This is a genomic window from Prevotella vespertina (assembly GCF_009728485.1).
Classification (GTDB): Bacteria; Bacteroidota; Bacteroidia; order Bacteroidales; family Bacteroidaceae; genus Prevotella; species Prevotella vespertina.
The window spans coordinates 57,672-115,342 of the sequence record NZ_VVIQ01000007.1 but is presented as its reverse complement, the minus strand read 5'-3'; the positions used below and the strand labels follow the sequence as shown (position 1 = coordinate 115,342).

The following is a 57,671-nucleotide window of genomic DNA, read 5'->3' as shown; positions in this document are numbered from 1 at the left end:
TGTTTGCGTGTCTGAGAGAATTGACTTGAGTTGCGTGAACTCCTTGTCCATCGCAACGATGATTCCTATTTTCATACTGCAAAGGTACGAAAAAGTTAGAAGTTGGATGTTGTAAGTACTTTGTTTTTTGTAACTTTGCACGCATTAATACGCATACTTTAGAAGAAACAAAACGCTAGAAATATGAGAACTTATAAGAAATTCCTACCTGATGTAGTGGTGGTATTGGTGTTTGCGATTATCTCTTTCGCTTACTTCCTCGTGCCTGTTACACAGGGAAAGATACTCTTTCAGCACGATGCCTCGGCGGGTGTTGGCTCGGCACAAGAGCTTACGGAGTATCAAAATCGTACGGGTGAGACAACGAGATGGACGAACTCTATCTTCGGAGGTATGCCTACTTATCAGATGTCACCATCTTATCAGTCGACCGATGGACTATCACAAGTGATGAACGCTTACCATCTCTGGTTGCCAGATAACGTATGGTTCCTCTTCGCCTACCTGTTAGGTTTCTATATTCTGTTGCGTGCCTTCGACTTCAGACAGACGTTAGCTGCACTCGGAAGTATCATGTGGGCATTCTCGTCCTACTTCCTAATTATCATCGCAGCAGGGCACTTGTGGAAGGTAATGGCATTAGCCTATCTACCGCCAATGATTGCTGGTATCGTCTTAGCCTATCGTGGTAGATACCTGTCGGGATTCATTGTTACGGCACTCTTCACGGCATTTGAGATAAAGGCGAACCACGTGCAAATGACGTATTACTACCTGTTTATCATCCTCTTCATGGTGATAGCTTACCTTGTAAAGGCTGTGCGTGAGAAGCAACTAACAGGCTTTATGAAGTCGACTGGCGTGGTAGCAGCTGCCGCAGTGATTGGTATTGCAATCAATCTATCGAGCCTCTATCACACATGGCAGTATCAGAAGGAGAGTATGCGAGGCAAGAGTGAGTTGGTAAAGAAGGATGCCGCCAATCAAACAAGCTCTGGTTTAGACCGTGACTACATAACACAATGGAGTTATGGCATTGATGAGACTCTAACGCTCTTAGTGCCTGATGCGAAGGGTGGGGCTACTGTCCCATTGAGCAAGAACGCCACTGCTATGGCAAAAGCCGACCCACAGATACAATCGATGATACCGCAACTCTATGATGCAATACCACAATACTTTGGTACGCAGCCAGGCACTAGCGGACCTGTTTACGTGGGTGCCTTCGTGTTGTTCCTCTTCATCTTAGGATTGTTCATCGTGCGTGGCTCTATGAAATGGGCACTACTGGCGGCTACTGTTCTGTCGGTTCTTCTCGCATGGGGACATAACTTCATGGGCTTTACGAACTTCTTCCTCGATTATATACCGATGTATGCTAAGTTCCGAACAGTGGCTAGTATCCTCGTAATAGCCGAGTTTACGATACCTCTTTTGGCTGCGCTTGCCTTGAAGAAGATAGTTGATGAGCCTGAAGTACTTACCAAACAGATGAAGTTTGTCTATATCAGTTTAGCCCTTACAGCAGGCGTTGCGCTATTGATTGCCCTGTTCCCAGGTATGATGGAACCCTTCATCAGCGACCAAGAGCGTCAGATGATAACCAGTATTCAAGGCATGGATGGCAATACTGCTAACACGATTCTATCCAACATTGCAGCGATGCGTGAGGCAATGGTGAGTGCTGACGCATGGCGTTCGGTCATCATTATCTTGATAGGTTTCGCCCTCTTGTTCCTCTACAAGATGAAGAAGTTACGTGCCGATTATATGGTTATCTGCATGGCAGTACTTTGTCTTGTTGATATGTGGCAAGTGGACAAACGATACCTAAATGATGAGATGTTTGTACCCAAGAGTGAGCGTGATATGCCTCATCAAGCCACTTCCACAGACCTTGCCATTATGAAGGATAAGAGCCTTGACTATCGTGTGTTGAACCTCGCTTCGAACACCTTTAACGAGAACGAGACATCTTTCTTCCATAAGAGTATCGGTGGTTATCACCCAGCGAAGTTGCGTCGTTATCAAGAGATGATAGATGCTTACATTGCTCCCGAGATGCAAGCTGCTATGCAGGCAATCGCTGCTAAGAATGGAAATATGCAGGAGGTGGATGGCGCAAAAGTATTCCCTGTATTGAATATGCTTAACACGAAGTACTTCATCTTGCCATTGCAAGGAGGTGCAACGATGCCTTTGCAGAATATTTATGCACAAGGGAATGGATGGTTCGTAGATAAGATTAACTATGTAGCTGACGCCAACGCAGAGTATGCCGGAGTAGGTAAGATTGATGTACGCCACGAAGCCGTTGCAGATAAGAAGTTTGAGTCTGTCCTTGGCAAGGCACAGAGTAACGACTCAACGGCTAAGGTGAAACTCGTCAAATATGAGCCTAACAACCTGCAATACACGATAGACTCTAAGAACGGTGGAGTGGTTGTCTTCGCTGAAATCTATTATCCAGGATGGACAGCAACGATTGATGGTCAGCCTGCAGAACTTGGTCGGGTGAACTACATCCTACGTGCTTTGAATGTGAAAGCAGGCAAGCACACGGTTGTACTCGACTTTCATCCAACGAGTATATCCACGACTGAGACCATCGCTTACATTGCGATTGTTATCTTGCTCTTGGCGATTGCGGGAGCAGGGTATATGGAGTGGAAGAAGAAGTAAACAAATAGACCAACCAACTGGCCCCACCCCCGTCCCCTCCCCCATAGGGAGGGGCGTAGAATGCGAGATACCCCCAATCATTTCTGAACTTGCGGTCATTGCGAGAAGTGAAGTGTGGAGACAAGGGGAAGTCATCACAAAAGATGAAGGTTGAAAAAGAATAAAACAGAATACCCTCACAAGTATATTGGCTTACGAGGGTATTCCGTTTAAAGCAAAGAGTGTTTAGGGCATAGGCTTTATATACTTTTATTGTATAAGGCTTATAACGTTCTTCACCTTTTATATATATTGTAAAATAAGGATAAGAAGAAAATTATGAGACAACGAGTTGAAAAGAAGCTAAACCAGCATTTGATGCTACCGATAAAGCTGTTTATGGGTAGGGAGAAGTCAGGAGGTATCGTTCTGATTCTCAGTGTCGCCTTAGCAATGATATTGGCAAACAGCAATATTGCTGAGAGCTATTTCCATATCTTTGAGCAGAAAGTAGGATTTATCGTCAACGGAGAGCCGTATCTGAATTGTAGTCTGCACCATTGGATTAATGATGGCTTAATGGCTATGTTCTTCTTTGTGGTCGGCTTAGAGTTGAAAAGAGAGTTTATCGGAGGCGAACTGGCTGACATCAGAAACACCATTCTACCTATCGGAGCAGCAATAGGCGGTATGATTGTACCTGCCTTGATATTTTTAAGTCTGAACATAGGTACCCCACAAACGATGGGATGGGGTATACCGATGGCAACTGACATTGCTTTTGCCTTAGGAGTAGTATATCTTTTGGTCGATAAAGTACCTGTATCGGCAAAGGTTTTCCTTACAACGCTTGCCATAGTAGACGACCTTGGGGCTGTGCTTGTCATCGCCTTCTTCTACACTTCCGAACTCTCTATTGCGAGTTTGCTCTTTGGTTTGTGCTTTCTTGCAGTGATGTTTATAGGAAACAGACTCGGTATCAAGAGCCTATTCTTCTATGCCGTACTCGGTATCGGTGGTGTATGGGTAACCTTCTTGCTGTCAGGAATCCACGCAACGATTGCTGCCGTACTCGCCGCCTTCATGATTCCAGCCGATGCAAAGATTAATGAGTCGGTCTATCTCAAGCGTATGAAGAAACTGACAAGACGTTTCGAGAAAGAGGTACCTAACGAGGTGAGAACCTTGGAGGAGGGACAGGTGGACGTGCTGACACATATACAGCACGACACCGAGATTGCAATACCTTTGCTGCAACAGCTTGAACATAAGATGTCACCTATCGTTACCTTCTTGATCATGCCTATCTTTGCAATTGCCAATGCTGGTATCAGCTTCACGGATTTAAGTCTATCTGACATCTTCTCTACCCACGTAGCACTCGGAGTGACATTGGGTCTGCTCTTAGGAAAACCGATTGGTATTATCGGAGCAACTTTCTTAATGGTAAAAATGCGTTGGGCAACCCTTCCAAGTGCCATCACTCGTCGCACACTGCTGGGCTTAGGTATGCTTGCCTCTATCGGCTTCACCATGTCAATGTTCATCTCTACCCTCGCCTTCACCGACGAGCTATTGATGACACAAGCAAAGTTGGGTATCTTCCTCGCCTCCATCTTAGGCGGAATAGGTGGGTATGTGCTGCTGAATAAGAAAAGTAAGTAAAAACAAGCAAACAAGCAGCCCCACCCCCACCCCCTCCCTACGGGGGAGGAGCCAGTTGGTTGGCTGATTGGTTGTTTGCTTTTACTCCTCCATCAACTTTCTATATCTACCCTTCTTAATCTCCTCATTGCCCAATCGGCGTGCTTTGTTGATCTCGTAATCGGAGAAACCGCCTTCGAAGAATACGACCTCGCCATTGCCTTCGAAAGCAAGGATGTGCGTACAAATACGATCGAGGAACCATCTGTCGTGGCTGATGACTACTGCACAACCTGCGAAAGCCTCTAAGCCTTCCTCAAGCGCACGTAGCGTATTCACGTCGATGTCGTTAGTTGGCTCATCGAGGAGTAACACATTGCCTTCCTGCTTGAGTGCTAATGCCAGTTGCAAGCGGTTGCGCTCACCACCAGAGAGTACTGAACAAAGCTTGCTCTGGTCGGTTCCTGAGAAGTTGAAACGTGAGAGATAAGCACGTGAATTGATGTCACGTCCACCCATACGAATCGTCTCGTTGCCTTGCGAAACTACGTCATAAACGGTCTTGTTAGGGTCTATGTCCTTGTGTTGCTGGTCTACATAAGCCAACTTAACAGTCTCACCCACCTCGAACGTACCGCCATCTACCTGCTCAAGTCCCATGATGAGGCGGAAGAGGGTGGTCTTTCCTGCACCATTAGGGCCGATGACACCAACGATACCATTGGGTGGCAACATGAAGTTAAGGTCGTTGAATAGCACCTTATCGCCAAACGCCTTCTTCACGTGCTGCGCCTCAATCACCTTATTACCGAGGCGTGGACCGTTCGGGATAAATATCTCTAACTTCTCTTCACGCTGCTTCTGTTCCTCGTTGAGCATTTGTTCGTATGAGTTCAAACGAGCCTTACCTTTTGCCTGTCGAGCCTTTGGTGCCATGCGAACCCACTCCAGTTCTCGCTCGAGAGTCTTACGTCTCTTCGATGCAGACTTCTCTTCCTGTTCCATGCGTTTGGTCTTTTGATCGAGCCACGAAGAGTAGTTTCCCTTCCAAGGAATCCCTTCCCCGCGGTCGAGTTCGAGTATCCATTCGCTCACATCATCTAGGAAGTAACGGTCGTGAGTGACGGCAATAACGGTGCCTTCATACTGCTGTAAGTGCTGTTCCAACCAGTCGATACTCTCTGCATCGAGGTGGTTGGTAGGCTCATCAAGCAGTAGAACGTCGGGCTTCTGTAGGAGTAATCGGCACAAGGCAACGCGTCTGCGCTCACCACCAGACAGATTCGTCACAGGCAAATCGCCCTTAGGACAGCGCAAGGCATCCATCGCCCGTTCCAGTCGGGAGTCGATGTTCCATGCGTCAGTAGCGTCGATGATGTCTTGAAGTTCAGCCTGTCTCTGCATGAGTTTATCCATCTTGTCGGCATCAGAGTAATACTCCTCCAAGCCGAACTTCACGTTGATATCGTCATACTCTTTGAGTGCGTCATAGATTTGTTGCACTCCCTCCATGACGTTCTCTTTGACGGTTTTACTCTCATCGAGCGGTGGATCCTGTGGTAGATAGCCCACCGAATAACCCGGACTCCACACAACTTCGCCCTGCGTAGGCTCTACGAGCCCTGCAATAATCTTCATTAAGGTGGACTTACCCGCACCATTAAGACCAATGATACCTATCTTTGCGCCGTAGAAGAACGATAGATAAATGTTCTTCAGGATTTGTTTTTGGTTCTGTGGGATGATCTTTGACACGCCCACCATTGAGAAGATAATCTTCTTGTCGTCAACTGTTGCCATTGAATGTACTGTTTTGTTTGGTGGACAAAGATAGCTAAAATAATCCGTATTGACAAATCAATAGCATTGCAGAAGGGCGTCTGCTCGAAATGAAGAGAGCCTTTCCTTCCTGCGAGAAGAGCCTCTCTTCGGGTGGAAGAGAGGCTCTCTTGAAATGGAGGGAACGCTCTATTGAATGCTTGTTTGTGTATGCTTTGTATATAAAGGTATTCTTTTCCTCTGTTTGTAAGGTGTTTATGACCGTGCAAATAATAAGAAGAATATTTAGTCAAGGTGCTCATTACACCAAGTTATGAGCGATGTTACTAATGGGAACAACTCTTTACCTGTTGTAGAGAGTACATATTTACCAGCCTTCTCAGTGATAATCTCGTCCTGTATTAATACCTGCAAGGAATTGGCGAGTTCGCTCTCAGGAACATCCCTTAGTAGTGTGTTGTATCCTTTCGAACCACTTGCACCGAGTAACTGGATAATCCACAGCGTGTCCGGTCGGCATATCCTAGCAAGGACATTACGTATCGGACACGTTGGAAATAAGGGGTCGGTTACCATTTAAGTGGCTCATTTAAGATATTGCCATCACTAGCGGGAGAATCACTCTCAACGAAGCTGTTTGCCTTATATTGTATGCAAAGCATGAGCAACTCGCCCTTACCTGTATTCTTCAATGCGCGTTTGCCTTCTGGAGCAACACGTATGATACTACCTTCAGAGACTGGGAATATATCGCCATCTACCTGATATTCGCCCTCACCTTTTAGTATGAAGTAAAGTTCCTCGTGCGTTTTATGTGTGTGCAAGAAGCCACTGTCTTGTCCTGGAACAAGTGTTTGGAATGATAACTCACTACCTGTTGCGTGTAAAGCCTGCCCTGCGAACACCTTACCGAGTATCTCAATCTCGCCCAGAGGGAGCACATAATCTTTGATCTCGTTGAGCTTTCCAACTGTTACTGCTGTGTAGTTCTTACCATCCTTAATTGTTTCAATCGTCTTCATAATGCTTTATTTGTTTAATTGTTATTATTTTGTTTTGACGATGCAAAGGTATAGTCTTTCATAGAATCGCACAAGTAGGCACGCAAAGGTCAGCCAGTTACCTCGAAGTAAGTAATGCGGTAAGTAGAGAGATTGCCGTTTCTTTGTTTTACATAGTTTAACTATAAAGTAAAAGGGAACGTTGACTTTAATGGTTACTTTTGTATAGTAATAAGACACATAGACGTTATTAGAAATGAATAGAAGTGATATTAGAGATGCTCTTTACCCTAATTGTCCTATCCGAAATGTGCTCTCTAGGGTAGGAGATAAGTGGTCAATGCTGGTGCTCTTCACCCTTGAGTCGAACGATAACCAACGCTTTAAAGAGTTGCAAAGGAATATCCCTGACATCTCTCAAAAGATGTTGACAGCAACGCTAAAGATGCTTGAGGCTGATGGACTCATTCGTCGTGAAGTCTTTCCAGAGGTACCACCTCGTGTGGAGTATTCGCTTACGAAGAAGGGAAAGAGTCTGTTGCCTCTGATTGATAATCTACTCTCGTGGGCAAGTGAGAATATGGAGGATATCATCGAGTCGAGGCGGAAGTTCTTGTTGAAATAAGTTTTCCACTATTATATAAAGGTATATAAACGAAAAGACTCCACCCATGGTGCGGTACTTATCCGACCATGAGTGGAGTCTTTTGTGATGTGTGTCTTATAGGTTATCAGGTATCTGCTTCTTCGGAGTAATCCCCAGCGTCTTCATCCCTTCGAGGCGTCTAATGATATTACCTTTGCCTTCGTTGAGTTGTCCCTTAGCCTTGTTGAAGTCTGATTGGAGCTTCTCAATACTCGTTCCAATCTTTACGAAGGTCTCACCGAAGGTCACGAACTTATCGTATAGATCGTTCGACTGGCGGAGAATCTCATCTACATTCTTATTCAATCGATAGTTCTGCCACATCGTGCGGGTCAGTTGCAATGCCATGAGGAGATTGCTCGGACTGAGTACGATGATATGCTTTCTGTAGGCGTATTGTAGGATAGAAGGGTCGGTCTTGAGGGCTGCGGAATAGCCACTCTCGTAGGGGATGAACATCAATACATAGCCGATACAACCGGGGACAATCTTCTCGTAGCCTTTAGCCGACAGCTCGTCGATGTGCTTCCTTACGGAGTTTACATGCTCTTTCAGCAATCGCTCCTGCTCTTCAGGGTCTGTTTCCTTTATTGCCGATTGGTAAGCTGTGAGCGAAACCTTCGAGTCGACGACTGCTCTCTCCTTATTCGGCAACTCGATAACAGCGTCTGGTCGGAAGTTATTACCCTCCTCGTCCTTGTAATTCTCTTGTAGGAAGAACTGCTGATCCTTAATAAGTCCGCAGTCTTCTAAGGTCTTTTCGAGAATCATCTCACCCCAGTCACCTTGCATCTTCGAGTCCCCCTTGAGTGCTTTCGTTAGTGAGGCGGCATCATTTCCAATGCGTTCTGTCTGCTCGCGAAGCTCCTTCACCGTTCGTTCTTGGTCTTCACGCATCGCCTTAATGGTCATTTCTTGCTCGGCATGAAGTCTCTTCATCGCCTCTTCGAAGGTTGTTTTGATCTCTGTTTTGTTAGCTGCTGTCTCCTTACTATTGTTTGTCACTGTCTGATTGAAAGCCTCCAAGCGGTCTTTCAAAGGCGTGAGTAAAGCCTCGAGACGCTCTTTATCAGCTGTATTCATCTTCTCTCGACTTTCTGAAAGCATCTGAGCCGCCATGTTACGCACCTCCTCTTGCAGCAACTTGTTCTTAGCCTCCGCCTGTTTCTGTAGTTCGTTACGTAATTCCTCATTATGTTTGCGCTCTGCTTCCAGGCGTTGGGTGTAGCTGTTCTTGACCTCTTCTAATTGTCGGTCAGCCGCCTCTTTCGTTGCAGTCACCTGTTGTGTCGCATTCTCTTTAGCGATAGCAAGGCGATCCTCTATGCTCTTCTGTTCCGCTTCCAGCTGACTGCGGAGTGCTGCCAGTTGCTCATTTGCTTTGCTCACATCCTGTGTCATCTTGCCTTTTAGCCACAAGAACGAGATGACGAAACCGATGATAAGTCCCAGAATTAAGTATATTATCTCCATAAATCTTATAGTTGTTTATTTGTTACTAAGTTCATTTTCAACACTGAATACACAGATGAAAGGAAGTCATGGAGACTCCTTTTATCTGTGTATTCAGTGTTGAAAATGAGCAAATAGGGATGAGTTTGATAGATTATATCCCCTCTTCAAGAGAAGAAGAGGGGATGAATAGCACTTGTTAGTCTTGGAAGTAAACCCGCTTCACACGGTTACTAATGGTGGTGAGAACCTCGTATGGAATCGTTTCTAATACATCACTAAGGACTGTAACAGGTAGGTGGTCACCGAAAATCTCAACGCTATCGCCCTCCTTACAATCGATACCTGTAACGTCAATCATCGCTACGTCCATGCAAATATTGCCTACATACTCAGCCTTCTGACCATTTACCAAGCAATAACAATGGCGATTCCCAAGGTGGCGATTGAGCCCATCTGCATAGCCAATAGGTATTGCTGCGATGACACTATCATGGTCGATTGTACCCTTACGAGAGTATCCTACCGTGTCACCAGCAGGCACATGGCGGAGCTGAAGGATGGTAGTTTTGAGCGTAGAAACATTGTTGATAATCTTATTGGTGCGTGGATTGATACCATAAAGACCCAATCCTAGCCTACACATATCTAGTTGACGTGCTGGGAAGTGTTCGATACCTGATGAGTTATCCATGTGTCGGATAATCTTGTGTTTGAATGCTGCTTGCAGCTTCTTACTACCCTCGTCGAATAAAGCAAACTGCTTGGCAGAGAACTCATCGAAGCTATCTGCATCAGAGCCAACGAAGTGAGAGAAGACAGAACGTGGTATGATTGCATTCTGATGTTTAAGTCTATCAATCAATTCATTCATGTCTTTCTGTGGATCAAAGCCCAATCTGTGCATACCAGTATCGAGTTTGATATGAACAGGGAAGCCTGTTATGCCTTCCTTTTGAGCGGCTTTGACGAGTGTATCAAGGAGTCGGAAACTGTAAACTTCAGGCTCAAGATCATAATCAAAGAGCGTCTTGAAAGATGACATCTCTGGGTTCATAATCATGATGTTACTTGTAATACCATTCTTACGGAGTGTTACCCCCTCATCAGCCACAGCCACAGCAAGGTAATCGACACGATGATCTTGTAACGTCTTAGCAATCTCTACGGCTCCAGCTCCATAAGCATCAGCCTTGATCATACACACTAGTTTGGTCTCAGCCTTCATAAAGGAACGGTACCAGTTGAGGTTATCTACCACCGCATTGAGGTTTACCTCCAATACAGTCTCATGTACTTTCTTTACCAATAGTTCGGTGAGATGGTCAAAACCAAACTGTCTTGCACCCTTTAAAAGGATCACTTCATCGTGCAAGTTAGCAAATACCTCGCTATGAATGAAGGCATTGATAGTAGCAAAGAAATGCTTTTCTCCTAAATGCTTAAAGGCATTGCGCTCTGCTAAAAGCCCTTCGCCAATACCGATGAACTTATTAACTCCACGCTTCTCACATAGGAATGCCACCTTATTATATAGTTCCTTATCCTCCTCACCACTCTGAAGTATATCACTCAATATCAGTGTTCTCTTGCGTCCCTTATGGTCAGGACGACGATTCATGAAGTCGAGTGCAATGTCAAGTGAGTTATAATCAGAGTTGTAAGAATCGTTGATAAGCGTGCAACCATGCTGTCCCTCTTTCACTTCCAATCGCATAGCAACAGGTTCCAATTGTGCCATTCGCTCTGCAAGAGCAGCCTGCGTCACACCTAAATGTAGTGCAACAACAGCACAAGTGATAGAGTTCTCCACACTTGCATCATCGATAAATGGGAGCTTATATTGGGCTTCTTTCCCACCTTTCCATGTGTAAGTAACGGTAGTCTCAATGTCCTTCTTCTCAATAGACTTTATATAGAATGCTGCGTCCGTATGCTTTATTGACCAACTAAGTTGCTCACCTTGGTAGTTATATTGAGCCAAGCAATGTGTCAGAATATCGTCATCCATGGAATAGACAATCGCTTGCGTGTCATGGAAAAGACATAATTTCTCCATACATTTAGCCTCTATGGAAGGGAAGTTCTCTTGGTGAGCTGTACCCAAACTAGTGAATACGCCGATGGTAGGTTGTATGATGTCACGCAGTGCCATCATCTCTCCTGGCTTACTGATACCCGCTTCGAACACACCTACTTGGGTGTTTTCATTGAGTAACCAAACCGACAAAGGAACACCAATCTGAGAGTTATAACTTCTTGGCGAACGCGTTACCACCATTTGAGGAGATAGTAGTTGATAAAGCCACTCCTTAACCATTGTCTTGCCATTAGAGCCTGTTATGCCCACAATCGGTATGAGGAACTCATCGCGATGACGCTCTGCTAAACGCTGCAAAGCCTCTAGGCTGCCCACAACCTTTAGGAAGTTTGAACCCGAGTAGAGCGTTTCCCAGTTATCTGGAACTACTTCTACTACGAAGTTCCTAACGCCCCTTGCATATAGTTCTGGTATATAGTTATGACCATCATTGCGCTCTGTTTTGAGTGCAAAGAATAATGTTTCTTCGGGGAAACATAGTGATCGACTGTCGGTAAGAACAAAGCTGATATTAGCATCAGTATCACCATAACGGCGTGCACCAATGAGCGTCGTTACTTTCTCAATAGTATAATTCATTACTATCCTAATTGTTTTAATCTCATGCAAAGATAATCAAAACTATCAATACAACATCTTATCTAAGCCGTTTTTTCTTACTTATTGATAAAGAATCTACCGATGGGAGCAATCTGGGCAGATTCCTTTAATCATATAGTTAACGGCTGTCTGCCTATAGCCAACAGGTAAATTAACTTGCGGAACGGGTATTTCATTGAGGCAGAAGGTACGATGGCAGTGTTCACAATAGAAGTGTACATGTATGTCTTCGTCCTCTTCTTCACTGTGACTATGGCATAGTTCGTAACGCACAATATCGTTACCATCCTCCATTTGATGTACTAGATGGTGGCTTTTAAAGAGTGATAATGTGCGGAAGATACTCGACTTATCCATCGTGAGGAGCATTGTTTCCAACTCTTTCATAGATATGGGATAATCTAGCGTGGACATTATCTTTGCTATCAATATTCGGTTTGCTGTTAGTTTAATACCATGTTGCTCCAGTAAACCTTCTATCTGTTTTTCATTCATTTTAGCTTTGTTTCAGTTATTACTCGTCTAGTTCTAAGTCAGGATATAGCTGCTTTAACCATTGAATCTTCTCTTTGGTCTTCTGCATAAAGAGCCGATAAGCCTCCGAATCGGGATTGAATGGGCGATGTCCTAACGCCTCCTTAATAGGACGCCAAGCCTCCAGGAACTTCTTAGCTTCCGATGAGAAGCAAGTCTCAACGAGCCGTTCCCAGATGTATTCAACGGCTTGTTCGTTAGGATGTAACATATCCGCTTTATAGAAGCGATAGTCTCTCAGCTCATCATTCACTATCTCGTAAGCAGGGAAATAATAGACCGCCTCGCCTTCTTCTTGTGCTAGTTTATCAGCTGCCAAAAGTAATGTTGCCTTTGACAACTGGCTCCCGTGAAAGCCATATTTTGCATATCTTATCGGACTAACAGTCACTATCACCTTCACATTTGGGTTTTGTTTCCTTAATAAATGGATGGCTTCACGTAGGGCATTAGCCGATTCGTCAATCGTTAACTCCTGTTCGTTGAAAAGGTTTTGAGGGCGTTTTTGACAATTATCCACGATCTCTCCCGTAGCTTTCTCTATGTAGACATGGTTCGTCCCAAGCGTGAATACCACGATATCAAACACCTGATTGGATAGTTTCTGTACCGTGTGAAGGATGGAAACAGGGTTGTACATCACCCCAAAAGGGTTGACTATTGTGCGAAACTTCTCCTCTTTGAATCGCTTCCCGATGTTATCTGCAAAGCAAGAACCCACAAAGAGGACTCTTTCGCAGGGCTTGAACGAGAAGTTCGGAATAGGGATGTCAATAGTAGTTCGGAATATCATAAAGGTAAGATAACTTATTCTTTGTATTGAAGAGGGCGTTTCCTTGCTATGAAGGAAGCCTCTCTTTGATGGGAAGAAACGCCCTCTTTAATATAAGGAAGGCGTCTCCTTAGAGGAACCCCTGCTGTCTTAGTGCTTCAAGCAAGCCCACAGACATAGCCTCGTTATCCTTCTTTGTATAACGAATATCGGTATATACCTGTGCAAGTGTTTCTTTTTTGTTCAGTTCAACGAAGTCCTTATTCTCTTTCAAGTTCTCCTTTTGCATGTAAAACTCGTCTATTCTCTCGGGTGTATAATCGTTGTAAGTCTCATTGTGAATAATACTTTTCAATGGCAAACGATCGGTCTGCTTGGGTGTTTCAGCAGCCCATCCCAAGGTGATAGTAGCAACAGGCATTACCAAACGAGGCAACTCGAGTGCTTCAATTAACGCTTTTGGACTATAGATCGTAGTACCCAGGAAGCAGGTTCCCAAGCCCCTTTCTTCAGCGAGATTACAGAAAGTTTGGCAATAAAGAAGGGCATCTGTCGCCGCATTTAGGAATGATAAGAAGTTATCATAACCAGGTGTTCCCTTTCTTTGTGTTGCCCATGAGGTTGTTCGACGATAGTCCGCACAGAAGGTAAGAACGACTGGTGCCTCTGTAACCATTGGTTGATTGAAGTGTGCCGGAGCGATCTTCTTCTTTATTTCCAGGCTTCGGGTGATAACGACCGAATAGAGTTGCAGGTTGCCCATAGTTGGTGTTCTCTCTGCAACCGATAGGAGTTCTCTTAACAAGTCATCCGATACATCCTCTTGAGAATATCGTCTTATAGTTCTTCTTGAATTGATAGTTTCCATTGCTAATAACTTTGTTTCGACAAAGTTAAGCAAATGTTTTAGAATTAAGAAAACAATTCGTAACTTCGCAGTCGTTAATTTTCTAAAAACGACAATGGTGATCAATCAAACTTACTCATTCGATGAGGCCTACCAGACTTCACTGGCTTACTTTAATGGAGATGAGCTTGCCGCTCGTGTCTGGGTGAACAAGTATGCAATGAAGGATAGCTTTGGTAATATTTATGAGAAGTCTCCAGAGCAGATGCACAGACGTATAGCAAAGGAGATAGCTCGTGTTGAGAATAAGTATAAGAATCCCTTAACAGAAGAAGAGATATTCAATCTTTTGGATCATTTCCGGTACATTATTCCAGCTGGAAGTCCGATGACTGGAATCGGTAATGACCATCAGATAGCATCGTTATCCAACTGTTTTGTGATTGGATTAGATGGTGATGCCGATTCTTATGGGGCTATCATGCGTATAGACGAAGAGCAGGTTCAACTGATGAAACGCCGTGGAGGCGTTGGTCATGACCTAAGTCACATTCGTCCAAAGGGCTCACCTGTTCATAACTCTGCCCTTACCTCTACTGGACTTGTCCCTTTCATGGAACGCTACTCCAATAGTACAAGGGAGGTTGCACAGGATGGTCGTCGTGGTGCATTGATGCTCTCTGTGAGTATTAAACACCCAGACTCTGAGGCGTTCATAGACGCTAAAATGGAGGAAGGGAAGGTCACTGGGGCTAATGTGTCAGTGAAGATTACAGATGAGTTCATGCAGGCTGCTGTTGATGACAAGCCTTATGTACAGCAGTTTCCAATAGATTCTACAGAACCAAAGTTTACCAATGAGGTATCAGCAAAGGCTCTTTGGGAGAAGATAGTACATAATGCTTGGAAGAGCGCAGAGCCTGGCGTGCTCTTTTGGGATACCATTATTCGTGAGAGCATACCTGATTGTTATGCAGACTTAGGTTTCCGCACGGTCTCAACTAACCCTTGTGGTGAGATTCCTTTGTGCCCTTATGATAGCTGTCGATTGCTCTCGTTGAATCTATACTCTTATGTTATAGATCCGTTCACAGACCATGCTCGCTTCGACTTCGATCTCTTTAGCAAGCATGCACAGCTAGCACAACGTATTATGGATGATATCGTTGATTTAGAGATGGAGAAGATTGATCTTATCATGGCAAAGGTTAAGAGCGATCCACAAGCTGATGAAGTGAAGGAAGCCGAGTACCATCTTTGGGAGAAGATAAAGGATAAGAGCGGTAAAGGTCGTCGAACGGGAGTGGGCATAACAGCCGAAGGAGATATGATAGCTGCAATGGGGTTACGTTATGGAACACAGACTGCTACCGATTTTGCAGTCGATGTTCATCGTGCGTTGGCGTTGAATGCTTATCGCTCTTCCGTTCGAATGGCAGAGGAGCGTGGAGCCTTTGCTATCTATGATGCAAAGCGTGAGGAGCATAACCCCTTCATACTCCGCTTGAAGGAAGCTGATGCACAACTTTATGAGGAGATGATACGTTACGGGCGTCGCAATATAGCCTGTTTAACGATTGCTCCAACCGGTACTACGTCCTTAATGACACAAACTACTTCGGGTATAGAACCCGTCTTTATGCCTGTGTATAAGCGTCGCCGAAAGGTGAACCCAAATGATGCTGATGTGCATGTAGACTTTGTTGATGAGGTTGGAGACTCCTTCGAAGAGTACATCGTGTACCATCGTAAGTTCCTAACTTGGATGGAAGCGAATGGTATTGATACTCAAAAGAAGTACAGCCAAGAAGAGATTGACGAGTTGGTAAAGCGTTCACCTTATTATAAAGCTACAGCCAACGATGTTGATTGGCTGATGAAAGTACGTATGCAGGGTGCCATTCAGAAGTGGGTTGACCACTCGATTTCAGTGACAGTGAACCTCCCTAACAGCGTTGATGAGGCTCTTGTCAATAAGTTATACGTTGAGGCTTGGCGTAGCGGATGCAAAGGTTGCACCATATATCGTGATGGTAGCAGGTCCGGAGTGATGATATCTGTTTCTAAGAAAGATAAGAAGAAAGAGAATAACTCTGCCGAAGAAGAGAAGGAGAAAGATTTAACTTCTGCTGAAGAACATCACGAACATGTATGTAGCCGACCACAGGTAATGGAGGTTAGACCTAAGGAACTCGAGTGTGATGTGGTACGTTTTCAGAATAACAAGGAGAAGTGGGTTGCCTTTGTTGGGCTGTTGGATGGTTATCCTTATGAGATATTTACGGGGCTTCAAGACGATGAGGAAGGTATTGCCTTACCAAAGAGTGTTACCAAGGGAAAGATCATCAAGCAGACAGCAGAGGATGGTAGTCATCGTTACGACTTCCAGTTTGAGAATAAGCGAGGCTATAAGACAACTGTTGAAGGGCTGTCGGAGAAGTTCAATCCAGAGTATTGGAACTATGCAAAGCTCATCTCTGGTGTGCTTCGTTACCGTATGCCGATAGACCATGTCATAAAGCTTGTAGGCTCATTGCAGCTTAAGAACGAGAGTATTAACACTTGGAAGAATGGTGTAGAACGTGCTTTGAAAAAATATGTAACCGATGGTACGAAGGCATCAGGGCTCTGTTGTCCAGTTTGTGGACAGGAGACTCTTGTTTACCAAGAGGGATGCTTGATTTGTACTAATTGTGGTGCTTCTCGTTGTGGGTAATTTTATGGGGTGTATTAGGTGCTTATAGGGCACTTAATACACTTTCTTTGTATCTTTAAAACTAATGTTTAATAATGGAATTAACGTCTACTTATATTCTTTTACAGGGTCTTCAATATCATGCTTTTATAGGAGTTGGGGAACAAGAACAGGTTGTTGGCAATGATTATGTGCTTGATCTTCGATTGGGTTACCCCTTTGCTGCAGCCATGAAGAGTGATGATATTGATGATACATTAAATTATGCAGATGTCTTCAATATAGTTTCCGATGTTATGAAGCAACCCTCGAAACTATTGGAAGCAGCAGCTGGAAAAATAGTAAATGAGTTGTTGGCACGATACATACAGCTTGAGAGTATTGACTTGAAATTGGTGAAGAAGAATCCACCAATGAGCGCAGATTGTCATAGTGCAGGCATTGAATTACACTTAATAAATGATAAAACCAAGGTTTAGAACTAAGGTTTCCAAATGAAAAACCGTATCTTTGTCCCCTAAATAATTAAGTATGTTTAAGAAAATAACGCTTTTCATTGTTTTCTTTGTATTGTTTGTGGCTACTTCATGGGCTGCAAATGGGCGCTTCACACTTGTTATTGATGCTGGTCATGGAGGTCATGACGCTGGTGCTTTAGGTGCTATTTCTAAAGAGAAAGACATTAATTTGAATGTAGCATTAGCCTTTGGACGTTATGTGGAGCAAAACTTACCCGACGTGCAAGTGATTTATACGCGCAAGACGGATGTATTTATCCCACTGCATCAGCGTGCTGATATAGCTAATAAGGCTAAAGCTGACCTTTTTATATCGGTACACACAAATTCAGTAGTGCCTGGTCATTATGCTAAAGGATTTCAAGTTTATACTCTAGGTATGCACCGTGCGAAGGATAACCTTGATGTTGCGATGCGCGAGAACTCGGTTATTTCGATGGAGAAAGGCTACCAACAGACTTATCAAGGCTTTGATCCGAAATCTTCCGAAAGCTATATTATGTTTGAGTTCATGCAGAATTCAAACATGGAAAAGAGTGTAGAGCTGGCTAGGTTAATACAACGTTCGGTATGTTCTAGTGCTAATCGCATTGATAAAGGTGTACATCAAGCAGGTTTCTTGGTGTTGCGTGAGAGTTATATGCCTAGTTGTCTGATAGAATTAGGCTTTATTACTGCAGCAGATGAGGAGGAATTCTTAAATAGTCCAGATGGTATTGACGCCATGGCAAAGGGGATTTACAATGCCTTTGTCAAGTATAAGAATATGTACGACACGCATATCGTTGTACCATATAAGTCTGCAGATAATAGGAGAATTAGTGTTACTAGAGTTATTCCGGCACCTCCAACAGGTCAAATGAATCTAGTTACCCCTTCTACAAAGCCCCAGCAAACAAAGAAGTCTATTGCTAAAAAGGCGATAAAAGAGACTCCTAAAAAAGAAGCAACGCCTGTTCCAACAAAGGGAACAACTACTGATGGGAAAAAAGACAATAAGGCTAGTGTATCTGTAAATGCACCGATTTTTAAAGTACAGGTTATCGCTTCAAATCGTCAGTTGCGTTCTGGTTGCGAACAATTCAAAGGACATAAGGATATAGAATGTGTACAAGAAGGCTCGTTCTATAAGTATACAATAGGTAGCAGTACTAACTATAATGAGATTGCACGGCTTCGAGAAAAATTGAAAAAAGACTTTCCTCAGGCATTTGTTATTGCTTATAAAGGGGGAAATCGCATGGATACGAACGAGGCTATTAATGAGTTTTTAAAGAATAAAAAGAATAAGTAAAGGAAGTAATATGGGTAAGTTTTTCACGCCACAAGTAAAGATAGCACTTGTCGCAATACTAGGTGTTATTGTTTTGTTCTTCGGTATGCAGTTTCTGAAGGGATTATCTATTTTCTCGACAGATACACACTATCAAATGCGATTCAGTAATGTAAGTGGTCTCTCAACGTCTACTCCTGTATATGCAAATGGTTTTAAGGTTGGAACAGTAAAGAGCATAGAATATGATTATGCAAAGCCTGGTGAACCAATTATGGTAGGAGTAGATATTGATAAAAGCATGAACATTCCAGAGGGTACAAAGGCTGATATTATCAGTGATGTCATGGGGAATGTGAAGGTTGACTTAGTACTTGGGACAAGTAACAAGACACTTGCCTCAAATGGAATTATTGATGGTCGTATTAATGACGGAGCATTGGGTCGAATGAAGGATATGGTCCCTTCTATTCAAAAGATGCTACCAAAGTTGGATAGCATACTTGTTAGTGTCAATTCTCTCTTGGCTGATCCAGCTGTGAGAAGCTCCATTCATAATGTCAATCAAATTACAGCTAATCTTACTACCTCTACACGTGAAGTAAACCAGTTACTTGCTCAGATGAATCATTCACTACCAATATTGACTTCTAAAGCAGGTAGAGTAATGGATGGCGTTAATGGTTTAATGGCAAATGCAAATGGCGGAATTACAGAAGCACGTGGTGCGATTCGTGGTGCTAATGGTATGATTGCAACATTAAACAATAAGGTTGATGGTATTGATGTGCAGGGTACAATGGCGAAAGTCAATACAACCTTAGAGCATATCAACTCTCTTACAGCAAAGCTAAATAGTAATGAGGGAAGTCTAGGATTGTTGATGAACGATGCCTCTCTTTACAATAATTTGAATAGTACAATGCGCAGTGCTGATAGTTTGCTTGTCAACTTAAAGGCTCACCCCAAGCGTTATGTTCACTTCTCGCTATTTGGTAGAAAGGATAAATAATTTAAATATCGTCTAAATTAAAAGATGATTGTTTCACATACTAGAGATGTGTTATAAGGGTCGTGTAAATCAGTCTTTTTAACCATCTCTGGTATTTGTTTCACTCATATTATTAATTTTATTCTTTACTAAACGAAACATCTTGTTTATCAAGTTGTTATAATTGAGCAAATAACTTTGAGTATATGTTGAAGCCTGAAACTCTGTAAAGTACATTGAAATAGCTGTTTATGAGCTTTATAGTACTACATCGTTAATTATGTAGAAATGGGCTTTTTATAAATAAATTACTATCTTTGCAAAAGTAAAAAACTAGGAATGGTCTGTTAACATGCCATTTGTAGAAAGACATAAGTAACGTAGATATCAATATGAACGTCAATCCTAAACAACTTTGGGATCAGTGTCTCCAGCTTATAAAGGAGAATGTGACTGAGCAACAGTATGATACTTGGTTTCGTCCGATAGTACTTCAATCCTATCAGCCGGCTAGTAAAACTTTGTTGGTTCAGGTGCCTAGTCAGTTCGTATATGAATATTTGGAAGAGCATTACGTTCCTTTGTTACGTAAGACTCTTATACGTGTTTTTGGTCAAGGTGTTCAATTGAGTTATCGTGTGATGGTTGATCAGGAACATCATTTGTCACAAGATTTACAACCGGAGGCAGTAGAGGATATTTCTTCGCAAAGACCAACTGCTCGTGGCAACCAAAGTCCTACGATTCTGGATGCAGTGCCTCAAGACCTTGATTCGCAACTTGACCCACATAAGTCCTTCACTAACTATGTTGAGGGAGATAGTAATAAATTGCCTCGTTCAATAGGACTTTCTATTGCAGAACATCCTAGTACGACACAATTCAATCCAATGTTTATTTATGGTCCTTCAGGCTGTGGTAAGACTCATCTTGTCAATGCTATTGGATTGAAAGTCAAACAGCTTTATCCTGAAAAGCGTGTATTATATGTTTCTGCGCGCCTTTTCCAGGTACAATACACAGATTCTGTTAGACAGAACACCACCAATGATTTCATCAATTTCTATCAAACGATTGATATCTTAATAGTCGATGATATACAAGAGTGGATTACTGCTACCAAGACACAAGACACTTTCTTCCACATCTTTAATCATCTTTTCCGCAACGGAAAACGTATTATCTTAGCCAGTGATCGCCCTCCTGTAGATCTTAAGGGAATGAATGATCGCTTATTGACACGTTTCTCTTGTGGTCTTATTGCAGAGTTGGAAAAGCCTAATGTGCAACTTTGTGTGGATATCTTGCACAATAAGATTAAGCGTGATGGGCTTAGTATTCCTGAAGATGTGATTAAGTTTATTGCTGAAACAGCGAATGGTAGTGTGCGAGACCTGCAAGGTGTTATCAACTCTCTTTTGGCTTACAGCGTTGTTTATAACAGCAATATAGATATGCGACTAGCTGAACGTGTTATAAAACGTGCTGTGAAGATTGATGATGAGCCATTAACCATAGATGATATTTTGGATAAGGTTTGTGCGCATTTCAGTGTTACTACAACGGCTGTCAACTCTCGTTCACGCAAGAAAGATATTGTTATTGCACGACAAGTGAGCATGTATATGGCACAGAAATATACGAAGATGCCTGCAAGTCGTATCGGTAAGTTAGTGGGTAATCGCGACCACAGTACTGTTATCCATAGTTGTTCGAAGATAGAAGACCGGCTGAAGGTTGACAAGGGATTCTATGCAGAAATAGCAAGTATTGAGAACTCATTTAAATTGAAAGCATAAAGTATTTAGTTTATAAGTCAGCTACTTCCCATGGCTGACTTTTTATTATCATTGGTATTTGCTCAATCATTTGTCTACTTAGATTAATCATACTTTTGCATATATGAATTAGTCGCTTCGGAGAATATATAAATCTTAGTTGGAGATATTGGTTAGAGATATAGTAAGCGAAAAGCACACCACCTTTGATGCCTAGAGAGCATAAGAATCCTACTAATAAGCCATATTCTGTGTTTTATATTTTTTGTTTTATCGAACCTTTCTTTTGTGTTTCTTCTTATATTGTACAAAGTTGATATATAAGGTTTTATAAGATTAAGATCTCCCTTCTAATATATGAAATCACTTGTATCAGTTTATATTATCTCTGTAGGTAATTTGTATTTGCTTATTGTCTCACATTTTCTTCGTAATATTGCACTTGTAAAAGGAGAGATATAAACCTAAATCTTCTTAGATAATTTAAAGGAATCAGTTTATAATTATATAATGAGAGAACTCAGGTTGAGTTTGATATTAATAACCTTTTAAATATATGTCTTTATGGGATTAAAAACATTTACCAAATCTATTTTATGTTGTGCCTTATTTGTTATTGGTGCATTGTCTGCAAAAGCTGCTGATCGTTTAGTAATCGTCGGTGATGCTACATGGGGAGGGTGGAATCTTAGTCAGTCTACCGTTATGCAGAAGTCTGATGAGAATGCTGATGTCTTCAAGGCTACCGTTCATTTAGATGCAAATAAGGAGTTTAAGTTCCTTACCGAGCTTGGTTGGGGTAATTTGGAGTATCGTGCCGGTGCAGGTCCTGTTACTTTGCAGTCGGGCGTTGTTGCTCCATTGGTGAGTAGCGAAGATGAGCCTACCGATGGTAAGTTCTTTGTTAGTGAGTCTGCTAACTATGATATCGTATGTAACTTGGCTGAGAAGACAGTCATTGTGACAAAGGCTGCTTATCAAGCAACACCTTTGAAGCATACAGCTTTATGGATGATTGGTAGTGCAACAAAGGGTGGTTGGAGTATCGGTGAAGGTACGATTATGAAGCAAGATGCTTCTAATCCAGCTAAGTTCTCAGCACGTACAGAGTTGAAGGCTGGTGAGTTGAAGTTCGGAACGAATGTTTATGCTGGGTTCGACCAGATGTTCTATCTGCGCGACTTGACCGATGAAGGGAAGATTGTCTTTGGTGGTGATGATAATAAGTGGAACTTCACAGAGGAGGCTACATACGATGTTACCATTGATGTAGCAGCTATGACAGTTTCGTTTACTAAGGTTGATCCAACAGCTATCAATGCTGTAGAGACGACAAGTGAGGCTCCTGCAACCTATTACACCTTAGGTGGCATACAGGTAGAGAAACCTGTAGCAGGTGTGTATGTAAAGCGTCAAGGTGGTAAGGCTGTGAAAGTTGTTGTTAAGTAAGATCTTGCTTCTTTACATTCATTGGGGCTTAAGAGAATTCCTCCTTATTATATAGTCCCCCTTCTGTATGGTGATGTTAGATTGATATCACCATACAGAATAATACTTTAAAAACAGACGATTGTTTTTAGTATTTTCTTTTTTATCTTTGTGTCTTGGTTTTAGTATCGTTCTCTTTCACTCTAAACGTTTGATTTTAATCAAGAAGCTACTAATGCTAGTCGGTCTTACACAATCTTTCTCTCTAGATATTAGTTTATCTCAAAACAAAATACTAACTTTGCAGGCGGATTTAGTGTTCTTTTCTCAGTAAGGTATATTGGGATAACATAAGGTAAACTAAATAACGAATTATAAGGTATAAATTATTATAAGGTATTCTGTAGGAAGTAATATTGCAAAGAACAATAGACTTTACAGGGTAGCTTATGCTCATAAACAAGAGAATTATCAAGAAGAGTTATGTGCGTCCCGTATGTGGAATCGTTAAGACGATGGTAGAAGTGGCTCTACTGGCAGGAAGTGGTAATGGGGTAAGTAAGGGCAACCCAACACATGGTGTAGATGATAACCTTGCTAAGCCAAGCCCCTTTGGTTATGTAGAAGATAATGATGTAAAAGGGACAAAAGGTTGGAATTAAGTAAACTAAAGAAACTAAACATAAGAATGAAGAAACAGAAATTACAATTCCTTTGTGGCGCAATCGCCATGATAGGATTTACAGCCTGTAGCGATACAAACGATGTAGCAGGTGATGTTACACAACAAGAGGGTTATGTCACTACTATTCAGGTAACAGCAGCGGCTGACAAAGCTGCACAAGCTGGAACACGCGCACTCAAACCAAATGCTAATAATCAAATTGAGTCTGAGTGGAAAAGCGGCGATAAGATGTTTATCTATGACATCGCTGATAATGATAATAGTAATGAAGCTAACTATAGCTTAGTGACAATGGCTGCTAGCAGTAACAAACAGAAGGCAGACTTCACAGGTGAGGTTAAAACCTTAAGCCCTATGAAGGCTACGGACAACCTTGCTTTCTTCTATCCTGGTACGGCTGTTGAGGGTGAGAAAACAGTTGAGCAGGTAAATCCGAAAGTTGAAAAAGAAACAGGTACAGGTGGCGTTAATCTACAATATCATACATCAGAGAACCCAAGTACCAATAAGAAGTACGGCATCCGCAGTACTGTCTCTCTTGATATGAAGAAGCAGGATGGTACATTAGCAACTATCGACCAGAAGTTTGATTACAACTGGGGTATAGCTAAGCCTGTAGAAATAAAGAATAACGATGGACAGAAAGTTGCAAAAACAGAGGTGACGCTGAATCGCAAGGTGACTATCTGGGGTATGAAGTTTCTCGCATCGAGTAGCATTGGTCAGATAAAGAATATTGACAGTGTAAAAATCAATGGTCTTCGTTCATATGATGTACTTAATCTTAAGGATGGCAATTTTGTTGGTACGAGTGACGAAAAGGAATATATGATTACCTTAGCCAACAAGGATAAGTCAAAGATTCAGTTGGAAAAAGATTACGTGTGGGTGGCTTTCTTGGCAGAGAATGCCTCAACCAACTTCACTATAACCGTTTATACACAAGATGGTGTTTACACAAAGACTGCTTCAAAGGTGTTTAACACAGGTTATGACTACCGCTCAAACATTACCGTTGAGAAGATTACTCCTCAGCCATATGTTACAGTAAACAATGTCACATGGGCTACAGGTAACTTTATACATTATAAGCAGGGTACAAAGGAATACTGGGGTATTGCGCCTGCACAGTGGTGGATTAGTAACTATGGAGATAATCCATCAGCTGAAAACAGAGCTAATAACAAAGATATCTCAAAGAGTGGATTAGGTTCACAAAACTGGTATATTGATAACCATAATGGACGTTACACTCAGACTTCTGATGACATGGATCTCTTTAGATGGGGAGATATTACAGAAGCTTTGAATTTGAAAAGTGCTGAATACCTCGGTGGAACAGGATTTAGTATGGAAGGAAATTATTATAAGAACAAGCTGTTACCTGGTACTTTGGGTAACAGACCTGTAGACAAAAACCAAGCTGTATATGGTGATATCGTAAGATATCATACCGAAAAAGCAGGACGTAGTTATTATTATCAGTACCCTTCCTTGGCGCAACTCGAAGGCTTGAAGAATAGCGCCACAAAGATACCAGCATTCTGTTATACCGATAAGGGAAATAAGATTTATGGCATTTACTATAGCGATTACATACTGACAGGTCAACATGCTAAGTTCCCTACTGGCAAGAAACTCTGGAAGTATGAAGACGTAACAGGACTTGTTCTTGCTAATCGAGGCTTGTTCTTACCTATTACAGGACGTCGTGACGATGGTATTAACAATAAAAACAACGTAGTTTTCCGCCATGTCGCTGAGGGTAGTAATTTCATGGGCTTCTATTATGCTGATCGTGCAACGGCAGCAAGTACCTGTAAGGGCTTATTCTTTGGTTCTCTTAACTATGGAATAACTGAACCACAGAAACATCAAGCTTGTGCAATCCGTCCAATCTATGTTGGTCCAGCCATTACAGGCACACCACCAGTTACTGATGCAGCCAACTTTGCACCATTTAGCAGAATCATTGATGCTACTGGTCGTAAATACTAAACGGCTAAGAGAATAGATTTTTATTTATTGCTGTCTAGCAATACTTAAATAGCATAAAGTTTATTGCGGGATTACCTTTATTAGGTAGTCCCGCATTATGTTTGGGAACTAAATACTCTAATCTATCAACTTCTTATTCCGTGTGTTCACTTGTCTAGTCTTATATCTCCCTTTCCATTGGTATGTGTAAACCTATCAGTATAATTTACATAAGTTGCAGGATCCAACTTCTTCTAGATAACACATTCGTTTTTGTGTCCCCCTCTCACTCGCATAATATATGCAGCGTACTTGTTTCTAGAAAAAAGGTACTATCGTTTTAAGTAAAAAGTACTATCGTTTTGGCGAAAACGGAGGTACGTTTTACCGAAAATGGAGGTACGTTTTATTAAAAACGGAGGTAGGATTTTTCCTGATTGTATATTATTTCTGTCCAACTTTATACTAATAGTACGGAAAGAGGGTGGTTGTGATAGGGTAGAGGGATTATTGTACAGCAATATTCAATTATAAAAGAAGCCATATCGACATCTCTTAAAAGGATGAAGATATGGCATTTTTGATCTGTAGAAAAAGGATTGTTATACTTTATGTGTTCGGTAGATGAGATAATCACCATCGGCATGGATTGTGAACTCATTTGATAAGGCTTCGTTCAGCGTTCCTTGCCATAGTTCGTTGAATGGATAGATGTCCCATTTGAGCCCGTTGCTGGATAGCTCTTTGCAGGTAGCGTTGAAGATGCTGACTTGCTGTCCAGGAAAAGATTCAAAGCGCATAGTGCCCGATGCTGCTACGAAATAGCCATAGTCGGTTATCATCACTGGGTCGATAGCCAACTGACGATAGTAGTAGAGCATGAGAGATATGTTCCCTAGTGTGTGATCTTCCCGTTTGCCAGTTGCTCCGAGGTAGCAGAAGCGGGGGCGGGTATGGGTGGATGCGTCCATCTTCAGATGCGAACGAGCAAAGAGAGTCGCCTTGGTGAGGTCGTTAAACTCTTGTTCTGATATATGATGATAGATGTGTGCATAGCGTTGTTTCAGTTCTTCAGAGAGTGAGTCGCCATCGCCCACTACTGCCGTTGGCTCTATCTCATATTCAAGTAGCTCCGTGAGTGCGCCATCGCATACTATGAGATTATCCGTAGTGCGTAGGATGCGAAGGGGTAGGACGTGGGTGGGGAAGTCGCCAGCTGCTAGGATGACGGCACAAAAGCCTCCCCCGACCCCTCCGAAAGGAGGGGAGAGCCTAACGGGGTGTTCGTTGGGGATGTGAGGATGTTGTTTGTTCTTGTTATTCTCTTTGTTATTGATAATCATTTGTTGTGTTGCTCTATTTTATTATAGCTCTCTTTCGAGAAACTTTGTATGCATTTTATTTATTACAGTAACTTCTTCTTCAACCTATGAATATATTTTGGAGAACTCTGATGAAACCTTTATTCCGTTAGGCACATCCCCTCCTTTGGAGGGGCTTGGGGAGGCTCCTTTCCTATTCCTTTAAGAGGGGCTTGGGGAGGCTTTTTCGCCACTTATAATATCCTGCCACAGCGATAACGGAATAGAGAGCATATAGCCCTGCGGTGAAAGGAATTCCTTTATATAGGTAGAGTCCTGCCAGTTCGATGTCGACGACAATCCATATCCACCATTGTTCTATGTATTTCTTAGCTAATGCCCACAGTCCGATGAAGCTGAGCGCATTGCCGAAGCTGTCTAATATTGGTACGGTCGAGTTCGTGAACTTGATGAGGATGAAGTAGAGTGCAGCCCAAAGAAGGAGGAAGACAAGCAGTGAAGGGAGTATCAACCGACGAGGATAGCGTGTGATAGGAATCTCCTCCGCCCCTTTCTTCCTTCCGAACTTCCAATACAAGAAGCCATAGATGGCTGCCAATGTATAGTAGATTTGCATTCCAAAGTCCGCATATAGTCCCGCCTCGTAATAGACAACCATATAAATGGCAGGCATGATAATACCCGTCAGCCAAAGCCATATACTCGCTTTGTATTCTTGATAGATGTAAATGAGGCCGACGATGCAGCCCAGCATGTCTAGTGTCATGAGCCTTAAAACTTCAACGCAACACTCCCCATCACATTAAATCCTGCCATTGGGATGAAGCCCAGTTGCGTATAACGGTTCTCGTTAGGATGACCGTCATTGTCGAGGATAGTGCTATATACTCCTCCGCTGGCAGCATAATGGCGATTGAAGATGTTGTTAAGATTCACGCCAAAGATAGCTTCTTTCAAACCGATAAGATGCTTTGCAGGACGGAGAAAGTAGCTGATGTTGACATTCGTCTGCGAATAGCAAGGCAACGAACGGGTTATATTCTCGGTGTTGTCGAGATACTGGCGACTGACGAAGTTTGTATGCCATACAGCCTTAATGCCTTTGTAATGCAAATCGAGGAAGCCATTGAGGATGGCTGATGGAGAGAACGCCAAAGTAGAGTGATTATAATGAATCTTGCGGAAGGAATCATCAAAGTTGACACTTGCCATCTCGTCGAAGTCCTTAATAACATTGCGACTTAACGCAGCGTTACCTTCGACAGTCAACCATGATAACGGACTCCAGCCAGCTTCCAACTCGGCACCCATACGATAGCTGTTCTTGATGTTTGTGGTAAGATTCTCGCCGATGTCACTCTTCTCGCCTGTCTGCACAAACTGATTCGTATAGTCCATATAATAAAGGTTTACGCCAGCATGCCAGTTATTACCTGTGTACTGATAGCCAAGCTCTATATCCATCAATCGTTCTGGCGAAGGTGCTGGGTAACTACCATTGTCGGTAAAGTTATTGCGTTCAGGTTCACGGTTAGCATAGGCAATGGATGCATAAGCCTTGTGCCCATCACGATAGTAACTTACGCCCGCTTTAGGATTGATAAAGTCATAATGCTTATTGATATTCAACAGTTGATTATGGTATCCGTTGGCATCTTTACGGAATCTATCATTTTTGCCATTGGTTCTATATTCCACGCGGCGATACTGAAGGTCGATAAACGTATTCCAGTAGTTGTTAAAGTGGTAATTAGCTTTGAAGAAACCGCTGTAATCGAACTTACGAGCGTCAGAGGAATAATACTTATAATCCTTGCCGTTAGGTCGGAACTTGTTGTCAACCTGTTGGTCTTTGATATAAGTAAGATATCCGAAGTGATCCCCTCGGAACTGTTGAAGATTCAAGCCACCCATCACATCCCAGCTTTCATCTTTATAGTTGAGATTATAGATAACGCCGTAGGTGTGTTGTGACAAACCCTTACGACGCACGAGGTCAGTCTTTGCTATCTGCGTGCCAGTATTATCGGTGAATTGCAAACCAAATTTAGCCAGCTTTGTTTTCCGTTTGAACTCGCTGTAATAACCATAACCATAAGTATAATGTAAGGTTATGTTATGGCTCCAATGCTGTGCAGGATGAATAAGGAAAGAAAGGATGTTGTGATTCTGATAGAAGTTATCGGTAGTCTTCTTCCAAAACGAACCATCACGCATCTTAAATCGTTCCGTTTGATAATTCCCAGCAGCATCTTTGACGAAAGCACCATTATTGTCTGTCTGCAAATACTCGTATAGGGAATTGAATTTGCCTAATCCTCTATCGTAAAGATCCTTGTAAGTTTTAATACCCGTATGTACCCCGAAAGTACCATCCATCAAACTAAGATCGCCGCTACCAGCGACAACTCCATACCAAGCCTGCCCCGTCTTCTCAAAGTTTCCGATGTTCTTGTAGCTAATACGGAAGTTATCCCCTAACCAAGTCAAACCGCCATAGTAAGAACCCGACCGCCCGCTTGTGCCGTGGACATAACCATCGGTGGCTGTCTCGTGATATGCCCCATCAAAGATAAGATGATTGAAGAGCAAACCCGTTGAGAACTTCATTCCTGCGTTGTAAGTGTTATACGAACCGTATGATGCACTGACCTCTGCGCTCGGCGTTCTCATGGGTGAACTCGTCGCCAAAGAAACCGAACCGCCGAAAGCACCATCGCCGTTTGTAGATGTTCCGATACCGCGCTGTATCTGTACGCTTCCCATAAGCGAAGCGTATGAGTTCATGTTTGCCCAGAAAACTGTCTGATCTTCTGGCGAGTTTAAAGCCACACCGTCTAAGGTGATATTAATGCGACTTCCTGCTGCGCCTCGTATGCGCATAGCGGCGGTACCCGTTCCTAATCCGTTCTCACCCCAAGCTAACACGCCCGGCGTTTGAGCTAATAAGAAAGGTAATTCACGTCCCGTTTTAGAGAAAGCCTCAAGTTCTGATTTCTTGATGTTAGCCACTGCATAAGGAGCATTCTTTTGTACTCGAACTCCAGCGACTATTACCTCTTCCAAGTGCTGTTGCTTGAGCGTGTCAGTTACTTCCTGTGCCTTTGTAGTTGCTACACATGTTAATGCAGCAGTGAATAGGATAATTCTTTTCATATCCTTCTAGTGATGATATTAAAATATAAATAAGGGGATTTTTCCCTACGACGGCATTACCCGTATCAGGTCAATGGGTATATTCTCAGCAAGCCCAAACAGGCAAGCACCCCCTAACTTCCGCTTTGAAAGTCGGTGCAAAAGTAATACATTCTTATCAAACAACCAAAGAAAAGGCTGTAAATGCTATTAACTCGTCAACTTGTCTACTCGTCCACTTGTTTACTCTTCAACTCAAACAACTTTAGTCGGCGCGTCCCAATATTATGGATTCTGCCAGCCGCTTCCAATCGTTCCGCAATGCGATAAGCTGTAGAAGCGGAAAGATTGAGATACCGGCGAAGGTCGGCAATGGTAATGACAGACTTTGCGGCGAAAAGTTCCTCAAGTGCTTGGTCGATGTCTTCGGCTGTTGGAATGGAGGCATTGCCGTAATGATGAGTTTCGTTCTCGAATTTGGCAGAAAGGAGCTTATGCGCCATTTCACGATCGGGGCGGAACTTTATCGTTCGCACTTTCGGGTTACGCAATCGATGATTGTGTGTGCGCGGATCCTCGTACACCTCACCTTTCACAGCCAGCGAGAAATAACCGATACCCGGCAGATGGACAGCGTTTCCGTCCAATAGTTGATGGGCTATTTCATCTCCCAGAGCCATAACCGTTGCGAAAACATCCGCTCGTGTAAGAGACATTGCACCTTGTATGTTCTGCCCAATGCGTTCCAATCCAATGGTCTGTCGCTCCATAACGATTGCCCGAAATTCAGCCTTCTCCTTCAGCTTTCCGTAATTCTTTTGTAGTCTGTATTTGATGCTCATAACCTTTTATAATTTTGTTTACTTTTCTTTCCCTTATGTATGTTTTCGCCGTCAGATACGCTTTCTTTTCCATTTGTAAGCATATTCTTTGGCTGTTTGATTCGTATATTTTCGCAGTCGGAAGCGTATTCCGTCATAATTCGATACGTATTCTGTTATAATTTAATCCGTATTCTATCATCATTTAGCCCGTATCAAATTATATTTTCTCAACGCTGGTGAAACATTTTCACTATGCTGAAATTATACTATCACTACGCTGAAATTATTTTCTCACTATGCTGAAAATGAAATTACATACGTACAAAAGTATAACAAAATACGTATAAAAGCAAGAAAAGATACGGATAAAATTATCATGCTTGCCGTATTCCCTTTCTTTTCCTTCCGTATTCTCTTTCTTTTCTTCCCGTATTGCCCGTCTTCTCTACCCGTATTGCTTTCCTCTTTCTCCCGTATATACTTGTTTTTAAAGCGGTCGGATCTGCCTTTATATCCCGTTAATAAGTGTTTTTCCTAATTAAGGAATAATAAATTCTTATTCTATGTAGAAGTAAAAAGTTAACTTTGCTTGCGAAAATTGAGTGGTATTCACAAGCTAAAAACATAAAACTATTTATAATGAAAAGTATTAAGGATATATTACCTTGGGAGGAGCGTCCTGTTGGATGCAAGGATGTGATGTGGCGTTATTCAAAGAATCCAATCATTGACCGCTATCATATTCCAACATCAAACAGTATCTTCAATAGTGCTGTCGTACCATTTGAGGATGGCTTCGCTGGAGTGTTCCGTTGCGATAACAAGGCGGTACAGATGAACATCTTCGCTGGTTTCAGTAAGGATGGTATCAACTGGGAAATCAATCACGAGCCTATTACGTTTGAGGCAGGAAACACGGAGATGATTGAGTCAGAATATAAGTATGACCCACGTGTTACATGGATTGAGGATCGTTACTGGATTACTTGGTGCAACGGCTATCACGGACCAACGATCGGAATTGCTTACACCTTCGACTTCAAGAAGTTCTATCAGTGTGAGAATGCTTTCTTGCCATTCAATCGTAATGGCGTACTCTTCCCAGAGAAGATTAACGGGAAGTATGCGATGTTGAGCCGTCCAAGCGATAATGGTCATACTCCTTTCGGTGACATCTACATCAGCTTTAGCCCTGACATGAAGTATTGGGGCGAACATCGTTGCGTGATGAAGGTGACTCCTTTCCCAGAGAGCGCATGGCAGTGCACAAAGATTGGTGCTGGTTCTGTTCCTTTCTTGACCGATGAGGGTTGGCTTTTGTTCTATCACGGCGTAATCAATACCTGTAATGGTTTCCGCTATTCAATGGGTGCAGCCATCCTTGATAAGGACAATCCAGAGAAGGTGCTCTATCGTACTCGTCCCTATCTATTGGCGCCAGCAGCTACGTATGAATTGCAAGGCGACGTGCCAAATGTAGTCTTCCCATGTGCTGCTTTGCAAGATGGCGAGCGTGTCGCTGTATATTATGGTGCAGCTGATACCGTCGTTGGTATGGCGTTCGGCTATATCAAAGAGATAGTTGAATTTACAAAGAACAATAGCATCTTATAAGTATCAACCTACTTGTAAGGCGGAGCTACGCACATCTTCGGTGTATTATCATATAATGTCAGAGATGTGCGTAGTCATTTTCATATAGGCTCGCCATAGTCCTTTTCATTCATGTACCATGGCAGCAATAACTATTAACTGCATGTTTTTTATGAGACCTAAACTCCTATTGGGAATCCTTATTTCCTTATCTTTTCTATCCTTGAGAGCGGCAGATAAGACAGGCGAGGAACCCGTTGATCTTGTTAATCCTTTCATTGGAACATCCAACTTCGGAACAACCAACCCCGGTGCTGTGTGCCCGAATGGTCTGATGTCAGTCGTTCCCTTCAATGTGATGGGTTCCGATTTGAATAAGTATGATAAGGATGCAAGATGGTGGTCAACACCTTATGAATATCATAATGTCTATTTCACAGGCTTCTCTCATGTGAACCTTAGTGGCGTAGGTTGCCCAGAAGTGGGCTCGTTATTGCTTATGCCAACGACGGGGAAGTTAGATGTAGACTATAAGAACTATGGTAGCACTTACGATAAGGAAGTAGCCCATCCCGGTTATTACTCGAACCATCTTAGCAAATACGACATCAAGACCGAAGTAACCGCAACACCGCGCACCTCAGTAGCTCGCTTTACGTTCCCCAAAGGCGAGAGCCACGTTTTGTTGAACTTAGGCGAGGGGCTCACGAATGAGACGGGAGCCATGGTGCGGAAGGTAAGCGATACCGAGTTTGAGGGCATGAAGTTACAAGGAACCTTCTGTTATAACCCACAGGCAGTGTTCCCAATCTACTTCGTTATGCGCATAAGCAAAAAGCCTTCAGAGTCGGGTTATTGGAAGAAACAACGTGCTATGACAGGCGTTGAGGCGGAATGGGATGCAGACAATGGCAAGTATAAGCTCTATAAGAAGTATCAGAAAGAATTATCGGGCGATGATATAGGAGTATGGATGAACTTCGATACGGAAGCCAACGAGCAGGTAGAAGTACAGATGGGCGTGTCATTTGTCAGTATTGCAAATGCACGAGAGAATCTCAATGCCGAACAGCATGGAAAGAACTTTGATGCCATCTACAATGCCGCTCGCAAGCAGTGGAATGATGACCTTTCTCGTATCCTTGTTGAAGGAGGCACGAAGACGGAACGCACCATCTTCTATACCGCCTTGTACCATACCCTCATCCATCCTAACATCCTACAAGATGTCAATGGGCAATATCCAGCAATGGAGAGTAACGATATTCGCACCATAAAAGAGGGCAACCGTTATACCGTCTTCTCACTTTGGGACACTTACCGCAACGTGCATCAGTTGCTTACCTTAGTCTACCCAGAACGTCAGCGTGATATGATTCGTACGATGATTGATATGTATGACGAACATGGATGGATGCCGAAGTGGGAACTCTTTGGTCGCGAGACTTACACCATGGAAGGCGACCCAGCGATTCCCGTCATCACTGATTCGTGGCTCAAGGGCTTGCGTGGTTACGACATCAATAAGGCATACGAGGCTTTCCGTAAGTCTGCGCTAACGAAAGGCAGCGATAATCCGTTGCGCCCAGATAATGATGAGTACATGCAGAAAGGCTATGTTGCCCTGCACGAACAATATGATAATTCGGTCTCTCACGCACTGGAATATTATATTGCAGATAATGCGCTCTCACGTTTAGCAGCTGCCTTAGGCAAGAAAGCTGACGCCAAACTCTTCTATGATCGCTCGTTAGGTTATCGCCATTATTACAGCAAGGAGTATGGCGTATTCCGCCCCATCATGCCCGATGGTAGCTTCTATAAGCCCTTTGACCCTAAGCAGGGCGAGAACTTCGAGCCGTCACCTGGCTTCCACGAGGGCAACTCTTGGAACTATTCGTTCTATGTGCCACATGATGTGAAAGGCTTAGCAAAGCTGATGGGCGGTCAGAAGTCATTCGTCGATAAGTTACAGAGCGTCTTTGATAAGGGATATTACGACCCTGCCAATGAACCCGATATTGCTTACCCTTACCTCTTCTCATATTTCAAGGGTGACGAATGGCGTACACAGGTACAGACACGCAGGCTCTTGAAGGAATATTTCAAGAATGCGCCAGAGGGCATTCCTGGTAATGACGATACGGGAACCATGTCAGCTTGGGCAGTCTTCAATATGATAGGATTCTATCCAGATTGCCCTGGCGAACCCTATTACACCCTCACATCCCCCGTCTTTGACAAGGTAACCATTCGTCTGGATAAGGCGCAGTGGGGTAGGGACAAGCTCGTGATAGAGACTTCACGCGCTCAACCTGACGATGTTATCATCAGTAAGATGGAACTAGGTGGTAAGCCGTGGAACCAATATCGCATCAGTAATGAAGAGCTCTTGAAGGGCGGAGTATTAAAGTTTTATTTAAAGAAATAAGGTGGGGCATTCGAGGCTAATACCTATCGTATATCCCACCACAACGACACTATAGTCATGATTAAAAAAGTATTTATAGGCGCAGCATTCTTGCTATTATCAGCGTCAATCACACAACCTGTCTGTGCGCAGAGCATTATCCCTCAACCCGAGAGTATCACTCGTCAGCAAGGCACTTTCACATTGGCTAAGGGGCTACAAGGCGTGACCAATCTTAAAGGAGAGGACTTCAAGACACTGAATCAGTACACCTCAGATGTAATGAGTATCCCGTTCTCATCCGTAAAGAACCCTTCTGCTGATGCACCCTTGCGCCTCATCTGTACTGGTACGGAACAGGAGGCAGCGATGGCGGCAGATAGCGTAAGTCTACAAGGGTATGAATTAAATGTTACGCCAACAGCAGTGACCATACAGGCGAGAACTCCTATGGGACTTTTCTATGGTTTGCAAACACTACGACAGCTGGAGCAGGACCGCCAGATTCCTTGCGTAAAGATAACAGATACACCCCGTTTCGCTTATCGTGGTCTGATGATAGACTGCTCAAGACACTTCTGGTGGAAAGATGAAATCAAGAAGCAACTGGACGCTATGGCGTACTTCAAGCTTGACAGATTCCACTGGCACCTCACTGACGGCGGTGGATGGCGCATGGAAGTGAAGCAATATCCACGCCTAACAGAGGAGACTGCCTATAGAACAGAATCTGACTGGACGAAGTGGTGGAACAGAAAGAACCGCCAGTATTCGCCTGATCCTGATAGCCTCGTATGTTGGAAGGGAATGAATATACATGGTGGCTATTACACGCAGGACGGCATTAAAGAGATTGTCGATTATGCCGCTGCACGCCATATCACCATCATACCAGAGATTGAAATGCCTGGGCACAGTGATGAGGTTGTCTATGCTTACCCAGAGTTGTCATGTACGGGTAAGCCCTATACTCAGTCAGATTTATGCGTAGGGAAAGAACAGACCTATACCTTCATGGAGAATGTATTGAAGGAGGTAATGCAACTCTTCCCTTCAAAGTACATTCACATAGGAGGCGATGAGGCTGAACGCCGCACATGGAAGACCTGTCCCGACTGTCAGCGTGTGATGAAGGACTATCATCTAAAGGACGTAGCCGAGTTACAGAGTCATTTCACTCACCGCATAGAACGCTTCCTCAACGATAATGGCAGAAAGCTCCTCGGATGGGATGAAATCATGGAAGGTACCTTGGCTCCCAATGCCGCTGTCATGTCATGGCGTGGCACTGAAGCAGGATTGACTGCCGCTAAGAGTGGGCATCACGTGGTCATGGCACCGCAAGAGTTCTGCTATTTGAATATGTATCAGGACGACCCCATGACGGAACCAAAGGCGCAAGGAGGATATACGAGATTGGAGAAGACTTACAACTATGACCCTATCCCAGCGGCTTATAAGGGTACGTCTTTGGAGAAATATATTGATGGTGTACAGGGTTGTGTATGGACGGAATTCATAGAGAAACCTGACCATTTAGAGTATATGATATACCCCCGATTACTTGCACTAGCCGAGACGGGATGGACGAAGCAACGTACAGGCTATGCCGACTTCCGTCAACGAGTAATTACGGCAACTGATGCGCTCAAACGTGCTGGCTATAATGCTTTCGACATTCGAAAAGAGAAAGGCGCACGCCCTGAAAGCCGTTCCATCGTGCAGCATGAAGGTTTGGGTAAGCCCGTGACCTATCTCGGTCGATACGCTGAGAAATATCGTGCAGAAGGCGATAGTACGCTGACCAATGGATTGTGTGGCGACTGGGGCTACCTTGAGGGAAGATGGCAGGGCTTCATAGATAGCACAGGCGTTGACGTGATTGTTGACATGGGGAAGGTAACTGATATCAAGGATGTGGAAGCCAACTTCATGCACCAGCTGGAGGCTGTCATCTATGTTCCTAACACCATAACACTACTTGTCTCAAAGGATGGAAAGAAGTTTACCACAATAGATAAGACGCTCCCTGGTATCAAGACAGACAGCGACTACCTTGTTTATCCCTATCGCTGGAAGGGTTCGGTACGGGCGCGTTATGTGCGTTTGAAAGCCACCTCGCGTGAGCCAGATGCGTGGATCTTCACTGATGAGATTATCATCAATAAGAAGTAAGTCGACGGATTCGCCTTATCACGGCGAACGTATGAATAAGAAGAAACTGAAGGCTTGGTACAATCTAGTGCCAAGCCTTCATGCGTTCTCAAATTCCTTGACGCTAGACCTACTAAATTGACACGTATGTGTTAGCCCCTTTGACACATACGAGTAACAGGCACTGACACATACGAGTCATTTCGTTATTACATACGAGTCATTTTTGGTATCATGCTGATGATACTCCATGATACGATAGGAGTCGGCGGAGCTATATCCCCTCTATGGCTTCTCCCTTTCCTATCGTTTGTGCGGCGCAATGCGTATAAGACTTTCCACCGATGAAAGCGACTTCCTCCTCTTCACTCCCGTTTGCTTGTCCATTTTTCTACTATGCAATGACATTTGTTATTGAAATGTTTTGATATGTCATTAATAGTTGCTAAATTTGTCTCATCAATATAACTTAAAACAGTGGTACTAGCCAGCCTAATTAGTCCAACGGGATTATAACTTAAACTTTATCAGTGAGTTAGTGAGCAGAAATATTACCCTCTCTTTTATTCGTAAAGGATATTCCGTTAAGGCTTTCTCTATGTACTCCGTTCAGTAAGTGAATATTCTTTTCAATCATAGACAGTAGAACTCCCGATGCGGAGTAGAGTCATTCTGTCGTCATAAATAGTATTTATAACTTTATGAAGAAAATCTTTTTGACTGCTGCTGTAGCGCTAGCAACAATCTTCTCTGTTAGTGCACAAGACTACACGCAGTATGTGAATCCTTTCATTGGTACAGGTGGTCATGGTCATGTCTTCCTAGGTGCTAATGTTCCATTTGGTAATATCCAGGCAGGTCCAACGCAAAAGAAACAAGGTTGGGATTGGTGTTCAGGCTATCATTATAGCGACTCAACAGTGATTGGCTTCGGTCAGATGCACCTTAGTGGTACGGGTATTGGCGACTTGGGTGATGTTTCTCTATTACCTATGACCAACCCTTCACAGCGCGAAGTGAAGTTCTCGCATAAAGCAGAATATGTACGTCCAGGTTATTATTCGGTGATGTTAGCTTCTGGAATTAGGGTTGAGTTGACCGCAACCCAACGTGTAGCCTTTCATCGTTACTCATTCCCAGCAGATGCTACAAAGGGCTATATAGCATTGAATCTTGCACAAGGGATTGGATGGGATAAGATGACTTCTTGCAAGTTCAAACAGGAGTCAGATAAGACCATTACAGGATTCCGAATGTCTGAAGGATGGGCTAAAGATCAGCGAGTTTACTTTGTTGCGGAGTTTTCCGAGCCAGTTAAACTTGAAGAGAATGAGCGTGATACAATAGGAATATTCTCTGTTGCCTCAACCAATCAGCCGCTTTTAGTGAAGGTGGGTATATCTGCTGTTAGCGTAGAGAACGCTCGAGAGAACCTGCAACAGGAGCTTCCTGGTTGGAACTTTGCAAGTGTTGTGGCTAAAGCGAATGCCGATTGGAATCGTGAGCTAAGTAAGATTGCAATTAAGACACAGGACGAGCGTGCGAAACGTATATTCTATACGGCACTTTATCACACGATGATAGCCCCTTCAGTGTTTAGTGATGTGAATGGCGAGTATCGTGGGGCAGATGGTAAGACGCATAAGGGTGATTTTACTGATTACACCACCTTCTCTCTGTGGGACACTTATCGTGCAGCCTTCCCTTTGATGACGCTTATTCAACCAGAGATGCAACGTGATCTTGCAGAGACAATGCTACATATCTTCAAGCAACAAGGTAAGCTCCCTGTTTGGCACTTGATGGGTAATGAAACAGACTGTATGGTGGGTAACCCTGGTATTCCTGTACTTGTTGACATTGCTTTGAAGGGATTTAATGTGGATAAGAAGGCTGTCTTCGAAGCGGTTAAAGCCTCTGCAATGAGAGATGAAAGAGGTATGGGACTATTGAAGAAGTACGGCTATATTCCTTGTGATCTCGACCCAGAGAAGGAGACGGTTGCTAAGGGATTAGAGTATGCGCTCGCTGATGCTTGTATCGCCAAACTTGCCAAGCAGTTGGGTAAGACAGAGGACTACAAGTACTTCTACAAGCGTAGCCAGTCGTATCGTGACTTCTATTTCGATAAGCAAACAAAGTTCATGAGAGGCGTTACTTCCGACCATAAGTTCCGTGAGCCATTCGATCCATTCAGCACTGTTCATCGTCAGGATGACTATACTGAGGGTAATGCTTGGCAGTATGTTTGGTTAGTTCCACATGATGTTCACGGGCTTGTAGCTGCCTTTGGTGGCGAGAAACCATTCGTTTCAAAGCTCGATTCACTGTTCATTGTCAATGGTGATATGGGCGCTGAAGCCTCACCAGACATTACTGGCTTAATTGGTCAATATGCGCATGGTAACGAGCCAAGTCACCACATTCTCTATATGTATAACTATGTTGGGCAACCTTGGAAAGGGGCTGACAAGATACGCTATGTATTGGCTAACTTGTATCATGATGACTTTGATGGTTTGAGTGGAAATGAGGATGTTGGACAGATGTCAGCATGGTATATCCTGTCTTCGGTAGGCTTCTATCAGGTTGATCCAGCTGGTGGTCGTTATGTCTTTGGATCGCCACTCTTCGATGAAGCAACATTGAATGTTGGTAATGGAAAGACTTTCCGTGTAGTTGCGCATAACAATAGTTCCGAGAATAAGTATATACAAAGTGCGAAGCTGAATGGCAAGCCTTATACTCGTTCTTACATTGACTTTAAGGATATAGTACGTGGTGGAACACTCGAATTTGTTATGGGGAATAAGCCTTCGCAATTCGGTGTTAAGCCATCAGATCGCCCTTAGGCAATGATCAAACACTAGTAAAATAACCTATCCGATACGCATGACTCTATGTCATTGAAAGCCTTTGGCGAGTCATGGGTATCGACCTTTAATTACTTAATCAAGCTATGACTGATTTTAATAACGTGGTTTCTCAGTTCCGTATAAACGGCATTGTAGAAAGTGTGAGTCCTATTGGTAACGGGCTAATCAATGAGACGCTGCGAGTGTCAACAATAGGGAAAGATACTCCTGATTATATATTGCAACGCATTAATGATGCCATTTTTACTGATGTTGAACTCTTGCAACACAACATTGAACTTGTTACTTCTCATATTCGCCAGAAGCTGATTCAACAGGGAGAACAGGATGTTGATCGCAAGTGCTTACAATTCGTTAAGACTACAGATGGGCGCACTTATTATCAAGATGTGTATGGTCGTTACTGGCGAATGAGCGTCTTTATCCCTGATTCTGTTACTAAGGAAGAGGTGAATCCAGATAGCGCTTTCTGTTGTGGAGAGACCTTTGGCAATTTCGAGAAGATGTTAGTCGACTTGAAAGAACCGCTTGGTGAGGTGATACCAGACTTCCATAATATGGAGCTTCGTATGCGTCAGTTACAAGCAGCCGTAAGTGCTGATGTTAAGGGAAGAGCATCTAGTGTGCAGGATATCATCGAAGAATTGTATCGTAATGCGGATGAGATGTGCCTTGCTGAACGCCTTTATCGTGAGGGCGTATTACCTAAACGCACCTGTCACTGCGATACCAAGGTTAATAATATGCTCTTCGATGAATCAGGAAAGGTGCTTTGCGTGATAGACCTTGACACTGTTATGCCTAGCTTTATATTCTCTGATTATGGAGACTTCTTACGTACTGGTGCTAATAATGTAGCTGAAGATAGTGACAATTATCAGGCTGTTGGATTCAAAGAGAACATTTTTATATCCTTCACAGAGGGATATCTCTGTAGTGCGGGTAGCTTCTTAACAGAAGTAGAAACGAGTCATTTACCTTATGCAGTAGCCCTCTTCCCCTTTATGCAGTGTTCCCGTTTCCTCGCCGATTACCTTAATGGGGATGTATACTTTAAGACTAAGTATGCGGAGCACAACCTTGTTCGCTCACGTAATCAGCTCTTACTCTATCGTGATGTGCGTAAACATGATCAGATGATGGCTGACTTTGTTCAGAAAACATTAAAACAATGAAACAATTAGAAGTACGAAGAATAGACGATCAGCAGGTTAATGCTGCTGATATCCCAGCTCTTTTTAGAGCTGAAAAGGTTACTTATCAGAAAATAGATACGGTTGATTGGGCTGCTGATTACCCTTATTGTCCACAAGTAGAGTTTGCGATTGCCCATAAGGGGGATGCTATCTTACTCCATTATCGTGTGGAGGAAGATTGTGTGAGAGCCGTCTCTGGAACTGACTTAGGTCCTGTTTGGGAAGACTCTTGCTGTGAGTTCTTTGTCAGTCCAGATGTAGAAGGAGGCTATTATAACCTTGAAACCAATTGTATTGGTACAGTCCTACTATGTAATGGAAAAGGTCGTGAGGACAGATCGAAAGCCCCATCAGATGTATTAAATGCCATTGAGCGTTGGTCATCACTGGGTCGTGAACCCTTTGAAATGAAAGAGAACAAGCAGAAATGGGAACTTGCTTTGGTAGTCCCTGTATCTTCTTTCTTCCGTCATAACCTAAAGAATCTCTCCGGGAAGACAATGCGTGCTAATTTCTATAAGTGCGGTGACAAGACAACAAAGCCTCATTTCCTATCGTGGAATCCGATAGACTTGCCAGCACCCGACTTCCATCGACCCGACTTCTTTGGTGAGATTAGATTCTTATAGAGTGTTCTTCACTTGAGTATCAGTGCTCATAATCACTGATGAAAGTTAATAATCAGTAAGCAGCTAACCTGTGTTTTCGGGTTAGCTGCTGTTTGTTTGTTATGTTGTAGGTTTCTCTTCTTCTATGATTTCAGCGTCTTCAATATTCTCATTAGCGAGTTTGAAGCCTTCAACTATCTTACTCTCTTCAGCCTTCTCAAATGCTTTTCGAATATAATAATTACGTATAGAGAAGAGTAATTCGATAACTCCATAACACATGAAAGCCCATCCTATCACTTTTAATGGTAGTGCCGCTGCCTCTATTGGTTTGTGTATTGAGAAGATAGCGACAATCAAGATGAGGGTAGGGAGAAGCCAGAGATAGACAGGAACATGTGCATACTGTTTTGAACGGGCAAGTGTTATGAACAAGTTTATAGCACCAAGAATGAGTAAAGCTGCAAGAATATAGACCATACCAATAACGAATGTCTCGGGCATAATGGCTAGGATAATACCTAAAACAACGCTTCCTACTCCTGCAAGAGGGAATGAAGGCGACTGCAAGGCGTCGGCTTCTTCTTTCTCTGCTTTTGCCTTTCTTTTGGCAATACGTTCCTTTTCTACATAATAGACGATACATGAAACCGCTCCCGAGAGGAAGAAGAGTAGACCGATGGTAATGGTTAACCATGTCATTGCTCCTTGGTTATATTTCACCAAAAGGAATCCTGTCACTGCCATAAGAATTGCTCTTATAGCTGATATTTGTAGTACTTTCATGGCTACAAAAATACAAAATAATCTCTATTCTAAGGCTTTACTCGTAAACTATTTGTTACTTTTGCATGAAAAAGAAATAAATAAATGACATTATTATATTTAGTCCGTCATGGTGAAACTATTGATAACGTGCATCGTATCATGCAAGGACAAACACAAGGGAAATTGAATGATAACGGCGTAAAACAGGCTGAAGAAGTGGCAGAGAAACTCAAGGCTGAACCAATAAATGCTTTCATTGCAAGTGATTTAAGGCGCAGTATTCATACTTGTGAGATTATTGCTGCCCCCCATGATAAGTCTGTTTGTACAACTCCATTATTACGTGAGCGTGACTGGGGAGCCTTCACTGGTAAGTATATACCTGACTTATCTAATCTGAAGAATCCGACATTATGGCCCAAAGATATTGAGAGTATTGATGCAATAAAGGCTAGGGCGGCAGAGTTTATAGCGTGGTTACGTGCAGAATATCCCAATCAGAAGGTGCTTGCTGTGGGGCATGGTATTATTAACAAAGCTATTCAGAGTGTCTATTTTGATAAACCCATGAATGAGATATTACCAATGGGTAATGCTGAAATTCGTATGCTTGAATTATGAATGCAAATATATCTCAGCTTGTATGTAATATCTTCTTCCTTTTTATCCAAGCTACATCTATGGTGTAATATAGTCTTAATTCAAAGGCTGTAAGGCATTACTTATCCAATAAATAAGACTATCGTTTATAAGAAAATAGATTATTTTTACTTGAAGTTTAATTTATTATGAAGATAAAAATAATCTATTTCCTATACGAAACATGCCTTATCTATATATTACTCATTCGCAAGTAGTACATAAACTTGCCGTTTCTATTATTGTACTTAGGAGTCTGTACCCACATAAAGAATTAATATGAGAAACAAACTAGGACTTTTAGAAGAATGAATGAGGTTAGGATAGATGTGATAAGAAACGTCTTACTTCTCGAAAGGTAAGTCTCCTTCCACCCAGATTGGCGTATTCTCCTCATCAAATCCATCAGTTGTTGAAGAAGAGACCGATAACCCCATTAAACGGATAGAATGCTTTTTATAGTCTGTTTCGCTGAGCAATAATTTTGCAAGTGGGAGTATATCATGCTTTGTTCGTAGGATTTTTCCTTGTGTTAAGCTACGTGTTATCTGCGTCGTTGCATCCCATTTCAACTTTAGAGTGAGTGTTCTTCCTTCAAATTGGTTTCTTGTCAATCGTTCTACAAGTTCTAAGGTGAGATGGTAAAGTTCTATTATAATCTTTGACTCAATATGTAAGTCTTCACGAAAAGTACGTTCACAGCCAACTGACTTACGTTCTCTACTTACGATTACAGGTCGTTCATCAATGCCACGAGAGAAATTATAATATATCTTCCCCATCTTTCCAAAAACCTGGATCATATGATTGTAAGATATATTACGTAATTGTTCACCTTTAAAAACTCCCATTTCATGCATCTTGGCAGCAGTTCTAGGTCCAACACCCCATAACTTTTCAATAGGAAGACTGCCGATGAAATCCATTGCACGATCAGGATGAACAATATAAATGCCATCGGGTTTGCGCATATCTGAAGCAATCTTTGCTAATAGTTTATTATAGCTAACTCCAGCTGAGGCTGTTAACGAAGTCCTTTCAAGAATCTTCTGTTTTATCTCTTTGGCAATGTCTATAGCCATCGAAATACCTTTCTTATTCTCTGTCACGTCGAGGAAAGCCTCATCTAAAGAGATTGGTTCAACAAGATCTGTATACTCATGGAAGACTTGATGAATCTGCCTAGAAACTTCCTTGTATCTATCGAAATGGCAGGGAACAATTATTAAGTCTGGACAACGACGCTTAGCTTGTACAATGGACATAGCTGAGTGAACACCATAAGGGCGGGCTTCATAACTAGCCGTAGATACCACTCCTCGTGGCCCATCATAACCAACAGCTATTGGCTTGCCACGCAGTTCTGGATTATCTCTTTGTTCTACAGAAGCAAAGAAGGCATCCATGTCTATATGAATAATTTTACGCATTACACACCCTGATTCACGCACAAAGATACTGAGAACTATAGAAAGATACACTTTTCTAACTAATAAATAAATAAAAAAAAGTACCTTTGCAAAGAAATAACAAAGACAACACTATAATAAATAAATCCAAGTTGAGTTATACTATACAAACGAGACTAACACAAGAAGAAATGGACATATCAACTAATATTGATGCCATGGGGAGGCTGCAACGTAGCCTCAAACGAGCCTTTGATATTATATCATCGCTCATTGGTTTCATTATTTGTTCTCCATTATTCATCATTATTATTCTCTTACTAACATATCAAAACAATGGTTCTGTGTTCTTTAAACAAGTTCGTATCGGATATAAAGGGAAGCCTTTCACAATCTATAAGTTCCGAACAATGAGTAGTATTGTGGAGGAAGAGGGACCTCAGCTTGTTGCAAATAGTGATAGAACAAATTCTACTCGATTAGAATTGTTCCTGCGAGATCATCATTTGGATGAGTTACCTCAATTATGGAATGTACTTTGTGGAGATATGTCGTTTGTTGGTCCGAGACCAGAACGTCAGTACTTTATAGATAAGATACAGAAACATACAGACCGCTATAACCTAATTTATCAGATGCGACCAGGACTTACATCTGAGGCTACACTCTATAATGGATATACTGACACTATGGAGAAAATGCTACGACGTATGGAGATGGACATTCGTTATCTACAACATCGTTCGCTATGGGTAGATTTTATCATTGTTGTTAAAACTATCCTTAATATTATCACTGGCAAGAAATTCTAACAATGGAAATGAAGAAATATATTCTATTCGTATTACTCTTAGCATGCTCTTTAGCTAGCTTTGCGCAATCATCTATGACCGATACGCAAGTGATGGAATTCGTTCAGAAAGAGCACAAACGTGGTACTTCACAGGCTCAGATTGTGACCAAGCTGATGCAGAGTGGCGTCGACATCTCTCAGATTAGGCGTGTAAGAGCAACCTATGAGAAGATGCAAAAAGGTAATGCTGCGTTTGGAGCTGTATCTGAAGGCAGTACTGGAGACCGTAGTCGTAGTAACAATGGGCAGAAGCGTCCTGGGCAGAACAAGCGTCAGGTTGCAGAGAATACACTCGACGACTACAATAATAGTGAGCAGGAGATGAACCGATACTCTGATGGTCGGATATCAAATAATCAAACGTGGGAACATACATACGATGAGAATGATGGCGACTATCTGAAGATGCAATCGGAGATAAATGATTGGATGCCACAGGACACCGCTGTATTGTATGAGAATCTTTTAAAGCAGTTAAGCCGTAATCGCAAGAAAGTCTGGGGACGCGATATCTTTAATAATAAGAGTCTATCATTCGAGCCGAATATGAACATGGCATTACCTCGTAACTATCGTTTAGGTCCCGGTGATGCTGTATTCATTGATGTTTATGGCGCTTCACAGAAGTCATATCAAACAACAGTTGCCCCTGATGGAATCATTACCCTAGATGGTTTTGGTCCTATTCAAGTAAGTGGCTTGACTGTCGCACAGGCAAATAATCGTATCAAGCAGAAACTAGGGAAGAGATACAGCAGTTCCAGTATCCGCCTTTCGGTGGGACAGACACATACAATCATGGTGAATGTTGTTGGTGAAGTTAAGACCCCCGGAACTTATACTCTATCAGCCTTTGCAACCGTATTCAATGCCCTTTATATGGCTGGAGGTATTGGAGACCTGGGAACATTACGTAATATAAAGGTATATCGTGGGGGTACGCTCATCAGCACCGTCGATGTCTACGACTTCCTTCGTCGGGGTCATTTGAGTGGCAACGTACGCTTGGCAGATAATGATGTCATTGTCGTTGGTCCTTACGAGATGCTCGCACAAGTGAGTGGTAAGGTCAAACGCCCTATGTTCTATGAGATGAAGCGTGGCGAGAGCTTGGGAACCTTGATTAGTTATGCCGGTGGATTCGCTGGCGATGCCTATACCCGTTCTGTCCGTGTACGCAGAAAGACGGGTCGTCAATACTCTATCTTTAATGTAAACGAGTTTGATATGCGTAACTTCCGGGTGGCTGATGAGGATTCCGTTAGCGTTGATTCAGTGATACCTCGTTATGAGAATATGGTTGAAATCAAGGGGGCTGTGTTCCGTCCAGGTATGTATGAGGTTGGTGGACGTATTAATAGTGTGCGTGAACTGGTAGAAGCTGCCGATGGATTAACTGAAGTTGCATTTGCTCCGCATGCTGTATTACATAGGAAGAAGGCCGATCGTACATTGGAGGTAATATCTGTAGATATTGATGGTATCCTTACTGGTCGCGTAGCCGATGTCCCTCTTCAGAATGAGGATGTGCTCTTCATTCCAACCAAGACAGAAGCGCAAGAACAGCGAACAATCACAATTCATGGAGAGGTGCTCTATCCTGGAATATATACATACGCTGACAATGAATCTTTAGAAGACTTCATCTTGCAAGCTGGTGGACTGAAGCAGACCGCCTCAACCGTAAGGGTAGATGTGTCACGACGTATCACCAACCCACAAGCACTTGAGCCAGATTCTATTATAGCACGTACTTATTCGTTCTCTCTCCGCGATGGCTTTGTCATAGATGGTGCACCAGGATTCGTTTTAGAGCCATACGATGAAGTTTACGTGCGTAAGAGTCCTGGCACATCAATACAGCAGAATGTGTCTGTGGAAGGGGAGGTCGTCTTTGCAGGGAACTATACCCTCACTTCACGTAAGATGCGTTTGAGTGATATATTCAAAGCTGCTGGCGGAGGAACTGACCTTGCGTATATAAAGGGAGCACGTCTAGAGCGTCGCCCAACACCTAGTGAGCGTGTTCGTATGGAGGCTGCTTTCAGAACTCAAATGGAACAACAAAGCAAGAATATAATGCAATTAGCTATTAGGACAAAGGATGCTGCCGTATTGCAAGCGGCACAAGAAAATAGCAAGAAAGCTGAAGAGAAGTTCCAAGTACCTGATATGTATCCTGTTGGTATAGAACTTGATAAGGCGATTGCTCATCCTGGTAGTGATGCTGACCTTGTATTGAGAGAAGGTGACAGGCTCATAGTTCCACAATATAATGGTACCGTCAAGATTAATGGCGCTGTTATGTTTCCAAATTCTGTTGGTTACGTAGAAGGTAAGAGTGTTGCTTACTATATCGACCAAGCAGGTGGCTTTGCCAATGATGCGAAGAAGAGCAATACCTACATCCTATACATGAACGGAATGTTAGCAAAGGTAGGTCACAATGCAAAGGTACGTCCTGGCTGCGAGATCATTGTTCCTACAAAGATACAAAGTCGCATGAGCCTTGCTGAAACCCTCAGTGTCGGCTCGAGTGCAGCCAGCATTGCAGCCGTCATAGCTACGATTGCGAACTTGATAAAGTAAGTAAGATAAAGAATAAATACATTATTATAATAAGACTTACTCTCATTAAAAAGAAAAATGACTAATAATAATAAAGTTGTTACAATTGACTTACGCTTAATTGTTAAGCGTATCATAAAAGAAAAGCTTCTTTTCTTGATAACAATACCTTTAGTGATGCTCCTCTCTATTTTATATATTTGGAATGAACCTCGCTATTATACAACAGACACTAAGTTAGCTCCAGAAATCAACAATTCTGGGAGTTCAGGAACAATCGGTTCACTTGCATCGTCTTTAGGGCTTGATATGTCTCAGCTAAAAAATACAGATGCTATTACACCAATGTTGTATCCAGACCTTATGGAAGATAACAAGTTTGTAGTAGAATTATTCAACATTCCCATTACAACTAGTAATGGGAATCAGTACACCTACTTTGATTATCTTGCAAATCATCAAAAGATTTCGTGGATTACAGGACTATTAAGTAAGAAACAAAAGAACATAACATTAGATACCGTATCCCCATATCACTTAACCAAAGAGCAAGCAGATGTGGCAGAAACTATTCGCAAAGATATATCACTCAAGGTTGACACGAAAGATGGGGTAATCACTATCACTGCAACTTCCCAAGACCCGCTAATCAGTAAGACTATAGCAGACTCTTTAAGAACTAAATTAAAAGAATTCATAACAGCTTACAGAACTGACAAAGCACGAAAAGATGTTGCTTACTATAAAAAACTTACCCAGGAAACTTTAAGCAGCTACGAAGATGCACGAAAGCGATATGCAGAATTCTCTGATGCTAATCAAGATGTCATACTGCAATCTATCCAATCTAAAACAGAAGACTTGGAAAATGATATGCAATTGAAGTATAATACTTACTCAGCTGCAAAAAACCAATATGATGCAGCGAAAGCAAAATTACAAGAGACAATACCAGTCTTTACTATAATTAAAGGGGCTCAGGTTCCTATAAAACCTGCAGGACCAAAAAGAATGATATTTGTGATTGTTGTATTCATCATTACGAACATGATATTAGTACTTATATCACTTAGAAAAGATATAAAGAAGATTTTCATATAATGGCATGAAACAAAGTATTCCAACTACCTTAGGAATCCTATTCAAGAAGGTTACAGGTGTACAAGATATTTCTTTATTACGAAAGGATATTCATAAACGTATAGGGAAATTACTATATCATCAGAAATATACAGCTGATGAGATTGTGGAAACCATGTGTAACCTTGGGATGAAGAAGGGAAGTGTTATATGCATTCATGCTTCCATGAAAGAATTTTATAACTATCAAGGTACAGCCGAAGAACTGATAAAAAAAATTCAAACTATCATCACTACTGAGGGCACTTTGATAATGCCATCGTACCCAAACCCACGTTACCAAAAAGAACCAAGTTATATCTTCAACCCAAAGATCGATCCAACATTTGCAGGTCACCTTGCAGAAGTTTTTAGGAAGAGTCCAAATGTTGTTCGTAGCATTAATGTACAACACTCAGTTTGTGCATGGGGAAAATATGCGAAATGGCTCGTAGAGGAACACTCTGCATGTAAAAACTGTTGGGATGAAAAGTCTCCATGGTACAAAATGACTACGTTGGGGGCTCTGGTCTTTACAATAGGACTTGATGCTCATTACATCGGAACATTTGACCATTGTGTAGAAGCTTTACTATATAAAGACTATGAGTATTGGGGACAGTTCTTTACTCTACAGAAAACATATAAGTATTATGATAATGACGGGACTATAAAGGATTACACTTGCATAGAAGGTGACTTGGAAAGAAGGACTCGCGAGCAGAGACTCATAAAACATTTTACTTCTGAAATGTATCGTAAAAAAAGAATTTCCAATCTTCTTATAAAAGTCTTTAATTCTAAACTTTGCCTTGAAAAGATGTTAGAACTTGGACGCAAAGGAATCACAATGTATTACGTCCCATCAACTAAAGGATATAAATTTGATACAGATTATTAACAAGATAAAATCCAGTGCATTATTACTCAACACATTAAAAATGTCTATGAGTAATATTATTATGTTACTGCTTCCGATAGTTGTAACTCCTATTTTGTCACGCTTATATCTTCCATCTGATTTTGGAGATTGGGGAGTATTCTCTTCATTTGTATCTATCTATACTTTAGCTCTCTTTGCTGGATATGAAAATGCGCTTGTAAAGGTAACAGAAGAAGAAATTTCTTATACTGCAACTCTCTGTATCGTCATCAGCTTATTGATTACAATTGCTACTACACTCGCATTTTATTTCAGCTACACAGAACAGATAAAATTTTCTAAAAACTTTCCTTCTATTGGATTACTATTCTTTTATCTGATAGCATACGCCTTGCATACAGTGTTCAGTAATATGTGTAACAGATATGGCAGATATTCTGGTATAGCTATAGAAAATATTATTTTAGGAAGTTCACAAGCTGGTTTCCGAATTTTATTTGGAATCATAGTGCTTTCCAACATTAATGGACTTATCTTAGGAACGACACTTGCACAAATGGTAACTGCCATATTTCTTTTTATCTATCTCCTCTATATCAAGAAATACAAACAACTTTGGGCTTTCGACCTACAGAAAATGAAAGCCATTATCATAAAATACAAGAACTTTGTAGTCTATGATGCACCATCAAGTATCCTATGTTTCGCAGGATTCAACATACCGTTACTGGTTCTTGTTGCTCATTTCAACAAAGCGACAATTGGAAGCTATTCCATCATCCTACAACTTCTTCTCTTACCAATGACAATAATCGGCTCAGCCATTGGGCGTATATATTATGAACAATTATGTTCCGATAATACAGAAAATAACAGACTGAGAATACAGCAGCGCACTATACAGGTAGGGAAAGTAGTTTCATTAATATCTTTCCTACCTATGCTTTTCCTTGCATGCGGAGGAGATAAAATCATCATACTATTTCTTGGACCTAAATGGACAATATCAGGAGGAATAGCCTTATGTCTTGCCTTTTGGTCATTCCCAACTATTCTTACACAGCCATTGATTCCGCTGTTTCGCTACCTCAATAAACAACGTATTCTATTTTATTATAATAGCATATATGCAACCATCTCTATAGGCTCTATCATCATAGCCTGCAATATGAGCAACAATATCTATCACATTCTAACCTTATATACTTTCACATGCTCGTTAGTTAATCTGGCTATGTTTTTCCACATACTAAGGTTAGCTAACATATCTCCCTTTGTATTCAAAAGATACATTCCTTTCTGGATTCTATCTTCTACTATTTTAATCCTTAGAATTATATTTATATGAAGAAGATTATAGGATTCATCTTTAATGCTGACAATGTATTCTCACGAATCATCTGTAGTCTTGTCTATATAGTTGTATATGACTTGGCATTCAATGGTTTTGTATTTAAGCTCTTTCATTATATGGGAATAGATTATATCCCAATGCCAGCAACGACTTATATGATATGGGCTGTAATATCAATCTTCCCCATCTTGTTTTATAAAGGAATAAAAGTGTTATCTTCTTTTTTCACCATCTTTCTATATATCATGGTGTATATTCCTTTTGTCCATGCGATTTTTACAATGTGGGGAATTGATACCTTCACGAAATTTACTTATAGTTTACTCATGGCCTTCCTTTTCTCCCTATACTTCTGTATAGGGACAAGCAATACCATATTCAAAAACATTATCATTGCTCCACAGATACCATTCAAATGGGTTGAATTCTTCACCATTCTATTAACTGCTATTCTTGTTATCACCAATATAGGCTCTATGCATTTTGTTAATATATTCACTCAATCTGATTTAATGTATGAACTAAGAGCCCAAAATGCAGAAAACGCAGAAGGTAGTTCAACTATCCTTGCATATATTAAGGGAGCACTATTTGGAGCATTCTATCCATTCCTCTTAATTAATTATCTTGGTGAAAAGAAATGGCTTAAAACTGCTCTCATAACAGCGGCCTACTTTTTACTTTTCATGATAGACATGCAGAAACTTACGTTCTTCATGCCGTTCGCACTCATTGCCTTATGTTTCTTTATCAAAAGACAAAGAAATGCTTTCAATATGAGATTACATTCTACTGTTATGTATTTATTCTCAGCTGCAAGCATTGGCATTATCAATATGAAAGATGAAGTTATACAACTGGGGGCAGGATTCATTGTTATTCTCCGTACCACAGCCGTAGCAGGATGGTTAACACAATATTATCTACGTTTCTTCTCTGTCAACGACAAGCCTTATACACTTTATTCTCACATAAATATAATCAACCTCCTTACAGACTATTACCCGTATGCTGATTCTTTAGGTAAGACTGTTGCCTATGGTTCACAAAATGCAAATGCAAACTTCCTTTTAACCGATGGTGTTGCAGCTGCGGGAATATTTGGATTGCTTTTAATAGGGTTAGTTTTCTATGTTCTCTTGCACATCCTCAATTCTATATCCTATCGATATAGGCTTTCAGACCTTTTAGTAATCTTTCTTCCAACTCTCTCGTACATCTTGAATACCTCATTATTCACAACATTACTTTCCAATGGCCTATTAATCTTAATTTTGCTTCTTGGATGTACAGAGAATCCAATTGATATCCGTTTAAATAACAATAATAATGAACAATAATCTTTGTATCATCACCAATATAGGGGCACACTACAGATACCCCATCTTCTCACTCATTAGCAGAGAAATTGGCTGCGACTTATTCCTGGGCGACAAGGTGAAGCAGAAATTAAAGACTTTCGATTATGAAAGGCTTGATGGTTATAAGAGAACACTGAAAAATCAGTTTCTTGGCCCATTCTACTGGCAGACAAATAGCGTAAGCCTCGTCTTCAAAGATTATAAATACTATATTCTTGACGGAGAGCCTTTTTGTCTTTCTTCATGGATTATTCTCATTCTATGCAGGCTCATGGGGAAAAAGACCATATCATGGTCACACGGGTGGTATGGACGTGAGGGACATTTCAAAGGATTAATCAAAAGATTCTTCTTTAGTCTTTTTAGTGAACTGATGCTTTATAACGAATATGCTATCAAACTCATGACTGAACAAGGTTTTAATCCTGCACACATGTACTGTATAGCCAACTCCATGGATTCTGACAAGGAAAAAGAATTACGTACATCATTAAAACCAAGTACGCTTTTCCAGGAATACTTCCACAACAACTACCCCACTGTCATCTACTGTGGTCGAATTCAGAAGTGGAAAAAATTAGACATGATTATTGATAGCATGGAGATTCTTGAGAGAGAAGGGAATCCAATTAATGCCATCTTCATAGGACAGGACATTGAGAATGTAGACCTAAAATCTTATGCAGCCTCCAAAGGGCTGGCAAATAATGTCTGGACTTATGGCCCTTGCTACGATGACCGAATCATTGGAGAGTTCTTTTATAATGCATCCGTATGCGTATCACCTGGCAATGTAGGGCTAACTGCCATTCATGCCTTGTCGTTCGGTTGCCCTGTTATAACTCATAACCAGTTTCCATATCAAAACCCAGAATTTGAAGCAATCAAACCTGGAATAACAGGTGACTTCTTCGAGAAAGATAACCTCTTAAGTATGACCAAATACATAAAGAAATGGACCTCACAAACACAAGAAGAACGGAAGCAGACCAGAACGGCTGCCTTCAACGAGATTGATAGTAAATGGAATATCCACTACCAAATAAAAATCATAAAAGAAGTGATATCAAACAAGCCAAAGATTAGACTCACTAAGGGATAATCTTCTCTATCCAAAGAGGATATACTTTCAGCAACAAACAACTTCAACATTATGCCGACAAATACAGACTCTACATATTTCAGAATAAGATCCTATATTAGGAATATCATACTAAATATTCTCGGAACATTTAGTAAACCACAACCAGGGATACACATTCTGAACGGACACAGAATATTGGACGAAACAGAACCTGAAACATTCAGGTCTTTATTGAAAGAACTGTCTAAATACGTCAAGTTCATACGCTTTGAAGAAGCTGTAAAGCTCATTACGACGCAGCAACAACCTTCAGAGCCACTTGTCGCTTTTACATTCGATGATGGCTTCAGTGAGTGTTACGATTGTTTTGCTTCAGTAATAGAAGAATACGGTGTGAATGCCTGTTTCTTTATTAATCCGAACTATGTTGAAGGAGATCAGAAATATATAGACAACTTCAATGAGCACATCGTCATGACTCACCACAAGCAGCCTATGAGATGGAATCAGATAAAGGAACTCTCTGATAGAGGTTTCATTATCGGAGCACACACTATGGATCACTACATGATAAATGACGATAACGAGGACATCCTACGCTATCAAATCAACACATGCAAAGGCATCATTGAGGAGAAGCTTGGTAAGCCATGCCAACACTTTGCTTTCCCCTATGGTAAACTAACAGAAGCCAACGAACTATCAATAAACATTGCGTGTGAAACTTATGAATATGTTTTTTCACAATCAGATTACAAGCATTATTTCTCATTCAGCGGAAAAGTTATCAATCGCCGCCACTTTGAACCATTCTGGCCGAAACAACATCTAAAATACTTTCTTAGTGCAAGGAAAAAATAACATGAGACTTTTCTCAACAATTCCCTGATTAGGAGAGCTACCAATGATTAAGTAACTAATATAGCGCATATTGGCACTTCACAGAAAAAAGGTTGACCTATTTCTTGAAAAAGGTAGACCTTTTTAATCAAAAAGGTAGACCTTTTTTGCGAAAACCGTCAACCCTTTTAACACAAAGGGTCAACGCTCTCAAAAGAATGGGTACTTTGTTGAAATTAACAGATTAGTTGGGGAGACCGTCAACAACAAGCAACACTCTGACAATGAATTTCAAAATTGTATTTATATGAGAAGTCAACAAAAAAAAATACTGCAAATCAACATTACCGCCAACTGGGGTTCACATGGAAAGATTGCAGAAGGCATAGGTAAGATAGTTCTCAACCATGGTTGGGAAAGCTACATTGCATACGGAAGATGGATGAATCCAAGCCAATCTACACTCTATCACATCGGAAGCAAATGGGATGAAGCAAGGCATGGAGTCATTAGTCGGTTCTTTGATAACCACGGACAGAATTCAAAGAATGCTACCCGCAAGCTCATTCAATACATACAAAGCATACAGCCAGATATTATCCACCTACATAACATTCATGGATACTACCTTAATTATCAATTATTGTTTGAATTTCTCAAGCAATATAATGCACCTGTTGTATGGACTCTACATGACTGTTGGGCATTTACAGGACACTGTGCACACTATATGTTCATCAACTGTGAGAAGTGGAAGCTGCACTGTGAAAGATGTCCAAACCTTAGGACTTATCCTAAAAGCTGGTTCTGCGACCGGTCTTATCAGAACTTTGAAGACAAGAGAAAGGCTTTCACTTCCTTGGATAATATAACACTAATACCTGTAAGTACTTGGTTGCAAGACCAGTTAAAACAATCGTTCTTAAAAGAACAAAACATAATTACCATACACAATGGTATTGATACACAGCTTTTCAAGCCCACAGAAGACTTCTTGCCAGTACTACGAAAATATAAAATAAACGAGACAAAGTCCATCATACTGGGCATTGCCTCCAATTGGTTTCATAAGGGTTTAAACGATTTCATACAGCTAAGAAGGTTATTAGACGATTATTTTCAAATAGTTCTTGTCGGGCTAAACAGCCAAGAACAGAAAAAAATACCACAAGGCGTCATCGGTATTCCACGCACACAAAACATAAAAGAGCTCATAGCATTATATTCTGCTGCAAATATACTCCTAAACCCGACATGGGAAGACAATTTCCCCACTACCAACTTAGAAGCAATGGCATGTGGGACACCTGTCATCACCTACAAAACAGGAGGAAGTCCAGAAGCCATTGATGAACATACTGGGTTTGTTGTCCAACAAGGTGATATACAAGAAGCTGCCAACATCATAAAGAGAGTAAGTGTGGAAGGTAAGGACAAATACACCAAAGAATGCCGCAAACGAGTAAAGACATATTTCAATATGGACACACAATACATGGAATACTTTAAGCTGTACAATCAACTATTAAGATGACACGCTACTAAGACACACTCCATTTCGTTTGCAAACAACCTTGAAATGTCCTTGAACTTTCTATAAAGGTCTATCCTTTAAATCCTAAACTCAAAGAGTTTATAGAGGTATTTGAGCGCTATCAAGAACTGATTACTATATATTCCATTCTCCCGACAGGCACGAGTATCTTCCTGCAAAAGTAATCGGTGGCTATGAATACCATTCGTGCTCGCTCCGCCATTACGCATCGTAACAAAGTCAAGATTAAGATATTTCGACTTAATCTTATGAACACAAAACATGCGCACAACTATCTCGAAGTCGGCACCTATCTTATAATCAAGTTTGTAAGGACCTACCTTTTGATAGACCTCACGCCGTACATACAATGAGGGATGGGCTGGCATAAAACCAAAACGAACCCAGAACGGGGAGAAAATTTTAGATGAGTAATAGCGCGTAACCTTATCAGGTTCACCGTCATGAATGAAATGTATGTCACCATACACAGCTTCTAAAGCCTCATCTTCGAATGGTCTTGCTAACTTAGAGACTATATCGTTCGATGTAAAATAATCATCAGAATTAAGGATTCCAATAACCTCTCCCGTAGCCATTGCTATCCCTTTGTTCATAGCATCATATATACCCCGATCTTTCTCAGATACCCATTTCACAGAATGAGAGGTCGTCTTTGAGGCGTATGCTCGTATAATATCTACTGTTGAGTCCGTCGAACCACCATCTATTATAATGTGTTCAATATTGCGATAATCCTGTCGCAAGACAGAATCTAAGGTATCTTGAAGCGTTTTCTCACTATTAAAAGTTGCTGTAATAATAGATATTTTCATTCTATCAAATATTAGATTTGTTTACATAGTTCCTCATCAAAAGCCTACTCTTAAATGAATACTACTACTGAATGAAACCATTTAATTATTAGTACTTCCTACTTTAACAATTTGATTACATCTCTGATGTTGCTGTATAAACACATAAAGCTCAATTGCCAACAAAAGTACAAAAAGAAAATGACATACAAGACTATTCTGAAAGATAAAAGTCTCGACTAAAGACAAAACAATAATTAAAACTTTCTAACACTACAATACAATATAATTACATAAAAAGAGTTTATAGAAAGAAGAGAATACTTTAGAATATGTCGACATACACTTTAATCAGCTTCTTTGCTTTTGCCATGAGTGCGACCTGTGGTTTCGTTATGATACCACAGATTCTCTCGTTTTGTAAAAAGCGGAAGTTATATGACACACCAGATGCCAGAAAAATACACAAGAATGCTATTCCACGCTTAGGGGGCGTCTCGTTCATGCCGAGTATGCTGGTGGCTACACTCGTGGCCCTGCTGACGTGGGTTTATACCAGTACAGGGAGTAAGATTGGGATTAGCCCGTGGAGCGTCTTCTTTGGCGTGGGTATCACCGTTATCTATATAACAGGCGTACTCGATGACATCTTTGGCGTGAGGGCTAAGCTGAAACTTCTTGTACAGATAGCGGTTGCCAGTCTGTTGCCGATGTCCTATCTTTACATTAATAACCTCTATGGTTTCTTGGGCATCTATGAGATACCAACGTTCGTGGGGATGGTGATTACCGTTGGAGTTCTGGTCTTTATCATGAATGCTATCAATCTGATTGATGGCATTGACGGCCTTTCTGCCAGCTTAACGCTCATTGCCTTGTCGGGTCTTTTCTATGTTTTCCATCGCGAACATATATGGGTTTACTGCATCCTCATCGCTGGTTTG

General features: G+C 41.7%; 44 protein-coding genes and 1 riboswitch (2 of these 45 cut by a window edge). Of the genes, 28 read left to right on the top strand and 16 right to left on the bottom strand.

Going from position 1 to position 57,671, the window contains the following annotated elements; genetic code table 11:
* Positions 1-75 carry the 5' portion of a 5'-methylthioadenosine/adenosylhomocysteine nucleosidase gene (locus F0475_RS07750; protein ID WP_155716181.1) on the bottom strand. It extends 624 nt beyond the left edge of the window, so the window shows 75 of its 699 coding nt (coding positions 1-75); it begins with the start codon at positions 73-75; the stop codon falls past the left edge of the window.
* A 108-nt stretch (positions 76-183) separates the two neighbouring features.
* Between F0475_RS07750 and F0475_RS07745 the strand changes: the two genes are divergently transcribed.
* Positions 184-2,682, top strand: a complete 2,499-nt coding sequence (locus F0475_RS07745) for a YfhO family protein (protein WP_155716180.1) — start codon at positions 184-186, stop codon at positions 2,680-2,682.
* A gap of 318 nt (positions 2,683-3,000) precedes the next feature.
* The gene (gene nhaA, locus F0475_RS07740) at positions 3,001-4,326 is read left to right on the top strand and encodes a Na+/H+ antiporter NhaA (protein WP_155716179.1); all 1,326 of its coding nucleotides are present in this window, start codon (positions 3,001-3,003) and stop codon (positions 4,324-4,326) included.
* Positions 4,327-4,407: 81 nt separating this feature from the next.
* On the opposite strand, the gene ettA is transcribed toward nhaA, so the two are convergent.
* From ettA to F0475_RS07725, 3 genes are all read right to left on the bottom strand, one after another.
* Positions 4,408-6,105, bottom strand: a complete 1,698-nt coding sequence (ettA, locus tag F0475_RS07735; RefSeq protein WP_155716178.1) for an energy-dependent translational throttle protein EttA — start codon at positions 6,103-6,105, stop codon at positions 4,408-4,410.
* A gap of 264 nt (positions 6,106-6,369) precedes the next feature.
* Entirely contained in the window at positions 6,370-6,660 is a 291-nt protein-coding gene (locus tag F0475_RS07730) for a winged helix-turn-helix transcriptional regulator (RefSeq protein WP_155716177.1), read from the bottom strand.
* Positions 6,654-7,106 carry a cupin domain-containing protein gene (locus F0475_RS07725; RefSeq protein WP_155716176.1) on the bottom strand — a complete coding sequence of 151 codons (453 nt, stop codon included), beginning with the start codon at positions 7,104-7,106 and terminating at the stop codon, positions 6,654-6,656. The genes F0475_RS07730 and F0475_RS07725 overlap by 7 nt, the downstream gene beginning before the upstream one ends.
* Before the next feature lie 235 nt (positions 7,107-7,341).
* Here F0475_RS07725 and F0475_RS07720 point away from each other — a divergent pair, with 235 nt between their 5' ends.
* Positions 7,342-7,710, top strand: a complete 369-nt coding sequence (locus tag F0475_RS07720) for a winged helix-turn-helix transcriptional regulator (protein ID WP_004384302.1) — start codon at positions 7,342-7,344, stop codon at positions 7,708-7,710.
* A gap of 96 nt (positions 7,711-7,806) precedes the next feature.
* On the opposite strand, the gene rmuC is transcribed toward F0475_RS07720, so the two are convergent.
* The 5 genes from rmuC to F0475_RS07695 form a co-directional block, all read right to left on the bottom strand.
* Positions 7,807-9,204 (bottom strand): DNA recombination protein RmuC, encoded by a 1,398-nt coding sequence (rmuC, locus tag F0475_RS07715; RefSeq protein WP_155716175.1) that lies wholly within the window; start codon positions 9,202-9,204, stop codon positions 7,807-7,809.
* Positions 9,205-9,382: 178 nt separating this feature from the next.
* The gene (locus tag F0475_RS07710) at positions 9,383-11,863 is read right to left on the bottom strand and encodes a bifunctional UDP-N-acetylmuramoyl-tripeptide:D-alanyl-D-alanine ligase/alanine racemase (protein WP_155716174.1); all 2,481 of its coding nucleotides are present in this window, start codon (positions 11,861-11,863) and stop codon (positions 9,383-9,385) included.
* Between the two features lie 96 nt (positions 11,864-11,959).
* Positions 11,960-12,379 (bottom strand): Fur family transcriptional regulator, encoded by a 420-nt coding sequence (locus F0475_RS07705; RefSeq protein ID WP_155716173.1) that lies wholly within the window; start codon positions 12,377-12,379, stop codon positions 11,960-11,962.
* 19 nt (positions 12,380-12,398) lie between these two features.
* On the bottom strand, positions 12,399-13,211 hold the full coding sequence (locus F0475_RS07700) for a GSCFA domain-containing protein (RefSeq protein ID WP_155716172.1): 813 nt from the start codon (positions 13,209-13,211) through the stop codon (positions 12,399-12,401).
* A gap of 109 nt (positions 13,212-13,320) precedes the next feature.
* Complete coding sequence (locus tag F0475_RS07695; RefSeq protein WP_155716171.1) at positions 13,321-14,058, bottom strand: nitroreductase family protein; 738 nt, start codon at positions 14,056-14,058, stop codon at positions 13,321-13,323.
* 94 nt (positions 14,059-14,152) lie between these two features.
* On the opposite strand from F0475_RS07695, the gene F0475_RS07690 reads away from it, so the two are divergent.
* The 8 genes from F0475_RS07690 to F0475_RS07655 all read left to right on the top strand — a co-directional run bounded on the left by F0475_RS07690 (position 14,153) and on the right by F0475_RS07655 (position 25,403).
* Positions 14,153-16,753, top strand: a complete 2,601-nt coding sequence (locus F0475_RS07690) for an adenosylcobalamin-dependent ribonucleoside-diphosphate reductase (RefSeq protein ID WP_155716170.1) — start codon at positions 14,153-14,155, stop codon at positions 16,751-16,753.
* A 74-nt stretch (positions 16,754-16,827) separates the two neighbouring features.
* Positions 16,828-17,211, top strand: coding sequence for a dihydroneopterin aldolase (folB, locus tag F0475_RS07685; protein ID WP_155716169.1), 384 nt, complete (start codon positions 16,828-16,830; stop codon positions 17,209-17,211).
* 52 nt (positions 17,212-17,263) lie between these two features.
* Positions 17,264-18,544, top strand: a complete 1,281-nt coding sequence (locus F0475_RS07680; RefSeq protein ID WP_155716168.1) for an N-acetylmuramoyl-L-alanine amidase family protein — start codon at positions 17,264-17,266, stop codon at positions 18,542-18,544.
* A gap of 10 nt (positions 18,545-18,554) precedes the next feature.
* On the top strand, positions 18,555-19,535 hold the full coding sequence (locus tag F0475_RS07675; protein WP_155716167.1) for an MlaD family protein: 981 nt from the start codon (positions 18,555-18,557) through the stop codon (positions 19,533-19,535).
* 371 nt (positions 19,536-19,906) lie between these two features.
* The gene (dnaA, locus tag F0475_RS07670) at positions 19,907-21,313 is read left to right on the top strand and encodes a chromosomal replication initiator protein DnaA (protein WP_155716166.1); all 1,407 of its coding nucleotides are present in this window, start codon (positions 19,907-19,909) and stop codon (positions 21,311-21,313) included.
* A 543-nt stretch (positions 21,314-21,856) separates the two neighbouring features.
* Positions 21,857-22,741, top strand: a complete 885-nt coding sequence (locus F0475_RS07665; protein ID WP_155716165.1) for a SusF/SusE family outer membrane protein — start codon at positions 21,857-21,859, stop codon at positions 22,739-22,741.
* A gap of 428 nt (positions 22,742-23,169) precedes the next feature.
* Positions 23,170-23,382 carry a hypothetical protein gene (locus F0475_RS07660; RefSeq protein WP_155716164.1) on the top strand — a complete coding sequence of 71 codons (213 nt, stop codon included), beginning with the start codon at positions 23,170-23,172 and terminating at the stop codon, positions 23,380-23,382.
* Between the two features lie 26 nt (positions 23,383-23,408).
* The gene (locus tag F0475_RS07655) at positions 23,409-25,403 is read left to right on the top strand and encodes a hypothetical protein (protein WP_155716163.1); all 1,995 of its coding nucleotides are present in this window, start codon (positions 23,409-23,411) and stop codon (positions 25,401-25,403) included.
* Positions 25,404-25,984: 581 nt separating this feature from the next.
* Here the strand turns inward: F0475_RS07655 and F0475_RS07650 are convergent.
* The 4 genes from F0475_RS07650 to F0475_RS07635 all read right to left on the bottom strand — a co-directional run bounded on the left by F0475_RS07650 (position 25,985) and on the right by F0475_RS07635 (position 30,681).
* Positions 25,985-26,725 (bottom strand): thiamine diphosphokinase, encoded by a 741-nt coding sequence (locus F0475_RS07650; protein ID WP_155716162.1) that lies wholly within the window; start codon positions 26,723-26,725, stop codon positions 25,985-25,987.
* Positions 26,726-26,897: 172 nt separating this feature from the next.
* Positions 26,898-27,470, bottom strand: coding sequence for a nicotinamide riboside transporter PnuC (gene pnuC / locus F0475_RS07645; protein ID WP_155716161.1), 573 nt, complete (start codon positions 27,468-27,470; stop codon positions 26,898-26,900).
* Positions 27,471-27,475: 5 nt separating this feature from the next.
* Positions 27,476-29,860: a TonB-dependent receptor gene (locus F0475_RS07640; RefSeq protein WP_155716160.1), complete on the bottom strand. Its 2,385-nt coding sequence runs from the start codon at positions 29,858-29,860 to the stop codon at positions 27,476-27,478.
* 25 nt (positions 29,861-29,885) lie between these two features.
* Positions 29,886-29,984, bottom strand: a riboswitch (TPP riboswitch).
* An 82-nt stretch (positions 29,985-30,066) separates the two neighbouring features.
* A complete protein-coding gene (locus tag F0475_RS07635; RefSeq protein WP_155716159.1) occupies positions 30,067-30,681 on the bottom strand; it encodes an HU family DNA-binding protein in 615 nt (204 codons plus the stop codon).
* Positions 30,682-31,302: 621 nt separating this feature from the next.
* Here F0475_RS07635 and F0475_RS07630 point away from each other — a divergent pair.
* The 6 genes from F0475_RS07630 (at position 31,303) to F0475_RS07605 (ending at position 41,521) form a co-directional block, all read left to right on the top strand.
* Positions 31,303-32,277, top strand: coding sequence for a glycoside hydrolase family 130 protein (locus tag F0475_RS07630; protein WP_155716158.1), 975 nt, complete (start codon positions 31,303-31,305; stop codon positions 32,275-32,277).
* 151 nt (positions 32,278-32,428) lie between these two features.
* A complete protein-coding gene (locus F0475_RS07625; RefSeq protein WP_155716157.1) occupies positions 32,429-34,687 on the top strand; it encodes a GH92 family glycosyl hydrolase in 2,259 nt (752 codons plus the stop codon).
* 57 nt (positions 34,688-34,744) lie between these two features.
* Positions 34,745-36,841 carry a glycoside hydrolase family 20 protein gene (locus F0475_RS07620; RefSeq protein ID WP_155716156.1) on the top strand — a complete coding sequence of 699 codons (2,097 nt, stop codon included), beginning with the start codon at positions 34,745-34,747 and terminating at the stop codon, positions 36,839-36,841.
* 680 nt (positions 36,842-37,521) lie between these two features.
* A complete protein-coding gene (locus tag F0475_RS07615) occupies positions 37,522-39,672 on the top strand; it encodes a GH92 family glycosyl hydrolase (protein WP_155716155.1) in 2,151 nt (716 codons plus the stop codon).
* A 107-nt stretch (positions 39,673-39,779) separates the two neighbouring features.
* Positions 39,780-40,871, top strand: coding sequence for a phosphotransferase enzyme family protein (locus F0475_RS07610; protein WP_155716154.1), 1,092 nt, complete (start codon positions 39,780-39,782; stop codon positions 40,869-40,871).
* Positions 40,868-41,521 carry a carbohydrate-binding family 9-like protein gene (locus F0475_RS07605; RefSeq protein WP_155716153.1) on the top strand — a complete coding sequence of 218 codons (654 nt, stop codon included), beginning with the start codon at positions 40,868-40,870 and terminating at the stop codon, positions 41,519-41,521. The genes F0475_RS07610 and F0475_RS07605 overlap by 4 nt, the downstream gene beginning before the upstream one ends.
* A 99-nt stretch (positions 41,522-41,620) precedes the next feature.
* Here F0475_RS07605 and F0475_RS07600 read toward each other — a convergent pair whose 3' ends face one another.
* A complete protein-coding gene (locus tag F0475_RS07600; RefSeq protein WP_155716152.1) occupies positions 41,621-42,286 on the bottom strand; it encodes a DUF308 domain-containing protein in 666 nt (221 codons plus the stop codon).
* Positions 42,287-42,370: 84 nt separating this feature from the next.
* Between F0475_RS07600 and F0475_RS07595 the strand changes: the two genes are divergently transcribed.
* Positions 42,371-42,889: a histidine phosphatase family protein gene (locus F0475_RS07595; RefSeq protein ID WP_155716151.1), complete on the top strand. Its 519-nt coding sequence runs from the start codon at positions 42,371-42,373 to the stop codon at positions 42,887-42,889.
* Positions 42,890-43,251: 362 nt separating this feature from the next.
* Here F0475_RS07595 and dinB read toward each other — a convergent pair whose 3' ends face one another.
* Positions 43,252-44,337, bottom strand: a complete 1,086-nt coding sequence (gene dinB, locus F0475_RS07590; RefSeq protein WP_155716150.1) for a DNA polymerase IV — start codon at positions 44,335-44,337, stop codon at positions 43,252-43,254.
* Between the two features lie 170 nt (positions 44,338-44,507).
* On the opposite strand from dinB, the gene F0475_RS07585 reads away from it, so the two are divergent.
* The 9 genes from F0475_RS07585 to F0475_RS07545 all read left to right on the top strand — a co-directional run bounded on the left by F0475_RS07585 (position 44,508) and on the right by F0475_RS07545 (position 55,912).
* Positions 44,508-45,128, top strand: a complete 621-nt coding sequence (locus tag F0475_RS07585) for a sugar transferase (protein ID WP_036894929.1) — start codon at positions 44,508-44,510, stop codon at positions 45,126-45,128.
* An 8-nt stretch (positions 45,129-45,136) separates the two neighbouring features.
* A complete protein-coding gene (locus F0475_RS07580; protein ID WP_155716149.1) occupies positions 45,137-47,758 on the top strand; it encodes an SLBB domain-containing protein in 2,622 nt (873 codons plus the stop codon).
* Between the two features lie 57 nt (positions 47,759-47,815).
* A complete protein-coding gene (locus F0475_RS07575) occupies positions 47,816-48,838 on the top strand; it encodes a Wzz/FepE/Etk N-terminal domain-containing protein (protein WP_155716148.1) in 1,023 nt (340 codons plus the stop codon).
* Positions 48,839-48,842: 4 nt separating this feature from the next.
* The gene (locus F0475_RS07570; protein WP_155716147.1) at positions 48,843-49,757 is read left to right on the top strand and encodes an AAC(3) family N-acetyltransferase; all 915 of its coding nucleotides are present in this window, start codon (positions 48,843-48,845) and stop codon (positions 49,755-49,757) included.
* A 46-nt stretch (positions 49,758-49,803) separates the two neighbouring features.
* A complete protein-coding gene (locus tag F0475_RS07565; protein WP_234422975.1) occupies positions 49,804-51,087 on the top strand; it encodes an oligosaccharide flippase family protein in 1,284 nt (427 codons plus the stop codon).
* Positions 51,084-52,433 (top strand): hypothetical protein, encoded by a 1,350-nt coding sequence (locus tag F0475_RS07560; protein WP_155716145.1) that lies wholly within the window; start codon positions 51,084-51,086, stop codon positions 52,431-52,433. Before F0475_RS07565 ends, F0475_RS07560 begins: the two co-directional genes overlap by 4 nt.
* Positions 52,423-53,556, top strand: a complete 1,134-nt coding sequence (locus F0475_RS07555) for a glycosyltransferase (protein WP_155716144.1) — start codon at positions 52,423-52,425, stop codon at positions 53,554-53,556. Before F0475_RS07560 ends, F0475_RS07555 begins: the two co-directional genes overlap by 11 nt.
* Before the next feature lie 51 nt (positions 53,557-53,607).
* Positions 53,608-54,399, top strand: coding sequence for a polysaccharide deacetylase family protein (locus F0475_RS07550; RefSeq protein ID WP_155716143.1), 792 nt, complete (start codon positions 53,608-53,610; stop codon positions 54,397-54,399).
* Between the two features lie 286 nt (positions 54,400-54,685).
* Positions 54,686-55,912: a glycosyltransferase gene (locus F0475_RS07545; protein WP_155716142.1), complete on the top strand. Its 1,227-nt coding sequence runs from the start codon at positions 54,686-54,688 to the stop codon at positions 55,910-55,912.
* Between the two features lie 77 nt (positions 55,913-55,989).
* Here the strand turns inward: F0475_RS07545 and F0475_RS07540 are convergent, their stop codons facing one another.
* Positions 55,990-56,748, bottom strand: a complete 759-nt coding sequence (locus tag F0475_RS07540; protein WP_155716141.1) for a glycosyltransferase family 2 protein — start codon at positions 56,746-56,748, stop codon at positions 55,990-55,992.
* A gap of 311 nt (positions 56,749-57,059) precedes the next feature.
* Here F0475_RS07540 and F0475_RS07535 point away from each other — a divergent pair, with 311 nt between their 5' ends.
* On the top strand, positions 57,060-57,671 hold the 5' portion of the coding sequence (locus F0475_RS07535; RefSeq protein ID WP_155716140.1) for an MraY family glycosyltransferase. The gene runs 495 nt beyond the window's last position; 612 of the gene's 1,107 nt are visible here — the first part of the coding sequence; its start codon is at positions 57,060-57,062; the stop codon falls past the right edge of the window.

Coding starts and splice junctions, on each gene's coding strand:
- F0475_RS07725 (WP_155716176.1), bottom strand. CDS start 7,106: ATGAAGACGATTGAAACAATTAAGGATGGTAAGAACTACACAGCAGTA.
- F0475_RS07600 (WP_155716152.1), bottom strand. CDS start 42,286: ATGAAAGTACTACAAATATCAGCTATAAGAGCAATTCTTATGGCAGTG.
- pnuC (WP_155716161.1), bottom strand. CDS start 27,470: ATGACACTAGACATGCTGGGCTGCATCGTCGGCCTCATTTACATCTAT.
- F0475_RS07695 (WP_155716171.1), bottom strand. CDS start 14,058: ATGGAAACTATCAATTCAAGAAGAACTATAAGACGATATTCTCAAGAG.
- F0475_RS07675 (WP_155716167.1), top strand. CDS start 18,555: ATGGGTAAGTTTTTCACGCCACAAGTAAAGATAGCACTTGTCGCAATA.
- F0475_RS07630 (WP_155716158.1), top strand. CDS start 31,303: ATGAAAAGTATTAAGGATATATTACCTTGGGAGGAGCGTCCTGTTGGA.
- F0475_RS07610 (WP_155716154.1), top strand. CDS start 39,780: ATGACTGATTTTAATAACGTGGTTTCTCAGTTCCGTATAAACGGCATT.
- F0475_RS07635 (WP_155716159.1), bottom strand. CDS start 30,681: ATGAGCATCAAATACAGACTACAAAAGAATTACGGAAAGCTGAAGGAG.
- F0475_RS07650 (WP_155716162.1), bottom strand. CDS start 26,725: ATGATTATCAATAACAAAGAGAATAACAAGAACAAACAACATCCTCAC.
- dnaA (WP_155716166.1), top strand. CDS start 19,907: ATGAACGTCAATCCTAAACAACTTTGGGATCAGTGTCTCCAGCTTATA.
- F0475_RS07560 (WP_155716145.1), top strand. CDS start 51,084: ATGAAGAAGATTATAGGATTCATCTTTAATGCTGACAATGTATTCTCA.
- F0475_RS07705 (WP_155716173.1), bottom strand. CDS start 12,379: ATGAATGAAAAACAGATAGAAGGTTTACTGGAGCAACATGGTATTAAA.
- F0475_RS07690 (WP_155716170.1), top strand. CDS start 14,153: ATGGTGATCAATCAAACTTACTCATTCGATGAGGCCTACCAGACTTCA.
- F0475_RS07700 (WP_155716172.1), bottom strand. CDS start 13,211: ATGATATTCCGAACTACTATTGACATCCCTATTCCGAACTTCTCGTTC.
- F0475_RS07595 (WP_155716151.1), top strand. CDS start 42,371: ATGACATTATTATATTTAGTCCGTCATGGTGAAACTATTGATAACGTG.
- F0475_RS07720 (WP_004384302.1), top strand. CDS start 7,342: ATGAATAGAAGTGATATTAGAGATGCTCTTTACCCTAATTGTCCTATC.
- F0475_RS07585 (WP_036894929.1), top strand. CDS start 44,508: ATGGACATATCAACTAATATTGATGCCATGGGGAGGCTGCAACGTAGC.
- F0475_RS07550 (WP_155716143.1), top strand. CDS start 53,608: ATGCCGACAAATACAGACTCTACATATTTCAGAATAAGATCCTATATT.
- F0475_RS07580 (WP_155716149.1), top strand. CDS start 45,137: ATGAAGAAATATATTCTATTCGTATTACTCTTAGCATGCTCTTTAGCT.
- F0475_RS07575 (WP_155716148.1), top strand. CDS start 47,816: ATGACTAATAATAATAAAGTTGTTACAATTGACTTACGCTTAATTGTT.
- F0475_RS07710 (WP_155716174.1), bottom strand. CDS start 11,863: ATGAATTATACTATTGAGAAAGTAACGACGCTCATTGGTGCACGCCGT.
- F0475_RS07620 (WP_155716156.1), top strand. CDS start 34,745: ATGATTAAAAAAGTATTTATAGGCGCAGCATTCTTGCTATTATCAGCG.
- F0475_RS07665 (WP_155716165.1), top strand. CDS start 21,857: ATGGGATTAAAAACATTTACCAAATCTATTTTATGTTGTGCCTTATTT.
- F0475_RS07545 (WP_155716142.1), top strand. CDS start 54,686: ATGAGAAGTCAACAAAAAAAAATACTGCAAATCAACATTACCGCCAAC.
- F0475_RS07625 (WP_155716157.1), top strand. CDS start 32,429: ATGAGACCTAAACTCCTATTGGGAATCCTTATTTCCTTATCTTTTCTA.
- F0475_RS07565 (WP_234422975.1), top strand. CDS start 49,804: ATGAGTAATATTATTATGTTACTGCTTCCGATAGTTGTAACTCCTATT.
- F0475_RS07570 (WP_155716147.1), top strand. CDS start 48,843: ATGAAACAAAGTATTCCAACTACCTTAGGAATCCTATTCAAGAAGGTT.
- F0475_RS07540 (WP_155716141.1), bottom strand. CDS start 56,748: ATGAAAATATCTATTATTACAGCAACTTTTAATAGTGAGAAAACGCTT.
- F0475_RS07730 (WP_155716177.1), bottom strand. CDS start 6,660: ATGGTAACCGACCCCTTATTTCCAACGTGTCCGATACGTAATGTCCTT.
- folB (WP_155716169.1), top strand. CDS start 16,828: ATGGAATTAACGTCTACTTATATTCTTTTACAGGGTCTTCAATATCAT.
- F0475_RS07745 (WP_155716180.1), top strand. CDS start 184: ATGAGAACTTATAAGAAATTCCTACCTGATGTAGTGGTGGTATTGGTG.
- F0475_RS07555 (WP_155716144.1), top strand. CDS start 52,423: ATGAACAATAATCTTTGTATCATCACCAATATAGGGGCACACTACAGA.
- dinB (WP_155716150.1), bottom strand. CDS start 44,337: ATGCGTAAAATTATTCATATAGACATGGATGCCTTCTTTGCTTCTGTA.
- F0475_RS07605 (WP_155716153.1), top strand. CDS start 40,868: ATGAAACAATTAGAAGTACGAAGAATAGACGATCAGCAGGTTAATGCT.
- F0475_RS07660 (WP_155716164.1), top strand. CDS start 23,170: ATGCTCATAAACAAGAGAATTATCAAGAAGAGTTATGTGCGTCCCGTA.
- F0475_RS07655 (WP_155716163.1), top strand. CDS start 23,409: ATGAAGAAACAGAAATTACAATTCCTTTGTGGCGCAATCGCCATGATA.
- F0475_RS07680 (WP_155716168.1), top strand. CDS start 17,264: ATGTTTAAGAAAATAACGCTTTTCATTGTTTTCTTTGTATTGTTTGTG.
- F0475_RS07615 (WP_155716155.1), top strand. CDS start 37,522: ATGAAGAAAATCTTTTTGACTGCTGCTGTAGCGCTAGCAACAATCTTC.
- F0475_RS07640 (WP_155716160.1), bottom strand. CDS start 29,860: ATGAAAAGAATTATCCTATTCACTGCTGCATTAACATGTGTAGCAACT.
- nhaA (WP_155716179.1), top strand. CDS start 3,001: ATGAGACAACGAGTTGAAAAGAAGCTAAACCAGCATTTGATGCTACCG.
- ettA (WP_155716178.1), bottom strand. CDS start 6,105: ATGGCAACAGTTGACGACAAGAAGATTATCTTCTCAATGGTGGGCGTG.
- rmuC (WP_155716175.1), bottom strand. CDS start 9,204: ATGGAGATAATATACTTAATTCTGGGACTTATCATCGGTTTCGTCATC.